This window comes from Pseudomonas sp. ZL2 (genome assembly GCF_054788455.1).
On sequence record NZ_JBGOGX010000005.1, the window covers coordinates 170,563 to 225,406 of the forward strand.

The following is a 54,844-nucleotide window of genomic DNA, read 5'->3' on the forward strand; positions in this document are numbered from 1 at the left end:
GGTACTGGCGAAACGAAGGGTAGTTATTGTTATTGCAGCCGCGCGTCTTATTCCCCATACGAACTCCATTTCCAAGGAAAGACCTGGCCCGTGATCCGCGGACCGGGAAATAATTCTTATTATGTCAACGCCGTTCCCAGGCGACTCTTCGAGCGACGAAATTAGACTAGCATCGCACTATTTTTTGATGCATTATTTTTTAATGAAAAAGACACCTTTTTCATTAATTTCTTTGCTTTTGCCAGAGGAAATCTACATGGACCGTATAGACATAAAAATCCTCGCCGCGGTGCAGACCTCGGGCCGAATTTCCATCACCGAGTTGTCTCGGCACGCTGGTCTTTCTATCCCCGCGACCACTGACCGCTTACGCAAACTCGAAGATGCCGGGGTGATCAAGGGCTACAGCGCCCAGGTCGACCCCGTCAAACTCGGATACGGCATCTCGGCCGTGGTTGGCATGACCACCTTCAAGCCAGCCAAAACCAAGTTGATTGCCCTCCTTCAGGAAATACCCGAGGTCGTCGAGTGCCTGCACGTAACGGGTAACGATTCTTACCTGATCAGGCTCTACGCCAAATCCATGGCTGATATCGAAAACACCATCGCCAGGATCAATCCCTTTGGGGAGACACGCACCAGCATCGTACTGTCAGAACCCATCGAGCGACGAAAACTGGCGCCGTGAAGCGCGACATCGATCTTCAGCTACTTTCTACGCAGTCAACCTGTCCTGAATGAATGGAGGCCTCATGAAACTGATCGGCATGCTCGATTCCCCCTACGTACGCCGCGTCGCGGTATCGCTGGAGCTGTACGGCATCACTTTCGAGCACCAGGCGTTGTCAGTGTTTCGCAATTTTAACGAGTTCGCCGCGATCAACCCGGTGGTCAAGGCACCCAGCCTGGTCCTCGACGATGGCACGGTGTTGATGGATTCGACGCTGATTCTGGATTACTTCGAAGCTCTGGCCGTGCCCGCTAAAAAGCTATTGCCGCAAGACGCTCTGGCCCGCGCCAGCGATTTGCAGGTGATCGGCCTGGCGCTGGCAGCCAGTGAGAAGTCGGTGCAGATCTATTACGAACACAACCTGCGCCCGCAGGAGAAACTGCATACGCCCTGGCTCGAGCGGGTGACCGGGCAGTTGCTGGCGGCGTACGCACAGCTCGACGGGCTACTTGCCGAACAGCCGACGAAATGCCCCAGCCTGCCCTTGAGCCAGGCGGAGATCACCACGGCCGTGGCCTGGTCATTCACTCAATACGTGTGCGCCGAGGTAGTTGCGGCCAGTGAGTTTGCGCATGTGCAGCGTCTGGCTGACAAGATTGAAGGCCATCCGGCGATGCTCAAGTACCCGATCGAATAGCACCTGCCGCCAAACCCTCGCGCAACATCTGCACGAAGGCATCCCTTGCCGGATGCCTGCCCGCCTGGGCATGCCAGTAGAAGGCGTTGCTGATGGCCTTGAGTTCGGCGAACTCATGGCCAGTCCAGCCGGCGCCTTTGCGGTATTGCTCGAAAATGCCCCTGGGCACCAGCGACACCCCGGCGCCAGCACTCACGCAACTGACGATGGCGCCATAGCTGGCGATGCCGACAATCGGCAGCTTTTGCCCCTGTTCGAGTAGCCAGCGCTCCAGCGCCGCCCGATAAGGGCAGCCTTCCGGCCACATGAAAATGGCCTTGCCCAGCAGGTCTTCAGCGCTGCGAATCGGTCCGAAGGATTCAGGGGCGATCAGTACCAGGTCCTCCTGATACATGGGCGTGCGCTTGAGCAACGGGCGCTCGACCTCCACCGCGACAATGGCCCCATCGAGGCGATGGTTGAGCACGTCATCGAGCAGTTGCGACCAGGTACCCGTGCTCAGTTCCAGCGAAACCTCGGGGAAGCGCGCATGGTATTCCGCCAGCAATCGCGGTAATCGGCCACTGGCCGAAGACTCGATGGCGCCGATGCGCAAGCGCCCGCTGGGTAAGGCTTGCGGGCTCAAAGCAGCCTTGGACTCTTCAGCCAGGGCGAGCATCTGGGTGGCGTATTCGAGAAAGGTTTCCCCCGCCGGGCTGATCTTCAAGCCACGCCCATGACGCAAGAACAGCGGCACGCCCAGCTCCTCTTCCAGCGCCTTGATCCGCGCGGTGATGTTCGACGGCACATAGTGCAATACCTCGGCCGCACGGGCGATGCTGCCGGTGTCGTAAACCGTCTTGAACATGCGAATCTGCATCAGCTCCATACATCACCCAAAGTGAACGATCCGTTCAGTATAAGTCGATTGTGGTGAGCAGATACCTTTCTGATACTGAAGCTCCACGCCTCTGGAGCCTCTTGCGATGCCACGCGCCCACCCCTTGAAAATCGTTCTGGCGACACTGTTCGTGGTGTTGTGCTGGGCCTATTCACCCGCGGGTATCCATATCGCCCTGCAAGGTTACGAGCCGGGGCATCTGGCCCTGGCGCGGTTTATCGTGGCGTCGCTATTCATGGCGTTTGTTGCGGTGTGGCGCGGCATCAGCCTGCCGCGCCCCAAGGACTTGCCGCTCTTGATACTGCTCGGGCTTTTTGCCGTGTTTGGGCATCATGTGGCGCTCAACTTTGGCCAGCGCGGAGTAAGCGCCGGAGCCTCCAGCGTGCTGGCGCAGTCGACGCCGCTGTTCACCTTGCTGATTGGCTTTTTTGTCCTGCGTCAGCGCGTCAGCGCCTGGCATTGGGGCTGCCTGGTACTGGGGATGCTCGGTGCGGCCATTGTCGCCGTCGCTGATCGCGGCTTGGGCACACTCGATGCCCATGGTCTGCTGGTGCTGTTGGCCGCGCTGTCGTGGAGCATCTACTTCACCCTGCAGAAACTTCACGGCCATCGTTACGACGGCCTGACCATGGTGTGTTACACCGTGTGGACCGGCACGGCGTTGTTGCTGGTGTACCTGCCAGGCCTTGGCGCTGCGGTGACTGCGGCGTCGCCACAGGCAAACCTGGCGGTACTGATCCTCGGCGTGTTTCCCAGTGCCCTGGCGTACCTCGGTTGGGCTTATGTACTGAGCCATTCCGACGTCAGTCGGGCGTCCATGGCGCTGTACCTGATCCCGCCCTGCGCAATATTGATTGCCGCCGTTTTGCTCGGCGAACAACCTTCACTGCTGGTGGTGCTCGGGGCACTGGTGGTATTGAGCAGCGTGCTTGCCTTGAACCTGACGCCGGGCTTGTCCTGCCCTAAGCCGGCGCGGCAAATTTCACCTTGAAGTAGTCCAGCAGGTTTTGCCCACGGCGAAAGGCCTTGCGCACCTCGTCACTTTCTTTGAGCAGCGCCTCGCTGGGCACCGCATGCTGATCCACCGGCAATGGCCTGGACCACTCCCGCACCCCCTTGGGAAACATCGCTCTGGGGCGATTGTTGACCCAGTTGGAGAGATGACACGGCAAGGTCCAGCCGCCGAACGCCTGAACGAACAGAAAGCCAAACACATACTGCAGCCACGGAAAGTTGTCGCGATAGCCGAGGCGGGCCATATGGAAAAACGCCACCGTGCCCTCCTCGAACTCTTCTGGCGGCGGCGCAGGCAAGGCAGCCGGGCCCTCTTCCATGTAGACGCGAATCGCCTCCCATTCGGCAACTGCACCGCGCAGGCTGCCACAGGCCACGGTCAGCCACAGGACGTTACCGCTTTGCGCGTCGCGCAGGCCGATCATCAGCTTGAACTCGGGCATCACCGCGTATTCGGTGACCAATTGCCCGGCCGAAACACAGGCGATGACCTCTTCCCAGGGTACATACTGGGGTGCAGCGCCCTTCTTCGGCACCATCGCCACTTCGCGGCGCTGGCGATTGAAGCGGATCGGTGGCTGGACGCTGACCTGGCGCACGGCCAGGCAAAATATGACGACGTACATCAACGCCAGCAGCCCGATAAAACCCCAGATGGGCGGCGATGCGAGAAAGTCGTAGACCCCCTCCCAGAACGGCTCAAGCCTACGCCGCACCCAGGCCCCGAGAAATGCCGTCATCACCACGCAGCTCACCACCCCCATGACCGCGGCAATACCGCAGCGGGCCATGAATTCGAAGTTGCCCCGGCCGATGCCGAAGTCCAGGTAGACCTCATTGGCATCACGATGCAAATGCCGGTAGCTGTAGGCTTCTACACCCGTGGGCAAGGGTTTGGGCGACAGGTAGACGATCTGGGTACCGGAGACTTGCTCGAAGTCTCCGGCATGGGGCAGGCGCTGGTATTTGCTGTCAGGCATGAAAACGTTCCGAGTCCTTTCGACAAGGAAGGCACGCCAGGCGCGCTTCCTATGAATAACGCCGCACAGTATCGCGCAAATAGTCATCCAGCAGTTGTGTATCACCGCGCAGCCTCGGCAAGGTCGGCGAGGTTTCGGCGCGCAGCAATTCGCTGTCGATAAACTGCTGCAGCAACACCCGCCGTGGCCCGTAGTCAGCCTCGACCGCCTGGCGCTTGATGCGCAGCAACTCATCGATCTCGGCGAGCATCTGCGGCTCGCTCAGGGTGCCCGCGAGCAGATCGGCAAAGGCCGTCGGTGGCATGCCCAGGCCCAGGTCGATCCAGCGCACGGCCAACAGCGAACGCAGCACGTACAGGTACTTCTTGAAACGCACCTGCGTGCCCTGGAGGAAGTCGCGGTGGTTCTTTTTCGCCATCGACAGGTAGTGGTGCCGCGCCGCCCTGGCGCTGTAGAACTTCAGCGCCAGCGCCTGGAGCGACTCCACTGCACCCGGTTCAGCGCGGTACACCAGCGGCGAACCGAGCCATTCGAGCAGGGTCGGGTTGGAGTTGCGCAGCAGCTTCAGGGTCTTGCGCAGTTCCCAGCCGCTGATGTCCAGTTCGTCGGTCAGCGGCCGCTCGATGACGTCGCGCGGCTCATCGATGCGCAGGTACCAATCCTGGCGCGGGACGTAGATGAAACGCACGTCGAAGTCGCTGTCGGTGGAGGCAAAACCCCAGGCGCGGCTGCCGGATTCGCAGGCGTAGAGCACGGTGACGTCGTGCTCGCGCTCGACCCGGCGCAGCTCTTCAAGCACCCACTCGCGCATGGCGTCCGGCAGTGGGTGACGGTCTTCCTTGTTCATGTTCGTATCCTTGCACTCGGGCGCCTCAAGGCGCCCTCTCTATCCTTTGACGCACACCACCTGACGCAGGGTGTGCACCACTTCCACCAGCTCACGCTGGGCTTGCATCACCGCGTCGATATCCTTGTAGGCCATGGGGATCTCGTCGATCACGTCCTTGTCCTTGCGGCATTCGACATGGGCGGTGGCGCGTCGCTGATCCTCGACGGTGAACGCCTGCTTGGCCCGGGTGCGGCTCATGACCCGCCCGGCGCCGTGGCTGCAGGAGCAGAACGCCTCTTCGTTGCCCAGGCCGCGAACGATGAAACTCTTTGCCCCCATGGAGCCAGGAATGATCCCCAGCTCGCCCTTCTGCGCCGACACCGCGCCCTTGCGGGTGACTAGCACGTCGTGGCCAAAGTGATGCTCGCGCTGCACATAGTTGTGGTGGCAGTTGACCGCTTCGAGGTTGGCCTCGAAGGGTCTACCGAGCACTTTGCGCGTGGCGGCGATCACCGCGTGCATCATCAACGCGCGGTTCTGCCGGGCGAAGTCCTGGGCCCATTCCACCGCTTCGACGTAGTCGGCAAAGTGCCGGCTGCCTTCTTCGAAATAGGCCAGGTTGCGGTCCGGCAGGTTGGCGATGTGCTGGCGCATGTCGGCCTGGGCCAGTTCGATGAACAGGTTGCCGATGGCATTGCCAACTCCGCGCGAACCGCTGTGCAACATGAACCAGACGCGGTTGGCTTCATCCAGGCAGACCTCGATGAAATGGTTGCCGCCGCCGAGGGTGCCCAGGTGCTGGCGGTTGTTGGTTTTCTCCAGCTTCGGGTACTTGTCGGTGATTGCCTTGAAGCGCGCCGCCAGGTCGTGCCAGGCATGGTCAGCCATGGCCGGCACGCTGTCCCAGGCCCCCTGGTCGCGACGACCGAAGGTCTTGCCGTGGGGCACCGCTTTCTCGATTGCAGTGCGCAGGCCATGCAGGTTGTCCGGCAGGTCGCTGGCGGTCAGCGAGGTGCGCGCGGCGATCATGCCGCAGCCAATATCGACGCCGACCGCCGCCGGGATGATCGCGCCCAGGGTCGGGATCACGCTGCCGATGGTCGAGCCCTTGCCCAGGTGCACATCGGGCATCACCGCCAGGTGCTTGAAGATGAACGGCATCTTCGCGGTGTTCAGCAGTTGCTCATGGGCGCCCTCGTCCACCGGGACGCCGTCGGTCCAGAGCTTGATCGGCTTGCCGCCGGCCACTTCGAGTATGTTCATTGTCGTACTTCCACTTTTATCTGTTGCTGCCGGGCTGCTTGAGCCCGGCAAACCTCATCCGGCCTTGATGCTGACCAGTCCATTCAACACCTGATCCAGGCCGCCGAACACCGAAATCCGGTCGATTCGCTCGGCCACCCGTTCCAGGGTTTCCAGTTCCTTCAGGCGCAGGGCCGTCGGGTTGTCTTCCATGACCTTGGCGGTGTTGAGCAGCGAACGGGTTGCCGAGGTCTCTTCGCGGCGGCGGATGACGTTGGCCTGCGCCGCTTTCTCCGCCTCCACCACCTGCGCCAGCAGGGCCTTCATCTCACCTGGAAGGATGATGTCGCGCACCCCCAGGCCGCTGACTTCGATACCGCTGCCGGCGAGTTTCTCCTGCAGGTACTGGCTGACCGAATCGTCGATCAGCTGCTTGTTTTCCAACAGCTCATCCAGCGTTCGGGTGCCCACCGCCGCCCGCAGGCCGAACTGCACCTCGCGGTACAGGTGCTCCAGCGGTTTGCTCAGTTGCGCGAACGCACCGAGCACATCGCTGTAGCGCCAGTTGGCCGCAAGATTCAGGCGCAGGCTGACCTTGTCGCGGGTGAGGATTTCCTGCCCGCTGATTTCCATGGCCTGGATGCGCATGTCGACCAACTCGACACTCACCTGGCGGCTGAAGCGCCAGAAGCCGTACTGCCCGGCGCCGAGCAACTCGACCACCACGCCATCGACCTTCAACACACCGACATGAAAGGCCGGCACAGACGCCAGCAACACCGCGTCCAGCCCGGCCAGGTTGCGGCCGCGCAATTTCGGCTGGTTGAGCTGGGCCACCAGGGCGCCGTCCAGGCGATAAGTCTGGCTCAGGTCGATGCGCTGCAGGGTCTGCGCGCTCTGGCCTTTCCAGTACAGCTGGCGGCTGCCCGGGGCCAGCAACTCGACCAGGGCACCGTCCTCAAATCGCAGGCCGGCTTCGTTTTCCGCCAGGTCCATGCGTTCGAAATACTGCTCGACCAGAGCCGGCTCGCTTTGCCGCAGGTAGCCGGCCAGGCGATGTTCGAACAGCGAAGTATTGAGGCTGAAGGTTTCTACCGTCAGCCGGTTGTGCAGGTCGAAACGCTTGTGCACGCCAGGTTCGAGGATCGACACAAAGTCGCCTTCGCAGAACAGCAGGCCGCGTTCGTTCTTTTTCACGATAAAGCGTTTCAACAGTTTCATCTTGATCATCCTGTGCAATTAATCCTTGGTGCCGGTGCTGCCAAAGAGCCGAGCGCTGCGGGCGTGGCCCGGAGGAGTCAGTTGCCGGGACGTCCTGTCCACTGACCGCATCCTGCGGTCCGGCAACTGCCTTGCTCCGGGCCCGGCCGGCAAGCCGGGCAAATCGGCGGTGGGCGTGTGCGCTCCGTGCGCACCTTGCAGCCTTCCCTGGCTACGCCCCACCGGCGGGTACAACATTCGAGATACCTTGGAGGGTATGTAAGGTTCGAGTCAGGCCTCGAGACCAGCGTCTCCGTGAGGAGCCACGCTATCGACTGCTCGTTGCGGCGGCGGCATGCACGACACCAACACCTGGGGTGGGCTCGTGCACCGGCGGGGACATAAACCCCGTCCCGTTGGCCAGCTTGGCGATGCGGTCGAGGGAGATATTGCGAGGGGCGTGCCAGGTTTTGATTTAAAGACAGAATAAATTTTTATCTTATTGATTTATAAGGATTTTATTTTAACAACCATAAGCCAATGAAATTTCTCAGCCCACAACAAACAAGATTTTTATATATGATGAGATAGGTATTTATCTTTTGAGCTAAATAGAAATGAGCAAGCGTAGCGTCGCCATCGGTTTTCTCGGCACCACCCTTGATCGCAACGGCAAAGGCGCCGCGCGCTGGCAGCGCTGGCGCCCGACCATCAGCCTGTGCCAGCAAGCGCAAACCCCGATCGATCGCCTGGAGCTGATCCACGGCACCAGCGCCCGCGATCTGGGCCTGGCCGAGCGCATACGTGACGACATCCAGAGCATCTCGCCACACACCGAGGTGCGCCTGCAGCCCATGGTCCTGCGCAATCCCTGGGACTTCGAGGAGGTCTATGGTGCCCTGCACGATTTTGCCAGCGCCTACCCGTTCGATACCGAGCACGAGGACTACCTGGTCCACATCACCACCGGCACCCACGTCGCGCAGATCTGCTGGTTCCTGCTCACCGAGGCGCGCTACCTGCCGGCGCGGCTGATCCAGACCTCGCCAGCCCGCGGCAAGGAAGACACGGCCGACCCGGCCGGCACCAGCACGCTGATTGACCTGGACCTGTCGCGCTACGATCACATCGCCTCGCGCTTTCAACGCGAGCAAGCCGACAGCCTGAACTTTCTCAAGGCCGGTATCGCCACCCGCAACGCCGCCTTCAACCGCTCCATCGAGCAGATCGAACGTGTGGCGCTGCGCTCGCGGGCGCCGATGCTGCTGGTCGGCCCGACCGGCGCGGGCAAATCCTTCCTGGCCCGGCGCATCTATGAACTCAAGCGCGCTCGCCACCAGTTGGAGGGGCGCTTTGTCGAAGTGAACTGCGCCACCTTGCGCGGTGACGGCGCCATGTCGGCACTGTTCGGTCACAGCAAAGGCGCCTTCACCGGTGCCCAGAACGCCCGCGAAGGTTTGCTGCGCGCAGCCGATGGCGGCATGTTGTTCCTTGATGAAATCGGCGAGCTGGGCGCCGACGAGCAGGCCATGCTGCTCAAGGCCATCGAAGAAAAACGCTTCTTCCCGCTGGGCTCGGACCGCGAAGTAGAGAGCGACTTCCAGCTGATTGCCGGTACCCATCGCGACCTGCGCAGCCGGGTCGCCGAAGGGCTGTTCCGCGAAGACCTGTACGCACGCATCAACTTGTGGACCTTCGAGTTGCCGGGGCTGGCCGGGCGCAGGGAGGACATCGAGCCGAACATCGATTTCGAACTGCAGCGCCATGCCCGCGAACAGAACCGCCAGGTGCGCTTCAACCTGGAGGCTAAGCGTCGCTACCTGGCCTTTGCCAACTCGCCGCAAGCGCGCTGGGCCGGCAACTTCCGCGAGCTGTCGGCCTCGATCACGCGCATGGCCACCCTCGCCGACAGTGGGCGTATCGACGAAGCGCTGGTGCTGGAGGAGATCGAGCGCCTGCAGCGCGCCTGGGGCCTGGCGCAGGGAGCGGACCCGCTCGACGCGCTGCTCGGCGACAAGGCGCTGGACCAGTTCGACCGCCTGCAACTGCAGGCCGTACTCAAGGTTTGCCGCAACGCCCGCACTTTGTCCGAAGCCGGACGCCAGCTGTTCGATGTATCACGCCAGGAAAAAGAAAAGCCCAACGACGCCGACCGCCTGCGCAAATACCTGGCGCGCTTTGGCCTGGGATGGAATCAACTCAAGGGTTGAACAGGGTGCTAGAATTCGCGCCCTCTTCGGCCGCATCTGGCCGAGCACTACCGAAAAAGGACTCTCGGCCATGTCATTGCTGACAGCTACCCGCCTGCATCTCTGCTCCTTCGGCCTGCTGGCCGGCCTCAGCCTCACCGCCGCCAGTGCCTACGCCGACGAAGCCACCGACCAGGCCGTGCACAAGGGCCGCTGGCAAGGCATGGCCGCCATGGCCAACCTGTACCTCAACGACGCCACCCCGGCCGAGTTCATGGATGCCGGTGACAAAGAAAAGAGCGAGCACGACAACTATGCCGGCGCCCTGGCCTTCTATCTGACCGCCGCCCGCCTGGACCCGAAGAACGCCTTCGCCTCTTACCAGGCCGCTGCCGCGCTGTCGTCCATGGACAGCCCGGAACTGGCCGCGCAATACCTCGACCAGGCGCGTGAGCGCGGCTTCTGGCAAGCGGTGATCCTCAAGGAAGACGACGAACTGGAGCCGATGCAGAAAGACCCGGCCTACCAGAAGCTGCTGCAAGCCGCCGAGAAGAACTACCCGACCCAGGCCAAGGACGCCGGCCTCGCTGCGTTCAGCATTCCTGAAGGCAAGGCGCCGGCTGGCGGCTGGCCAGTGGTGGTATGGCTGGCCGGTTTCGGCACCGAAGGCGTCAAGGGCACCAACATGCGCGCCGACCTGGTGGGCGACAAGGCCGTGCTGGTGGCCCTGAACGGCACCCTCAAGCGCGACGAGCATCAGTTCATGTGGCAGCGGCAATCAGTCGAGCCGACCGAGCAAGCGGTGGCCGCGGCCCTGAAGAAGCTGGAAAAAGACACCCGCATCGACCGCTCGAAAGTTGCCCTGATCGGCTTCTCGCAAGGCGCCGAACACGCCGCGCACCTGATCGCCCAGTACCCGCAGAACTACAGCGGCGCCGTGCTGCTGTCGCCGGGCGGCTTCAAGATCCCGTTCACCGTGCAGAAGGCCAAGGACAAGCGCCTGGTCGTGGTTCATGGTGCACAGGAGCATGAAAGCAACCTGCAACTGACCGCCACCACCGAAAAAGCCTTCGCCAGCAACAACAAGGTGCAGAGCCACGAACACCCTGAAGGCCACACCTTCCAGGACGACTGGCGCAAGGCCTACCCTGGCTACCTGGATTACGCCCTGGGCCTTTAAGCCCGGCTTAGACCTAGGTCGTAGCCCTGAGGCTTGCAAGCATGATGGCACCCTGATGTATGCTTGCACGGTCTTCAGGGCGGGGTGAAAGTCCCCACCGGCGGTAAATCGAAAGATGAGCCCGCGAGCGCCTCGGCCTTTGGTCGAGGGTCAGCAGATCTGGTGAGACTCCAGAGCCGACGGTCATAGTCCGGATGAAAGAAGGCGTCAGGCCAGGGCCATCGTGCGCCCTGGCGCACGCATTTTGTTCGCCCTGAAACGTTCATCGATCACTTACGAGGAGCGTTTCATGTCCCCTTTGCACCGCAAGCAATTCCCTAACGTCGCTGCCGCCGTCGCTGCCTATCAGGCCGGTAAACCCGTGCTGTTGCTCGATGACGACGACCGCGAGGACGAGGCGGATATCATCGCCGCCGCCGAAAACATCAGCCTGCAGACCATGGCCATGATGATCCGTGATTGCAGCGGCATCGTCTGCCTGTGCCTGGATGAAATCACCGTTGACGAGCTGTCGCTGGCACCGATGGTGCCGAACAACCGCGCCCGCCATGGCACCGGTTTCACTGTGACCATCGAAGCCGCTGAAGGTGTATCCACGGGCGTGTCGGCCCAGGACCGCATCACCACCATCCAGGCGGCGCTGGACTCGACCCGCGCAGACCTGCGCATCGTCAGCCCCGGCCACGTGTTCCCGCTGCGCTCACGCGATGGCGGCGTGCTCACCCGTCGTGGCCACACCGAAGGCTCGGTAGACCTCGCCCGCCTGGCTGGCCTGCGTCCGGCAGCGGTCCTCTGCGAGCTGATGAACCCCGATGGCAGCATGGCCCGTGGCGAACAGGTGGCAGAGTACGCCAGGCTGCATTCGCTGCCGGTACTGACCATCGACGAGTTGGCCCGTTACCGCCAGGCAGCCTTGACTCCCGCCCTGGAAAGCGCCTGAAAAATATTCTGTTCGAGAAAATTTACAGCCCTGCAGACAGCTACTAAGGTGAATGCAGAGGAGTGAATCGCGGCTGATTCAAGGCAGTCGCATCGTGCTGAGCGGGTGCAGCTTCATGCACCCGGATTTGCCTCTATTAGGAGGCGGGAAGACGACTTCATGGGGCGCCGCAAGCCAACCCGGAGTCGTCCCCGCCTCTGCTTTTTTCTGCCCTACTTCAAGCCCAGCTGCGTGCGCAAAAAGTCGTGCAGGCCGACCGCGCTTTTCTTGTAGCCGTCCGCCGTCAGGTGCACCAGATCGCCACGGGCCAAGCCTGAAGCCTGCCAGCCGGCAATCGAACACTGTCCGCCCATATACGCCTGCCAGTCCCAGAACAGGGCATTGGCCTGCTTGGCTGCCTGGCGCTGGATGCGGATCACCTGGGCCAGTTGCTGCGGCTGGCGCGCGGCGCAACTGCGGGCCTTGCGCTGCTTGATCGAGTCCGGCGGACCAACCAGCAGCACCACCGCCCGCGGCAGGTCCTGGCGCAGGCGCTTGAGGGTATTGCGCAGTTGCGTCTGGTACAGGTTGAGATCGAGGGTGTCATCGAAGGCTTCGTTGGTGCCGTAGGCGAGGATCACCAGGTCCGGGCGCAAGGTCTTGAGGTTGTCCTGCCAGCCGGCCTGCCATTTGTCCTGCACCTCAAGACGCGCGCCGTTGATACCCAGCGCCGAATAGATCACCCCGGCATTCTTCTGGCCCTGGATGTACCACCCCCCCAGCACGGTGCCGGGACGGCCGTTGAGGGTCAGGTCCAGCGGCAGACCGAGGTTGCCGACCTGCGGGCCGAAGCGCCATTGCCCGCCGGTTGCCGCCAGCATGCGCTGGTTGCGTCCACGACCGTCGCGCAGCACCAGGGTACTGTTCTCCCGCGCCTGGTACAGCGCCTGCACGCGATAACGTTGGGCACCAGGTTCACGGGCCTCGATGCGTACGCTGGGGTTGGCCGCCATCGGCACCGACAAGTAACCGCCGAGCGGGAACTGCGTGCTCTGCTGATTACGCGCCGACACCAGCTCCCACTGGCGCTTGGCGGCTTTGAGGATAACCTGGTCGTAGCGGGTGCCCGGCACCGGCGTGGCGGCGATCAGGCCGATACCGCCGTCGCCATATCGCGCTTGCAGCAGGCGGCGCATCTCGCCACTGAACAGATCGGCAGCGGTGTGCGAGTCGCCGAACTGAATGATATTGACCGGCGCGCGGTTGGCGTTCTTGAACTTGCCCGCCAGTACCGCCAGGTTGCCATCGACGCGGTTGACCGGGGCCTTGGCCGCCGTATTGGCTGGCCTGGCCGTGGTATTGACCGCCGCCACCGGGCTACAGCCCGGCAGCGCGCAGATCAGCAGGGCCAATCCCAGAATGTTGTGCAGTCGACGCATCAGTGTCCCGTTACAGTGAGGCCGGGAAAGGCGATCATCGAGAGAATCCGTTCCGAGATCAGCTTCTGTCCGGTGGTGGTGAAATGGATGCCGTCATCGACCCGGGTCTTGATCCGTTTGCCCTGGCTGTTCTGCAAAGTAGCGGAGAAGCTGTCGTCGTTGTAACCGAGTGCCGGGTTGGCCGAAACGTAGTGCTGTTGGTACAGGCCGGTCTGTTGCTCGTACAACCCGCTCAGATAAGCCATGGCCGTAGACAGCTTGGGCTTCTGCATGTTCGGCGGCCCGACCCAGATCACCTGCACATTGTGCGCACGGGCCTGGTCAAGAATCGAATCGATGCGCTGGCGATAGGTGACTTCCCACTCCGGCGACTTGAAGCGCAGGAACGGCTTGCCCTTGCCCTGGGGCATGTCCCACGGGTCATTGGGGCCGAGGAAGATCACCATCAGGCGAATGTTCGGCTCGCTTTCCAGGGTCTTGGCCACGGTCTGCGGCCAGTTGAAGAACCCCGGATAGGCAAGGCCGGTGCTTTGCTTGCTGAGGTTGACGCTCTTGATCTGGTAGCGCTTGCGCAGGCTGTTGGCCAGGTGCGGGGCGACGCCCTGCATCAGCGAGTCGCCGACCAGGAACACTTCATCACCGGCCGCCAGGGACACAACGGTGCCCGCTTGCAGCGGCGCCTGGGCAACCTGGGCCGCAGGTTGGGTCACCGGCGCAGCAACGGGCGCAGCAGGTGCCGCCACCTGGACTACGACCGGCTTGCTGACCGCTACCTGCGCGGTAACTGGCGGCTTGCCCAGGTGCACCGGAACCACCTGGATCGGCGCCGGCAGCTCGACCGTATCGCTGGCCTCGACCTTGGCCACCAGTACCGGCTCGTTACGTTTTTCCAGGCTATCGACAAAACTGTCGCGGGCATCGCCCAAGGCGTGGGTCAGGTTGCCACCCAGGCGCCAGGCCGGGCTTTGCCCGAGCACCGGCAGCTCGCAGCTCTGGTGATATTTCTGCTGGCAATAGAGGCTGATCGAATCCTGGTTCAGCCAGAACAACAGCAGCGTGGTGATGACGATGGCGTACAACGCCTTGGCCGCGCCCGCTTGCGAGGACATCAAACGACCGGCATTAGAAACTTGCATAGATGAACCCCGGCACGCCCGATTGCGAAGCAAAAATAACCAAGGAAACGAACAACCCCAGCGGTATCGGATACAACTGCCAAGGCAAGCGCGTGGTCGCTGCAAAGAACTGACGCAGGAGCACCAGCAACTGCGGGTAGACAGCCACATACAGCACGCTCACCAGCAACAGCAGGCCGGTACTGGAGAACAATCCATCCAGGCTCAGCCCGCCGATTCCGGCGAGCATGTCCACGGCTTCATCAAGGCTCGCACTGCGGAAGAAGATCCAGGCGAAGGCCACATAGTGGAAGGTCAGCAGACGCGCCGCCAAACCGGCCCCCGGCCAGCGCATCGGCTGCGGCAGGATGTAGGTCGAGGCCTTGTACAGCGCCAGGCCGATACCGTGCAACGCGCCCCAGATGATGAAGTTGATGCTCGCCCCGTGCCACAGCCCGGAAACCAGCATCGCCAGCAGCATGTTCAGGTTGCCGCGCCACACGCCTTGGCGGTTACCGCCCAGGGGGATGTAGACATAGTCGCGAATGAACAGCGACAGGCTGATATGCCAGCGGCCCCAGAATTCCTTGAGGTTGTGCGCGGCATAGGGCGCATTGAAGTTCTCGGGCAGGCGAAAGCCCAGCAGCAAGGCAATGCCGGTGACCAGGTTGGTGTAGCCGCTGAAGTTGAAATAGATCAGGAAGCTGTAGCCATACACGCTCAGCAGGATCTGCTCGGGCGAATAGCTGCCCGGCGTTTCAAACACCGGGTCGACCCACTCACTGGCCAGCCAGGCGCTGCAAAAGAACAGCTTGACCACCGCCAGGGCGATCAGGCCCAAAGCCCGTTGCGGCTCCAGCACCTCACGGATACCGCTGGTGCGAATCTGCGCCAGCATGTGGCTGGCGCGGTTGACCGGGCCGGCAATCAGGCTGGGGAAGAACGCCAGGTACAGGGCCAGGTCGAACGGCGAAGCCGAGGGCATCTCGCGGCGGTTGATCGACACCAGGTAGCTGACCGAGTGAAAGGCGTAGAACGACAGGCCGATCGGCACCAGCACTTCCAGCACCGGCAGTGACACATCCAGCCCGGCACTGGCCAGGGCACCCTGCACGCCGCCGACAAAGAACTCCTGATACTTGAACAGATAGAAGCAGCCCAGCACCAGCAGCAACACCAGCAAATAGCTGAAGCGCCGCCCGGGATACCGCTCACCGACCAGGCCGAGCAGGTACACCAGGGCGCTGTAGCCCAGCAGGATATACAGGGAGTTGAAGCTGAAACTGGCCACCAGTGCGTAACTGGCCGCCAGCAGCAGGACGTTCTGCAGGCGAACGCTCCAGCACAGGCTCCAGTAGACGATGAAAAACAGTGTGAAGCAGAGGCCGAACTCGATCGAAAGGAAGCTCACAACGTAGTCCATTACGTGACAACAGAAATAGGAGGCTTCACCGCGAGAAACCCGCGGGGTAAAGCGGGCGCGATTATGGCAGAGAGCCATAAGCCCTCACAATGCGAGCCCTGCAGAAAAATCAAGACTTCACCGGCGGCCTTTGTGCAACAGAATGCGACGAAAGATCGCCCCTATCGATTTGCTCCCCCCGCCCCGCTCTGCTAGTGTCGCGCCGTTTATACCGCCACCGAGACAGCCGCCATGGCCCGAAAAAAAGCCTCCATTGATTTCGAGCAATCCCTCGCCGACCTGCAGGTCCTGGTCGAGCGCCTGGAGAACGGCGAGCTGTCGCTGGAAGACTCGCTGACCGCCTTCGAACAAGGCATCAGCCTGACCCGCGACTGCCAGAGCGCTCTGGCCCAGGCCGAACAGAAGGTCCAGGTGTTGCTTGAGCGCGATGGCGAGCTGGCCGCCGAGCCTTTCGATGCGGACCAGGCAGAATGATCAGTCGCTATCAGGCCGACTGCCAGGCCCGGGTCGACGCCGCCCTTGAGCAACTGTTCGTGCCGCCGTCGCAGGAACTCACCCGCCTCTACCAGGCCATGCGCTATAGCGTGATGAACGGCGGCAAGCGCGTACGCCCGCTGCTCGCCTACGCCGCTTGCGAAGCCCTGGGTGGCACGCCGGAGCAAGCCAACGGCGCTGCCTGCGCGGTCGAGCTGATTCACGCCTACTCGCTGGTGCACGACGATTTGCCGGCCATGGACGATGACGACCTACGCCGCGGCCAGCCGACCACCCACAAGGCCTTCGATGAAGCCTGTGCGATCCTGGCTGGCGACGGCTTGCAGAGCCTGGCCTTCAGTGCGCTGCTCGACCCGCAGCTGAGCCCGCAGCAAGACAGCATCCGCCTGGCCATGGTCCAGGCCCTGGCGTTGGCCGCCGGCCCTGCCGGCATGGTCGGCGGCCAGGCCATCGACTTAGGTTCGGTGGGCCTCAAGCTCGACCAGACGGCGCTGGAGTTCATGCACCGGCACAAGACCGGCGCGCTGATCGAAGCCAGCGTCAGGCTCGGCGCCCTGGCCAGCGCCCGCGCCGACCAGACCCAGCTCAAGGCTCTGCAAACGTATGCACAGGCCATCGGCCTGGCGTTCCAGGTCCAGGACGATATCCTCGACGTCGAGAGCGACACCGAAACCCTGGGCAAGCGCCAGGGCGCAGACATCGCCCGCGACAAGCCGACCTACCCGGCCTTGCTCGGCCTCGACGCCGCCAAGGCCTATGCCCTGGAACTGCGCGACCAGGCCCTGCATGCCCTGCGTCCGTTTGACGCGGCGGCCGAGCCGCTGCGGGAATTGGCGCGTTATATCGTTGAACGGCGTAATTAAGCGCAAACCGCATCGCGGGGCAAGCCCGCTCCCACAGCGATCACTGTAGGAGCGGGCTTGCCCCGCGATTAGCTCAAATGGGCAGCCAATACCGCAATAAGGTAAACTGCCGCCACTTCATATCTATAACGATTCGCCTGATGCCCACGACGTTTCAAGAGATCCCCCGCGAACGCCCGGTCACGCCGCTGCTTGACCGTGCTGATACGCCTGCCGGCCTGCGCCGCCTGGCTGAAGCCGACCTGGAGAGCCTGGCCGACGAGTTGCGCCAGGAATTGCTCTATACCGTTGGCCAGACCGGCGGGCATTTCGGTGCCGGCCTGGGCGTCATCGAGCTGACGATCGCCCTGCACTACGTCTTCGACACCCCGGACGACCGCCTGGTGTGGGACGTTGGTCATCAGGCCTATCCGCACAAGATCCTCACCGGTCGCCGCCAGCGCATGAACACCCTGCGCCAGAAGGACGGCCTGGCCGCCTTCCCGCGCCGCGCCGAGAGCGAGTACGACACCTTTGGTGTCGGTCACTCCAGCACCTCGATCAGTGCTGCCCTGGGCATGGCCATCGCCGCCCGCCTGCAGAACGATCCACGCAAGTCCATCGCCGTGATCGGCGACGGCGCGCTGACCGCCGGCATGGCCTTCGAGGCGTTGAACCACGCCCAGGAAGTCGATGCCGACATGCTGGTGATCCTCAACGACAACGACATGTCGATTTCGCGCAATGTCGGCGGCCTGTCCAATTACCTGGCCAAGATCCTCTCCAGCCGCACCTACTCGAGCATGCGCGAGGGCAGCAAGAAAGTCCTGTCGCGCCTGCCCGGCGCCTGGGAAATCGCCCGCCGCACCGAAGAATACGCCAAAGGCATGCTGGTGCCCGGCACCCTGTTCGAAGAGCTGGGCTGGAACTACATCGGTCCGATCGATGGCCACGACCTGCCGACCCTGATCACCACCCTGCGCAACATGCGTGACCTCAAGGGCCCGCAGTTCCTGCACGTGGTGACCAAGAAGGGCAAGGGCTTCGCCCCGGCCGAAGTCGACCCGATCGGCTACCACGCGATCACCAAGCTCGAGCCTGTGGACAAACCTGCCGCCGCGCCGAAACAGGCCGCTGGGCCGAAGTACTCCGCGGTGTTCGGCCAATGGCTGTGCGACATGGCGGCGGCCGACCAGCGCCTGGTCGGCATCACCCCGGCCATGAAGGAAGGCTCCGACCTGGTGGCCTTCAGCGAGCACTACCCGGATCGCTACTTCGACGTCGCCATCGCCGAACAGCACGCGGTAACCCTGGCGGCGGGCATGGCCTGCGAAGGCAGCAAGCCGGTGGTGGCGATCTATTCGACCTTCCTCCAGCGCGCCTACGACCAGCTGATCCATGACGTTGCGGTGCAGAACCTCGACGTACTGTTCGCCATCGACCGCGCCGGCCTGGTCGGCGAAGACGGCCCGACCCACGCAGGCAGCTTCGACCTGTCGTTCCTGCGCTGCATCCCCGGCATGCTGGTGATGACCCCGAGCGACGAGAACGAACTGCGCAAGATGCTCAGCACCGGCCACCTGTACAACGGCCCGGCGGCCGTGCGCTACCCACGCGGCAGCGGCCCGAATGCGACCATCGAGAGCAACCTCGAGCCGTTGGAAATCGGCAAGGGCATCGTTCGCCGCCAGGGCAGCAAGGTCGCCTTGCTGGTGTTCGGCGTGCAGCTGAGCGAAGCCCTGAAGGTTGCCGAGCAGATCGACGCCACCGTGGTTGACATGCGCTTTGTCAAACCGCTGGATGAAGCCCTGGTGCGCGAAATCGCCGGCAGCCACGAGCTGCTGGTGACCCTCGAAGAGAACGCCATCATGGGCGGCGCCGGTGCGGCGGTAAGTGAGTTCCTCGCGCGTGAAGCCGTACTCAAGCCGGTGCTGCACCTGGGCCTGCCAGATGTGTATGTCGAGCATGCCAAGCCTGCGCAGATGCTGGCCGAGTGCGGGCTGGATGCGGCCGGGATCGAGGCTTCGGTGCGTCAGCGGATGCAACTGCTCGGTCTTTGATCTTCGGGGCCTTAACCGGCCTCATCGCTGGCAAGCCAGCTCCCACAAGTACAGCGCATGCAGAACCTGTGGGAGCTGGCTTGCCAGCGATAGCAATGGAACTGCCCATGAAATCCCTGCGCCTGGTAGCCCCACTCCTGCTATTGCCGACCACCCTGCTGGCCGAGCCCATCGACCGCGAAAGCGCCCTGAAGCTGCCCGACACGCTGATCAGCGCCAACCGCCAGGTCGAAGACCGCACCCAGACCAGCGCCGCCAACACGGTGTTCACCCGTGCTGACATCGACCGCCTGCAACCTTCCAGCATCACTGACCTGCTGACCCGGGTACCCGGCGTTCAGGTCTCGCGCACCGGCGGGCGTGGCAGCCTGCCCGGCATCTTCATTCGCGGCACCAAGTCGGCCCAGAGCCTGGTGCTGGTGGACGGCGTACGCATCGCCAACACCTCGTCCGGTGACAGCGGCCTGCAGTTTCTCAACATCGATCAGATCGAGCGGGTCGAAGTACTGCGCGGGTCGCGCTCGGCGATCTACGGCAGCGATGCGATTGGCGGGGTGATCCAGATCTTCACCCGCCGCGCCAGCACGCCCGGCCTGCAGCCACGCCTGCACCTGGCCGGCGGCAGCAACAAGACCTGGCAGCGTGATGTTGGCCTGTCCGGTGGTGACGAGCGCACCCGTTTCAACCTCGCCGCCGGCCTGGACGAAACCGCTGGCATCAACGCCACCCGCGAATCGTTTCCCGCCAACGGCGATCACGATGCCTACCGCAACAAGAGCCTGAGCCTGAACCTCAGCCATGTCGCCAGCGACTCGCTGGAGCTGGGCCTGAACTGGCTCGACAGCCACGGGCGCAGCGAATACGACAACCTGTTTGGCGACCAGAGCCAGCCTTATACCGACTTCAACGTCTCCAGCGTCGGCACTTATGCCGACGCCCAGCTCACCGAGATGTGGCATTCACGCCTGGAGCTGGGCCACAGCGAAAACCGTGATACCAAGCGCGACTCGCTGCAACCGGGCGGTAGCGAGTTCAACACCTATCGCGATTCGCTGAACTGGCAGAATGACCTGAGCCTCGACGAACACAACAACCTGCTGCTGGGTGGCGACTGGTACCAGGACCGCCTGCACGGCAGCACGCCCCTGGACGAAGACAGCCGCTGGAACCGCGCCGCCTTTGTGCAGCACCGCTACAAGGGCGACAGCTTCAGCACCGAAGTGGGCGTGCGCCGCGACCAGAACCAGCAGTTCGGCAGCCAGAACAGCTGGAGCGCCAGCCTCGGCCTGCCGCTCAACGCGGACAACGACCTGCTGCTGTCCTACAGCGAAGGCTTCCGCGCGCCGACCTTCAATGACCTCTACTACCCGGACTTTGGCAACCCCGACCTCAAGCCCGAGCGCTCGAAAAGCTACGAATTGCAATGGCGCAGCCAACTGGCTGAAACCACCCGGCTGGAGGCGTCGCTGTACCGCACCGACCTGCGCAATGCGATCTCCCTGGGCCCCAACTACATTCCGCACAATGTCGGTTCGGCACGGATCAACGGCTTCGAAGCCAGCCTGCATCAGGCGTGGTTCGGCTGGCAGAGCAACCTGGGCCTGTCGCTGATCGACCCGCGTGACCGCGATTCCGGGCACACCCTGGAACGCCGTGCCCGCCGTACCTTGAGCCTGGACCTGGATCGCCAGTTCAATCGCCTGGGCCTCGGTGCCAGCTGGCAGGCGGTCAGCAGCAGTTACGCGGATGCGGACAACAAACGCTCACTCAGTGGCTACGGTCTGCTCGGTTTGCGCAGCAGCTGGAACCTGAGCCGCGAGATTCGCCTGGAGCTCAAAGCCGATAACCTGCTGGACAAAGCCTACAGCCGCGCGCAGTACAACTATGGCGCAGGCTATGCTGACTATCGCGAAGAGGGCCGAACCTGGCTATTGGGCGTCACCTGGACGCCGGCGCTTTAGCCTGCAACAACGCACACAACTTCGCCGTCGCTTCGATCATCTGCCCACTGGGGCGCTCCAGGCCTTTGTCCGGCACCTGCAGCAACAGGCCGTCGCGCACTGCCGCAACGTTGGGCCAGGCCTTCCAGGCGTCTAGCTGAGGCTGATCGGGGGCGAGGATGACCTGGGGATTGCGCGCCAGCACGGTCTCCAGGTTGACCTGAGGCGCCGGCTGGGTGAGGTCGGCGAACACGTTGCGCGCGCCACAGACGCTGAGGGCATCGGAGATGATCTGATAGCCACCGACGGTGTACAGCGGCTTGTCCCAGACCTGATAGAACACCGACAGCGGGCGCTCTCGGCGGTACTGTTGGCGTAACGCTGCAAGGCGGCTGCGCAAGGCATCGGCCAACTGCCCGCCTTGCTCCTTGCGCCCGATGCGCACGCCAATTTCGTCGACCTGGGAAACCAGGTCATCCAGCTCGTGCACATCGACGCTATACAGCGGGATACCGAGACGTTCGAGCTGGTCGCGCTGGGCCGCCGGCACGCTGCCCGGCCAGTACAGCACCAGATCCGGGCGCACGCTGAGCAGGCGCTCCATGTCCAGTTGGCCATAGCGGCCAACCAGCGGCACGTCTTCCAGTTGCGCCGGCCGTTCGTGCCACTCGGCCATGCCCACCAGCAGATCGCCGGCCTGCAGGTCGAGAATGATTTCAGTGATCGAAGGCGCCAGGCTGACCACTCGCGGCGCTGCCGCCAATGGCATGCCGAGGGCCAGCAGCAACAGCCACAGGTAACGGCGCATCAGCCGAGCTGGCGAGGGATACGGTAGAGGTAGAGCAGGACCAGGCTGGAGATCGCCAGGAGGATCTGCGGCACCGCCTCAAGGCCGACGAATACCGACAGCGCTGCGACCCAGGCCGGCAGGCAGGCGAACAGCATGCCCAGCCGGCGGATGCGCGCCAGTTCGATCCAGGCACCTGGCTCGTCGTCAGTGTTCAAGGCTTTCTGGGTCGCGATCAGCCCATGCTTGTACGCACCGAAGCGCGGCAGGCTGAGGAACATCGACGCCACGCCGGCGATGAACATCGGCATGGCCAGGATCGGAATCAGCGCCTGCACGCCACCAAAGGCCCAGGCGAACACCAGCAACGGTGCCAGCGCCACCGCCAGGTACTGCCACCAGGCCAGCTCCAGACGACGGCGAACCTGGGCGCGGGTCACGCCCGACCGGCCTCGCCCTGGTGCTCGTTGCCCATCATGTGGCCGAGCTTGCCGGCTTTGGTCGCCAGGTAGTGTTTGTTATGCGGGTTGTGGCCGGTGTGCAGCGGCACGCGCTCGGCAACCGGGATGCCCATGCTGGTGAGGGCCTTTACCTTGCGCGGGTTGTTGGTCATCAGCCGCAGCGACTTGACCCCCAGATGCTCGAGCATCGGCTGGCACATGCCGTAGTCACGCTGGTCGGCGGCAAAGCCCAGGCGCTCGTTGGCCTCGACAGTGTCGGCGCCGCCGTCTTGCAGCTCGTAGGCGCGGATCTTGTTCAACAGGCCAATGCCGCGGCCTTCCTGGCGCAGGTACAGCAGCACGCCGCGGCCTTCGCGGGCGATCGCCTGCAGGGCCGCTTCGAGTTGCGAACCGCAGTCGCAGCGCTGGCTGAACAAGGCGTCGCCGGTCAGGCATTCGGAATGCAGGCGCCCCAGCACCGGCTGCCCGTCGGCCACATCACCCAGGCTGAGCACGACGTGCTCGCGGCCGGTGGCTTCATCGAGAAAACCATGCATGGTGAAGGTCGCAAAGGGGGTAGGCAGCTTGGAAGCGGCAACAAAAACGACGGGCACGTTGTGCTCCTGATCAGTAACTTGAAAATTGACGTGGGGCGATTGTATCAGCAGCGCAGCGCCGCTGCTTAGGCTGAATTATTGGGCAAACAGATCGAGAGGTTCGATATTGCCTAACGGTTCTTGCCCTCGCCGCCGAACGGATACGGCTGTTGCCAGTGCTCGAAGATCGCCCGCAACTCGCCACTGGCCACCAGCTTGTCCATGCGTTGATCGAACAGGGCGCGCAACGCTTTGCCCTCGGCAGTGCGGCCAAAGGCGATGTACAGCGGCAGTTCGGCCAGGTGGCTGCGGCGGAACAGCTCGGGCTTGGGCGCCTGTTCGAGGACATAGTCGACTTCGGTCAGGGCATCGATGTAGAAGTCGACGCGATCGTGCTCAAGCATCGGCAAAATCCCCTCGCGGCGCTGGATCTCGCGAAAATGGCCGACGTTGGGCAGGTAGTTCTTGTAGTCATAACCGCGCACCCAGGCCAGGCGATATTGGCCAAGGGTCTGCTGGGTGGGCACAGGACGGCTGGCCAGGCCCAGGGCATAGATATGGTCCATGTCGAAGTACCAGCGCGGGTAGAGGTTGTCGGCGTTCTCTTCGTGATAGGAGCCGACCCAGGCATCCGCCTCACCACGCTTGACCAGGCCGACCGCACGGCTGTACGGCGCACTCAGGGTACGGACCTTGACGCCGGCCGGCTCGAACACCTTGCGCAGCACGTCCCAGGCCAGGCCGCTGCCATCGGCGTTGGTGTAATCGAGCCATTCCTCACTGACCAGACGGACCTGGCCGGGCGTCGCCAAGGGCGCATCAGCCGCCTTTACCACATTTGCCGCCAGAACCAGCAACAACAGCAACAGCCGCCATCCCGTCATCACCCCGCTCCCTTAGGTAAAGCTCCATACCAGAACCTGCATGCCCAGCCAGGCAAACACCCCCGCCAGCACATCGTCGAGCATGATCCCGACCCCGCCATGTACGTGACGGTCAACCCAGCGGATCGGCCAGGGCTTGAGGATGTCGAAAAAGCGGAACATCAAGAAGCCCGCCAGCAGCCACAACCAGCCTTCTGGCACCAGCCACAGGGTGATCCACATACCGACCATTTCGTCCCAGACGATCCCCTCATGGTCGTGGACTTTCAGGTCATCGGCGACCTTGCCGCACAGCCAGAAGCCGAACAGCATGGTCAGGCCGAGCATCAGCCAGTAGCCCCAGTCGGGGAGCATCTGCCACAACGGGATAAAAGGTAGAGCCACCAGCGAGCCCCAGGTTCCCGGCGCCTTGGGCAAAGTCCCGGAGCCGAAGCCGAAAGCCAGAAAATGCCAGGGATTGCGCCAGACCGACGGCGGAACGAACTCCGCTGGCACCTGTTTGGGGTGATCGGTCACGGTGTCTCCTTAAAATGTTGATAGCCCCGGGTTTGCGGGGTGATGTCCTGGCCGCCGCCATCGAGCAGGCGCACGCCGCTCCCGGCACCGACCCGCCCGACCACATGGATCGGCCAGCCGGCCGCCAGCAGGGACGCAAGCTCGGCTTCGGGCAGGGTGAAGGCCAGGACGTAATCATCGCCCCCGGCCAGTGCCGCCTGTTGCGCGCCGTCGTGGCCGAGAACAGCCTGCAGTGCCGCCGACAACGGTAACCGCTCAAGCTCGACCTGCAATGCCACATCCGACGCCTTGGCGATATGCCCACAATCGGCGAGCAGGCCGTCGGAGATGTCCAGCGCCGCCGTAGCCTTGCCGCGCAACGCCTGGCCCAACGCCAGTTGCGGCTGCGGCGACCAGTAATGGGCAAGCAGGAGCTCGGCCTGGGCAGCATCGGCCACGCGTTCGCCCAGCACCAGCGGCAAGGCACCGGCGGCATTGCCCAGCTCGCCACCGACACAGAGCAGATCACCGGCTCGCGCACCGCTGCGGGTCAGGGCCAGGCCGCCCGGCACACGGCCGAACACGGTCATGGTCAGGCTCAGCGGGCCACGGGTGGTATCACCGCCAATCAGGCTCAGCTGGCAACTTTCGGCCATCTGGTTCAAACCGCGGGCATAGGCTTGCAGCCAGTCGGCGCGAACCTCCGGCAGGGTCAGGGCAAGGGTAAAGCCGATGGGCGTGGCGCCCATGGCCGCCAGGTCACTGGCAGCGACGGCCAGCGAACGCTGACCGAGCAGAAAAGGGTCGCAGACAGCCGGGAAATGCACCCCGGCCACCAGCGTATCGGTGGAGATCGCCAGCTGTTCGCCCGGTGGCACGCTGAGCAAGGCGCAATCATCGCCAATGCCCAGCGCCACGCCTTCACCACCTTGCGCACAGGACGCGGCGGCGAAGTAATGACGAATCAGCTCGAACTCACCCATTGGCACATAGCGCCGCAATCAGCGCTTGAACGCCTTGACTTCGGCTTCACGCAGGCGTGGAGCCAGCTTGTCGAGCACGCCATTGACGAATTTGTGGCCGTCGGTGGCGCCAAACACTTTGGCCAGTTCCACACCTTCGTTGATCACGACGCGGTACGGGACGTCAACGCGCATCATGAACTCCCAGGTGGACAGGCGCAGCACTGCCAGTTCAACTGGATCGAGCTCTTCAAGGGCCAGGTCCAGGCACGGCTTCAGTGCTTCGTCGATTTCGGCCTTTTTCACCGGAACCCCGTGAAGGATTTCGCGGAAGTAGGCACCGTCGACATCGGTGAAATCGTTATCGACCCGGAACTGCGCTTCGATCTCGTTCAGCGACTGCTTGGCCATGTGCCATTGGTACAGGGCCTGAGTCGCGAGCTGACGGGCTTCGCGACGCTTGGCGCTTTTCGATGGCTTGCCAGCATCCGCAGGTTTTGGATCGCGCGGGTTGAAACGATCGCTTTCGTCGCTAATCACTTGGCCTCCAACTGCGCCAGCAGGCTGACCATTTCCAGAGCGGACAGGGCAGCTTCGGCGCCCTTGTTGCCGGCCTTGGTGCCGGAACGCTCAATGGCCTGTTCGATCGAGTCGACGGTCAGGACACCGAAGGAGACCGGCACGCCGAACTCCATGGACACCTGGGCCAGGCCCTTGGTGCATTCGCCCGCTACGTACTCGAAATGCGGGGTACCGCCACGGATCACGGCGCCCAGGGCGATGATCGCGGCATATTCGCTTTGCTGGGCGACTTTCTGTGCTACCAGCGGGATTTCGAAGGCACCCGGGGCACGGATGATGGTGATGTCGCTTTCGTTCACACCGTGGCGAACCAGGGCGTCAACGGCACCGCTCACCAGGCTTTCGACAACGAAGCTGTTGAAGCGGCCAACCACCAAAGCATAGCGACCTTTGGGGGCGATGAAGGTACCTTCGATGGTCTTCAGGGTCATTCCGGAGTTCTCATCTTAAAGAGCCAGGCCGCAAACGGGCGGCCTGTGGGGGTTTGGGACACGAATGGCAGCGCGACAAACCGCCTGCTTTATTCGGAGGGCACGTATTCTACAACTTCCAGATCGAATCCGGATATCGCATTGAACTTCATTGGCGAACTCATCAGGCGCATTTTGCGCACGCCGAGGTCGCGCAGGATCTGCGAACCGGCACCGACGGTGCTGTAGGTGGTCGGGGTTTTCGCCTGCGGGGCAGCGTCGGCGCTTTCGCGAATGTGCGCCAGCAGCACGTCGCCATCGAGCGGGTGACCGAGCAGCAGCACCACACCGCTGCCAGCGTCTGCAACGGCGCTCATGGCCGCGCGCAGGCTCCAGCGGCCCGGTTGCTTGACCATCAGCAGGTCGCGCAGCGGGTCCATGTTGTGCACCCGTACCAGGGTCGGTTCTTCGGCGCAGATGTTGCCCAGGGTCAGGGCCATGTGCACGTCGCCCTCGACCGAGTCACGGTAGGTGACCAGGTTGAAATGGCCCAGCTCGCTGTCCAGCGGCTGCTCGGAAACCCGCTGAACGGTACGTTCGTGGATCATCCGGTAGTGGATCAGGTCGGCGATGGTGCCGATCTTGATGTTGTGTTCGGCGGCGAAGGTTTCCAGCTCGGCACGACGGGACATGGTGCCGTCATCGTTCATCACCTCGCAGATCACCCCGCTCGGCTCGAAACCGGCCATGCGCGCCAGGTCGCAGGCAGCTTCGGTGTGGCCGGCACGGGCCAGGGTACCACCCGGCTGGGCCATCAACGGGAAGATGTGACCGGGGCTGACGATGTCTTCAGCCTTGGCATCACGGGCAGCGGCAGCCTGCACGGTGCGCGCGCGGTCGGCGGCGGAGATGCCGGTGGTGACTCCGGTGGCGGCTTCGATCGACACGGTGAACTTGGTACCGAAGCCCGAGCCATTACGTGGCGCCATCAGCGGCAGCTTGAGCGTTTCGCAGCGCTCGCGCGACATCGGCATGCAGATCAGGCCCCGGGCGTGCTTGGCCATGAAGTTGATGTGTTCGGCCTTGCAGCACTCGGCGGCCATGATCAGGTCGCCTTCGTTCTCGCGGTCTTCGTCGTCCATGAGGATGACCATTTTGCCCTGGCGGATGTCTTCGACCAGTTCTTCGATGCTGTTGAGCGCCACGTGGCACCCCCTTTCAAATCAGGATTTCAGGTAGCCGTTGGCGGCCAGGAAACTTTCGGTGATGCCGCTGCCTTTGCTCGGCTCGGCGGCCTTGTCACCCAGCAGCAGACGCTCCAGGTAACGTGCCAGCAGGTCGACCTCAAGGTTCACCCGACGACCTGGACGGTAGTCGGCCATGATGGTTTCGGCCAGGGTGTGCGGGACGATGGTCAGCTCGAACTCGGCGCCATCGACGACGTTCACCGTCAGGCTGGTGCCGTCGACGGTGATCGAGCCCTTGTGGGCAATGTATTTGGCCAGTTCTTTCGGCGCACGGATGCGGAACTGGATGGCGCGGGCGTTATCGCTGCGCGAGACCACTTCGCCGACGCCGTCGACGTGGCCGCTGACCAGGTGACCGCCCAGGCGGGTGGTCGGTGTCAGGGCCTTTTCCAGGTTGACCCGGCTGCCGCTTTTGAGCTCGTTGAAGGCGGTGCAGTCGAGGGTTTCGCGGCTGACGTCGGCCCAGAAGCCATCGCCAGGCAGTTCGACCGCAGTCAGGCACACGCCGTTGACGGCGATGCTGTCGCCCAGTTTGACGTCGCCCAGGTCGAGCTTGCCGGTTTCGACATACACCCGCACATCACCGCCTTTGGGGGTCAGGGAACGGATGCTGCCAATCGATTCGATGATGCCGGTGAACATGGAGTCCTCCTCGAGAACAGGGCTGCGCGTGGCGCTAGCCGCAAATTATACGCCGGGCGCCGGCTTCGGTACCGCAGTGACTCGCCAGTCATCGCCTATTGCGCGCATTTCGGTGATCTGCAAATGGGGCGCCTGGCTCATTTTTTCCAGTGGCCAGTCGAGCAATGGCCGGGCATTGGAGCCGAGAATGCGCCCGGCGACAAAAATCTGATACTCATCGATCAGGCCCTGCCGGGCAAAGGCACCGACCAAGCCGGCGCCGGCTTCGACCAGCACTTCGTTGATGCCACGGGCCGCCAGCTCGAGCATCAGTGCGGGCAAATCGACGCGGCCATCGCTGCCCGGCAGGTGTAACAACTCATGCCCGGCTTCAACATAACGCGGGTCGACTTCAGCGGCGGTTACCACCAGGGCCGGCCCCGCTTGAAAGAACGCTGCATCGAGCGGCAAACGCAAACGGCCGTCGATCAACACCCGCAAAGGTGGACGGGCCAGGGCCAGCGCGGTGGTTTCAGGGTCCAGGCCAAGTTCTTCGCCGCGCACGGTCATCCGCGCGTTATCGGCCAGCACGCTTTCGGCGCTGGTCAGCACCACGCTGGATCGTGCACGCAAACGCTGCACCGCCGAGCGCGCCGCCGGGCCGGTGATCCACTGGCTCTCGCCGCTGGCCATGGCCGTGCGGCCGTCCAGGCTCATCGCCAGCTTGGCCCGCACGAACGGCAGGCCGTGTTCCATGCGCTTGAGAAAACCCGGGTTCAGGGCGCGGGCTTCAGCTTCAAGCACACCGCTGGCGACTTCTATGCCAGCGTCGGCCAGGCGCTTGAGGCCTTGGCCGGCGACTTGCGGATTAGGGTCCTGCATGGCCGCTACCACCCGCGCCACGCCGGCCTTGACCAGCGCCTCGGCACAGGGCGGCGTGCGCCCGTGGTGGCTGCACGGCTCAAGGGTGACGTAGGCACAGGCGCCGCGGGCCAGCTCACCGGCCTGGCGCAAGGCATGTACTTCGGCATGGGGCTCGCCGGCACGCACGTGCCAGCCTTCACCGACGACCTGGCCATCACGGACGATCACGCAGCCGACGCGCGGGTTCGGGTGGGTGGAGTACAAGCCCTTGCGGGCCAACTCGATGGCCCGGGCCATGTAGTGCGCATCAAGCACCGCGCGTTCGCTGGACATGCTCACTCTTTAGCCGGCACACGGGCCAGGCGGTCGATTTCTTCACGGAACTCGTTGAGGTCCTGGAAGCGCCGGTACACGGAGGCAAAGCGGATATAGGCGACTTCATCGAGCTTCTGCAGCTCGGCCATGACCAGCTCGCCAACCACCAGCGACTTGATCTCGCGCTCGCCGGTGGCCCGCAGCTTGTGCTTGATGTGCGCCAGCGCCGCTTCCAGGCGCTCGACGCTGACCGGACGTTTTTCCAGGGCGCGCTGCATACCGGCGCGCAGTTTTTCTTCGTCGAAGGGCTGGCGGCTGCCGTCCTGCTTGATCAGCCGGGGCAGAACCAGTTCGGCGGTTTCGAAGGTGGTGAAGCGCTCACCGCAGGCAACGCATTCGCGCCGACGGCGCACTTGCTCGCCCTCGGCAACCAGTCGCGAGTCGATGACCTTGGTGTCGTTGGCACCGCAGAAGGGACAGTGCATGGTGGCAGGCAACAAAAAAAGGGAGGGCCATGGTAGCGCATCCCACTGGCAAGACAAGCCAAAGGGGTTACCATCCAGTGAGGAAATATGCCGCGAAGGAATTCCCCATGCCATCAAGAGCGCTTGTCGTGCTCAGTTTCGCCGCCCTGCTGGCCGCTTGCAGCAGCGATAAACCCCAGCCTGCGCCGGCCCCGAAAGCCCCTGTAGCCAGCAAACCGGCCAAAGAACTCGGCCCGCTGCCGGCCTATCAGCGCGAGTTGAGCGGCACTTTGCTCAACATCCCGGTCGGTGCCGAAGTCGAACTGGCCTTGCTGGTGATCGATGAACGTGGCCGTCCGCAAGGCCTGCTGGCCAGCAGCACGTTCAGCGGCAATGGCCTGGACCTGCCGTTTCGCCTGCGCTTCAACCCCGAAGCCTTTCCGGCCGGTGCGCGGGTCGAGCTGCGCGGCCGCGCGAGCAAATCCGGGCAACTGATCCTGCACCTGCCGCCCCTGCGTATCGCCCAGGCACAAACCCAGGCTACCGGCCCGCTGCGCTTCGAAAAGGCGCCATGATGGCGCCCGCTCCGCTGCAACAGGCCTTGAGCGAACTGCTGGGTGACGCGCAACTGGTGGTCAGCGATCTGCCCGAGTGCGCGCTCAGGTTGTGGCTGATCGATGCGCAGAACATGGACCGCGCCTTCAGCTCCGAAGAAACCCGGCGCATCCTCCACGAACCGCCGTACTGGAGCTTCTGCTGGGCCAGCGGCCTGGCCATGGCACGGTATCTGGACGAGCACCGGCACTGGGTCGAAGGCAAGCGCGTGCTCGATTTTGGCGCAGGGTCCGGCATTGCCGGTATTGCCGCGGCCAAGGCCGGGGCGCTTGAAGTCGTCGCCTGCGATCTTGATCCACTAGCGCTGCACGCCTGCCGGGCCAACGCCGAACTCAACGAGGTGGAACTGAGCTATTCCAGCGATTTCTTCCAGGAGGCCGACCGTTTCGACTTGATCCTGGTCGCCGATGTGCTCTACGACCGCGCCAACCTGCCGCTGCTGGATGAATTCCTCAGCCGAGGCCAGCAGGCCCTGGTGGCCGATTCACGGGTACGGGATTTCAGCCATCCGCTGTACCGGTCCCTGGGTGTGCTGGATGCCCTGACCTTGCCGGACCTGGCCGAGCCCCACGAATTCCGCCGGGTCAGCCTGTACCACGCCAGCCGCCAGCCTTTATAGTGATGCCATTCACGGATTTTCGAGAGTCGCGATGAACCCTGCTACCCCGTACATATTCGACGCCACGGCCACCGACTTCGATCAGTCGGTGATCCAGAACTCTTTCCACAAACCGGTGCTGGTCGATTTCTGGGCCGAGTGGTGCGCGCCGTGCAAGGCGCTGATGCCGCTGCTGGCGCAGATCACCGAGAGTTACCAGGGCGAACTGCTGTTGGCCAAGGTCAACTGCGATATCGAGCAGGACATCGTTGCCCGCTTCGGCATCCGCAGCCTGCCGACCGTGGTGCTGTTCAAGGATGGTCAGCCCGTGGACGGCTTTGCCGGTGCCCAGCCGGAGTCGGCGATTCGCACCCTGCTCGAACCCCACGTAAAACTGCCGCCACCCGCTGCCGCCGACCCGCTGGAACTGGCCCAGGCACTGTTCGCCGAAGGGCGCTTCAGCGAAGCCGAGAGCACCCTCAAGGCACTGCTCACGGAAGACAACAGCAATGCCGGTGCGCTGATCCTCTATGCCCGTTGCCTGGCTGAGCGGGGCGAGCTGGGTGAAGCCCAGACCGTGCTCGACGCGGTCAAGAGCGATGAGCACAAGGCCGCCCTCGCCGGCGCCAAGGCGCAACTGACCTTCCTGGGCCTGGCCGCCAGCCTGCCGGAAGTCGCCGACCTGAAAGCGCGCCTGGCGCAGAATGGCGAAGATGATGAAGCGGCGTATCAGCTGTGCATACAGCAACTGTCGCGCCTGCAGTACGAGGCGGCGCTGGAAGGCTTGCTGAAGCTGTTCAAGCGCAATCGCGGCTACGATGGCGGGGTGGCGCACAAGACCTTGCTGCAGGTATTTGACCTGCTGGGGAATGACCATCCGCTGGTCGGCACCTATCGTCGCAAGTTGTTTGCTGCCTTGTATTGAATTGATCGCGGGGCAAACCCGCTCCTGCTGATCTTGTAGGAGCGGGCTTGCCCCGCGATACCCTCATCACCCCACCCAGTGATAAACCGGCGCATCCGCCCCGCTTTCCACCTTCACCTCGGCACTATGGCGCAAGCGAACCAACAAGCGCTTGCCGGCCGCCGTACTCCCCGCCAGCCCTTCCAGATGCTCGAGCAACTCCGGCCCGTTGAGCTGCCCGGCCTTGCGCAGCACCTCGCGCGCGGCCTGCCATAGCGCATCATCCGGTCGCACCGCTGCCACGGGAGCGGCAGCCACCGCCGGCGCTGGCGCCACAGCAACCAGCTGACCGCCCAGTTGTGCCCATTCCGCCGGGTCCAGTTCCAGGGTCAGGTCTACCGGCCAGTCGCCGATGTGTCCGCGAATTCGCATGGGTTTGTCCTTGTGCGCAATCAATGGGCCCATGCTCCCACGCCAACGCCTCATCGCCAAGCACACTGGCGCGGCCCGAACAAGTTGTTATAACATTACCAAATCCATCCAGTGCCTCTGCGGAGTCCGCCCATGCGTCGTCTGTTGCTTGCCTTGCCGTTTGCCTTGTTGCCCCTGGCCGTCGCTCATGCCCACGACGACCACGATCACGATCATGACCACGCTCATGGCAGCCTCGCCGCCCATGAGCACGGCGTTGCCCGCCTCAATGTAGTGCTGGACGACAAGACCCTGGAGCTGGAACTGGACAGCCCGGCGATGAACCTGGTCGGCTTCGAACACCCGGCCACCAGCGCCGCCGACAAGGCCAAGGTCGCTGCCGTACGCACACAATTGGAAAAACCATTGGCCCTGTTCGGCCTGGCTAAAGCGGCCAACTGCAGCGAGAGTGATCAGGAGCTGGAAAGCCCGCTGTTCGGCGACAAGCCGGCAGTCGATGACGATGGCGACGAGCACGAAGGCCACGCACACAGTGAAATCCATGCCCATTACCAGCTGGCCTGTGACAAGCCCGGCGAGCTCAAGAGCCTCGACCTGAGCCCATTGTTCAAGGCCTTCCCCGCCACCCAGAAAATTGCGCTACAACTGATCGGGCCCAACGGCCAACAAGGTGTCGAAGCGACCCCGGCCAAGGCCACGATCAACTTCTGATAGCCCTTTTGCAGCGAAACGCCCGGGGTAACCCGGGCGTTCATTTATGAGCCAGGCACTGATTGAACTGACCGACCTGGGCTTTGCCTGGCCGGGCCAAGCCCCCCTGCTGGATATTCCCGCCCTGCGCCTGGAAGCCGGCGAATCGCTGTTTCTCAAAGGCCCCAGCGGCAGCGGCAAGACCACCCTGCTCGGCCTGCTCGGCGGCGTGCAAAAACCCGATCGCGGCAGCATCCGCCTGCTCGGCCAGGACTTGAGCGAACTGAAGCTGGCCGCCCGCGACCGCTTTCGGGTCGACCACACCGGTTACATCTTCCAGCAGTTCAACCTGCTGCCGTTCCTCTCGGTACGGGAGAACGTCGAACTGCCCTGCCGCTTCTCGCGCAGCCGCGCGCAACGCGCCGCCGAGCGCCACGGCAGCATCGACCAGGCCGCCGCCAGCCTGCTTGCTCACCTGGGTTTGAAAGACCCGGCGCTGCTCGCCCGCCGCGCCGACAGCCTGTCGATCGGCCAGCAGCAGCGTGTCGCGGCCGCCCGGGCCTTGATCGGCCAGCCGGAACTGGTGATCGCCGACGAGCCGACGTCCGCCCTCGATGCCGACACCCGTGAAGCCTTCATTCGCCTGTTGTTCGCCGAGTGCCGTGCCGCCGGTTCCAGCCTGCTGTTTGTCAGCCACGACCAGAGCCTGGCGCCGTTGTTCGACCGTCAGCTGTCCCTTGCCGAACTCAACCGTGCGGCCCAGCCGGCCAATGACCTGGAGGCCTGATGTACCTGCTCCGCCTTGCCTTGGCCAGCCTGGCCAACCGCCGCTTTACTGCTTTTTTGACCGCCTTCGCCATTGCACTCTCGGTGTGCCTGCTGCTGGCGGTCGAGCGGGTGCGCACCGAAGCCCGCGCCAGCTTCGCCAGCACCATCAGCGGCACCGACCTGATCGTCGGCGCCCGCTCAGGCTCGGTGAACCTGCTGCTGTACTCGGTGTTTCGCATCGGCAACGCCACCAACAACATTCGTTGGGAGAGCTTCGAACACTACGCCAGCGACAAACGGGTGAAATGGGCCATCCCCATCTCCCTGGGCGATTCGCATCGCGGCTACCGGGTAATGGGCACCGACGCACGCTATTTCGAGCACTACCAGTACGGCCGCAAGCAGCACCTGCAACTGGCCGAGGGACGGGCCTTTGCCAGTGATCCGTTCGAGGTGGTGCTTGGCGCCGAAGTGGCCGACGCCCTGCACTACAAGCTTGGCGACAAACTGGTGCTGGCTCATGGCGTGGCAGCCATCAGCCTGGTCAAGCACGATGACAAACCCTTCACCGTGGTCGGCGTGCTGCAACGCACCGGCACTCCCGTCGACCGTACTTTACACATCAGCCTGGGCGGGATGGAAGCCATCCACATCGACTGGCACAACGGCATGCCAGCCCGCGGCGCTGGGCGCATCAGCGCCGAGCAGGCGCGCAACATGGACCTCGAGCCCGTAGCCATCACCGCGTTCATGCTCGGCCTGAACAACAAGGTGGCAACCTTCAGCCTGCAACGGGAAATCAACGAGTACCGCGGCGAACCGCTGCTGGCGATCCTCCCCGGTGTAGCCCTGCAAGAGCTCTGGAGCCTGATGGGCACGGCTGAGCAGGCACTGTTCGTGGTCTCGTTGTTTGTGGTACTGACCGGCCTGATCGGCATGCTCACCGCGATCCTCACCAGCCTCAATGAACGGCGCCGGGAAATGGCCATCCTGCGCTCGGTAGGCGCGCGCCCCTGGCACATTGCCGGGCTGCTGGTGCTCGAAGCCCTGGCCTTGGCGGTAGCCGGTATCGGCGCCGGGCTGGCCTTGTTATACGGCGGCATCGCCCTGGCTCAGGGCTACGTGCAAGCCAACTACGGCCTGTTGCTGCCGCTGGCCTGGCCCAGCGCCCATGAGTGGACCTTGCTGGGCATCATTCTTGGCGCTGCCCTGCTGATGGGCAGCGTGCCGGCCTGGCGCGCCTATCGCCAGTCGCTGGCCGACGGCCTGTCCATTCACCTGTGAGCACCTCGATGACCCGCGCCCTGCTGCTGTTACTGCTGTTGATCGCCTCGCCCTTGTGGGCGGCCGAACCCCGCACCCTGGAATGGCAGCAACTGATCCCGGCCGGGGCGCCGGTGATCCAGCCGCAGCTGGCGCCGTTGCACGACCTCTCGCAATTGAGTGATGCCCTGGCCGCGGAAGCGGCGCCAGCAGCGCGGCAAACCGCACCCAATGCCCCGGTGGTCAAGGCCCTGGATGGCCAGCAGGTGAAACTGCCCGGCTATATCGTGCCACTGGAAGTCAGCGAGGAAGGCCGCACCACCGAGTTCCTGCTGGTGCCTTACTACGGCGCCTGCATTCATGTGCCGCCACCGCCGTCGAACCAGATCGTTCACATCTTCAGCGAGATTGGCGTGAAGGTCGAAGACCTCTACCAGCCTTACTGGATCGAAGGCCAGATGCAGGTCAAAGCCACCAGCAGTGAACTGGCCGATGCCGGATATCAGATGGAAGCCGAGAAAATCTACGCATACGAGCTAGAATAAATGGCCGCCTGCAGGGCTTTGACGATTTCATTGAGCTGAGTCAAAAGTCGCCGTCCGTCAGCTCCTTACCATTGGACTCATTAAATTCTAAACGTCCTTTGGGAGCTTCCATGAACAAGTCCTTGCTTGGCGCCTCGCTCGTTGCTCTGGCGCTTGCAGCCCCTGTTGCCCACGCCCACCAGGCTGGCGACTTCATCCTGCGTGCCGGTGCGATCACTACCGCTCCCAACGAGAACAGCGGCGACATCAAGCTCGACGGCACCAAGATGTCCGGCACCAAGGCAACCCTGGACAGCGACACCCAACTGGGTCTGGCTTTCGCCTACATGCTGACCGACCACATCGGCCTCGAGCTGCTGGCCGCCACCCCGTTCCAGCACACCGTTGGCGTCAAGGGTCTGGGCGCGGGCCTGGATGGCAAGCTGGGCGACATCAAGCAACTGCCACCGACCCTGTCGCTGCAGTACTACCCGATGGAAGCTTCGTCGAAGTTCCAGCCTTACGCTGGTATCGGCCTGAACTACACCATGTTCTTTGACGAAGACCTGAGCAGCAACCGCAAAGCTCAAGGCTTCAGCAACATGAAGTTGAAAGATTCGGTCGGCCTGGCCGGTCAGTTGGGCATGGACTACATGATCAACGACAACTTCCTGGTCAACGCCGCGGTCTGGTACGTCGACATCGACACCAAGGCCACCATCGACGGCCCGAGCGCCCTGGGCGTCGGCAAGACCAAGGTCGACGTGGATGTCGATCCATGGGTCTACATGGTGGGTGTAGGCTACAAGTTCTAAGCGTCGTTTAAACACAAATCGCGGGGCAAGCCCGCTCCTACAGCACTTGTAGGAGCGGGCTTGCCCCGCGATGCATTTCAGCGCCCTAAAAGACGCGCCAGCCCATCGGCCAGTGGCGTCGGCTCAGGGAAGTCAAAACGGCTCAGCAAACGCTGATTGTTCGCCCGCGAATGGCGGATATCACCCGAGCGCGCTGGCCCATGACTGATCGCCGGCAAATCGCCAACCACCGATTTCAGCGCGGCCAGCAACTGGTTCAGCGAAGTGGCCTGATTCAGGCCGATATTCACCGCGCCCTCTTCGACTTCCGCCATCTCCAGTGCCTGGACCATCACCGTCACCAGATCGCCGACATAGAGAAAGTCGCGAGTCTGCTCGCCATCGCCAAACAGGGTGATCGGCGTCCCGTTCAGGGCGCGCTCGCAGAAAATGCTGATGACCCCGGAATACGGCGAGGACGGATCCTGGCGCGGGCCGAAGATGTTGAAGAAGCGAAACACTACCGGTTCCAGGCCATGCTGACGGCGGTAGAAGTCCAGGTATTGCTCGCTGGCCAGCTTGTCTACCGCGTAAGGCGTCAACGGCGCCTTGGGCGTATCTTCCTCGATCGACTGGCCTTCGCCGTTATTGCCATAAACCGCAGCGCTGGAGGCAAACAACACGCGCTTGATGCCGTTCAGGCGCATGGCCTCGCAGACATTCAGGGTGCCGATGAAGTTGCTCTGGTGGGTTTTCACCGGGTCATCCACCGAGGCCTGCACCGAGGCCACGGCGGCCAGGTGCACCACTGCCTGACAACCGGCAGCCACGCGTTTGACCAGCTCGGCGTCGGCGACGTCGCCTTCGACCAGTTCCAGACGCGGGTTATCTACTTGGAGGTTGCCTGGTTTGCCGGTCGACAGGTCATCGAGGATACGCACGGCATAACCTTTGGCCAGCAGCGCATCGCTCAGGTGGGAACCGATGAAGCCAGCGCCACCGGTGATCAGAATAGGGGCATCAGCCATGACGATAGAAGCGATCCAGTAAGGGCGGCAAACCGGCGCGCCAGGCGCGGGGTTTGATACCAAAGGTGTGGAGAATTTTCTTGCAGGCCAGTACCGCATGCTGCGGTTCTTCGCTGGCGTCCGGGCGCGCGGCGTGGGCCTGCGCGGTCGGTGCCTGTACCGCCAGCTTATGCAACTGGGCCGCTTCTGTGAGGATAGCCTGCCCCAGCGCCAGCGGCGTGGTCGCCTCGTTGCCGGCGTAGTGATAGGTGCCCCACAGCGGCGCGGCGCAATCGAGCTGCTTGAGTACCGAAAGGATCACCCGCGCGGCGTCGTCCACCGGGGTCGGGTTGCCACGCCGGTCATCGGCCAACAGCAGCTCCTGGGGTTGCTCGGCGCGGGTCAGGAAGCGCCCGAGCACACCGTCGATGCTCTCGTCGAGCACCCAGCCAAAGCGCAGCAGTACATGTTGCGGGCAGGTGGCGCGTACGCTCTGCTCGATGCGCCACAAGGCCTGGCCACGCAGGCCCAGCGGCACTGGCTCATCCTTTTCGCTGTAGGCCGTGGCCCGCGAGCCATCGAAGACCCGGTAGCTGGACGGCTGGACGAGAATGATGTTGTGGTGCTGACACAGCTCGGCCAGGCGCTCGACTGCGCGTTCCTGCTGGGCCAGGCGCTGCTCGCTGACTGCTTCGGCCTGGAACCAGTCGAAATAGTAGGCCAGGTTGATCAGCGCATCGGGGCGGGTGTCGTCGAGCAGTTGGGTCAGGCTCGCTGGATCCCAGCCGCTGTCCGGCGGGCGCGGCGCCAGAAAGCCGATATCTTCCTCGGCCCCGAGACGAATCAGCGCTTGCCCGAGGGCACTTCCACCACCCAACAGCATCAGGCGCATTCGCATAGAGTCAGCAGGTCCGATCAGTTTATTGGAAGAAAGCCTTCATTTTGCGGTTTCCGGCAGGGGAAGTCCAACACAGGGGCACCCGTCCCGCCCGGCGTTGCGTCGAGGGCGAGTTTTTGCCCCTGCGTAATCTACCTATACTAGATCCGGAGTAATCTGGCACAGGCAACCCGCTCGGCACGTGGCGGCATCATCAGTTCCTGGAGACGGTGTCCATGCATCTGGAAGCAACCTCGACCCAACGTTCCACCTGGCAATACGACGAACCCACCCCCGGCACCGAACGCTTCATCAGCGAAACCTTCGACGGCTTCCAGCAACAGGCGCGGCTGCTGATACCCGATCAGGAGCGCGCCGCGCCGCTGTTCGTGATCGGTGGTGCGCGCTCTGACTTCACCCGCCTCAACCCGCTGTTGTATCGCCTGCAACAGCAGGGTATCGGCTCGCTGACCGGCAACCTCTCAGGCCATAGCCTGGCGGCCGAGCCCGGCGCACCACAACCGTCGCTGACCACCAACCTGGAGGAGGCGCAGCGCTTTCACCGGCATATCGCCGAGCGCTGCCAGACCCTGCTCGGCCACAGTCTCGGCGGCGCCATCGCGCTGAAACTGGCCGCGCAAACACCGGCCATCGACAAGCTGGTGCTGATCTGCCCGGCGGTTTACCCGGATGCCGCCCACCAGGCGCCCTTCGGCCCGGCCTTCACCGAGGCGATCCGCCAGCCCTACGGGTTTCTCGACTGCGACAGCTACGAATTCCTGCGCAAGTTCCAAGGCCGGGTGCTGCTGGTGATCGGCGAGTTCGACGGGCTCAACTCCAGGGCTTATGGGCAAGGCGAAGGCACCTCGGCCGGCACCTTGTGGCTGGCCGGTGCCCAGCGTTACAGCCCGATCCCCGAAGAAGTCACCCAGGCCCTGCTGCGCGCAGTGCCGGCGCCGCACCTGGAATGCCTGCTACTGACCGATTGCGATCACGGCATCGCCGCGCACCTGCGCGACAAGCCGGCCGTGGCCGATCAGGTGGCGCAGGTGGTGGCCGAGTTCATTCTCGGCTGAGCGCGGTTATTCGATCTCGAACAGGCCGTTACGGATCGGCCCGGCGCTGAGGCGTTCGCGTACGTCGTCGTCGATCCGCGGATCGTCCGGGCGGTACAGCTTGACCTGGCGGTAGGCGCTGATGCGGTTGATCTCGGTGCCCAGGTATTCCCACACCACCCGGGTGCAGGCCGGGGTGCGCCGGTCGCCGCTGGAAACCCCGGTCTTGAGGCCGTTGAGGCGGGTAATGCGGCTCTTGAAGCTGGGTATCAGGATGGTCTGGCTCATCTCGTTGACGGTCAGCGATTCGTAGTCGAGCAAAAACAAGCGGTCCTGCAACTGGAACGCCGCGCCCAGGTAGCGGCAACGCACCCAATCTTCGGCCTGAACGTCGGTGCTGCTGGAGCGCTCCTGACGCTCCTGACGCTCGAACAAAAAACTGCCGCGCTCTTCCCGCAGGTGCACCAGCGACAGCAGGATCGAGCCCGGTACCGACATGCAGTTGGAGTATTCGAAGTAATAACCGCAGTAGCGCGACAGGTTGCCGGCCTGTTCACGCAACGGCCGCAGCAGTTCGGCCAGCGGGTCGTCCTGGCTCACTGCGGGGTTGGCGGCACTGCGGGCACCGATCAGGCGGGCGAACAGCTCCGGCGGCAAACCCAGCTCGTAATCCTCGACACCGAAGAAATCGCCGATGCGCTTGAGGTTGTATGCCGTCGGCTGGCTCTGCCCGCTCAGGTACTTGTTGAACTGCGCGCGGTTGATCGACAGCTGCCGGCAAACTTCCGAGATAGAGCGGTAGTGGCTGCAGGCAAGCTTGAGATTGGTGCCGAGATATTCGCTCATGTGAGCCGTTCCAGGTGATGCGACAGGCGCCAGTTTAGCATCAAGTCGCATCAACTGAGAGCAACCCGCGAAATTGTAACCAACCTTGTCATGACCAACCATGCGCCCCCATGGATACGGCGCATCGACGCCGGCCTGTCGTCTTTCATGCGAAGAATAAGAATCGAGGTATTACATGCTCGAAGCGCTCAACGATTTCCTCTCGGGGAAACTCCTCATCGTGCTTATCGTCGGACTCGGCAGCTATTTCACCCTGCGCTCCCGTTTCGTCCAGTTCCGCCATTTCGGCCACATGTTCAGCGTCTTCAAGGAATCCCTGCGCGGCCAGGCCGGCCAACTGAGCTCGTTCCAGGCGCTGATGCTGAGCCTGGCCGGCCGTGTCGGTGCCGGTAACATCGCCGGTGTCGGCATCGCCGTGACCCTCGGCGGCCCGGGGGCGGTGTTCTGGATGTGGGTAACCGCGCTGGTGGGCATGTCCAGCAGCTTTTTCGAGTGCACCCTGGCCCAGGTCTACAAGCGGAGCGACGGCAACGGCCTGTACCGTGGCGGCCCGGCCTACTACATCCAGCACGGCTTGAAGCTGCGCTGGATGGCAATGGTGTTCGCGATCCTGCTGCTGGTGACCTACGGCTTCACCTTCAACGGCCTGCAGTCCTACACCGTGACCCACTCGCTGCAGAACGCTTTCGGCTTCGAACCGCAGTACACCGGCATCGCCCTGGCCGCCCTGCTCGGCCTGGTGTTCATCGGTGGTATCAAGCGTATCGCCTCGGTTTCGGACCTGCTGGTACCGATCAAGACCCTGGCCTACATCGGTGTGACCCTGTACGTGATCTTCACCCAGATCGAACACGTGCCGGCCATGCTCGAAACCATCATCAAAAGCGCTTTCGGCCTTGATCCGGCCTTTGCCGGCCTGCTCGGCAGCGCCATCGTCATGGGCGTGAAGCGTGGCGTGTTCGCCAACGAAGCCGGCCTTGGCAGTGCGCCGAACGTTGCCGCTGTTGCCGCTGTACGCCACCCGGCGGCCCAGGGCGTGGTCCAGGCCTTCTCGGTGTTCCTCGATACCTTCGTGATCTGCACCTGCACCGCGCTGCTGATCCTGCTCTCGGGCTTCTATACCCCAGGCTTCGAAGGTGACGGCATCGCCCTGACCCAGAACTCCCTGGCCGCCGTGGTCGGTGACTGGGGGCGGATCTTCGTCAGCGTGGCCCTGTCGTTGTTCGTCTTCACCTGCATCCTCTACAACTACTACCTGGGTGAAACCAGCCTGCAGTTCTTCACTCGTAACCGCCTGGTGCTGCTGAGCTACCGCGGCCTGGTGCTGCTGCTGATCCTCTGGGGCTCGGTGCAGAACCTGTCAACCGTATTCGCCTTTGCCGACATCACCATGACCTGCCTGGCGTTCGTCAACCTGATCGCCCTGGCCCTGCTGTTCAAGGTCGGCCTGCGCGTGATGCGCGACTACGACGAACAGCGCCGCGCCGGTATCGCCCAGCCGGTGTTCGATGCGTCGAAGTTTTCCGACCTCGACCTGGACCCGCAAGCCTGGCCGGTCAAGCCGGTTGCTGAAGCCGAGGCTGAAGTGGCTGTCGGTCAGGCTCAGACCCAGCGCTGATCCATACTGCAGAAAAAGCCGCCCCGTTCGTGGGCGGCTTCCCCCTCCCCCGCTTTTCTCTCACCTGCCCGGAAATTTCTCATGCGTGCAGTCAAGAACCTTCTAGTCCTGTACACCGGCGGCACCATCGGCATGCTGCAAACCCCGCAAGGCCTGGCGCCTGCCGGTGGCTTCGAAGCGCGCATGCGTGAGCACCTGCAACAGCTGGCCGATGCGCCGCTGCTGACCTGGCGCCTGCACGAACTGACGCCGTTGATCGACAGCGCCAATATGCAGCAAGGCAACTGGCTGGCCATGCGCGAGGCGATTGTCGAAGCGGTCGAGCGCGATGGCCATGACGGCATCCTCCTGCTGCACGGCACCGACACCCTGGCCTACACCGCCGCGGCACTGTCGTTCCTGCTGCTCGGCCTGCCGGTACCCGTGCTGCTGACCGGCTCGATGTTGCCGGCCGGCGCCCCCGACAGCGACGCCTGGGACAACCTCTGCGGCGCCCTGCGCTTGATGGCGACGGGTATCGACAACGGTGTGCAGCTGTATTTCCACGGCCAGCTGTTGCATGGCGCGCGCGCTTCGAAGCTGCGCAGCGAGGCTTTCGATGCCTTCGCCACGCTGCCGCGTGAACGCGATGGGCAACGCGTCGAGACGATCCCGGCCTGCCTGGATTATCGCCAGCCATGCCAACCGGTAAACCTGATGGTGTTGCCGGTGTTCCCCGGGCTGCAGGTCGGTCATCTGCGCGGCCTGCTGGCCAGCGGTGTACAAGGCCTGCTGCTGGAGTGCTACGGCAGCGGCACCGGGCCGTCGGACGATCAGGACCTGTTGGATGCATTGCACGACGCTCGCCAAGGCGGGGTGTTGATTGCTGCTATCAGCCAGTGCCCGGAAGGTGCGGTGCACTTCGATACTTATGCGGCCGGCAGCCGCTTGCGCGACACCGGCCTGGTCAGCGCTGGCGGCATGACCCGCGAAGCTGCGCTGGGCAAGATGTTCGCCTTGCTCGGCGCCGGGCTGGATGTTCAGGCGGCGGAGCACTGGTTCGCCCTGGACCTGTGCGGCGAGCGCGCACAGTAGAAAATGGCGGAAGGCAGCGGGAGTCGAACCTGCCCAGGAACGGCTGCCGTCCCCAACCGGGTTTGAAGCCCGGCCGCGCCACCGGGCGCGATTGCCTTCCTTGTACGGATTACTGCCCGGGCGATTGGGCCAGGGCATTGTCGGCGCGGATCTGCCGCCGATCGCCAACACGCCGGGTCAGGCCGATGCGGTCGAAGTACTCGAGTATCTGCACGCTGCGTTTGCGGCCGATCCCCAAGACATCGCGAAACGCTGCGACCTGCACCACCGGGTCATCGCTGGCCAGCTGCAAGAGCATAGCCGCCATTTGCCGGATCGTGGCCTCAGGATAGAACAGATCGCGCACCACCTGGTGCACCTGCCCCAAGCGCCCGAGCTTGCGCAGCAACAAGCGCACCTCGGCCTCATCGGCTTTTACCGACCTGGCCAGATCGCGTACCCAGGGCGGATCGAACGTGCCTTCTTCAAGCAACGGTTGCAACTGGCTCCACAGCTGGGAGTCGGCATCGCTCAAGCGTATCTGGTGCCCGGGCAGATGCAGCCAGGGCCCGCTACCGACCAACCTGCCGCCGGCGAGCAGCTCATCCACCAGGCTGATGAATGCCGGACGTTCCAGTGCCAGGGCAATGAAGCGACGCAAACGATCGCGATCAGGGCCGAGCTGATCCGGCTCCTGCTCATGGAAACGCGCCAGCCCCTCCAGCACTGCGGTTTGCAGTGCAAGCCAATGCTCATCGGTGAACAGCAGCGGTCCTTGCCGGGTAGCGATTATCTGGACATTGGCAGGTAGTTGCCAACTGCTGCGCAGGCGGTTGAACTGACGCTCCAGGCGCTGTGGGTCGAGCCCGATGTCGTCACTGGCGAGCAGTGCCGGCAGGGCCTGTTCCAGGCTGTTGGCGCAGGCCAATGCCTGCAACTGGGCGATGCGCGCCTCGCTGCGGCGCTGGCGGGCAGGCGCAAAGGGGTCGAGTACACGGCCCCCCCCAAGGGTACGTTGTGCACGCTGGTCACGCAGTACCAGCCGATCACCGTGAACCGCCTGCAGCGGTGCATTGCTGAGCAACTGGGCGAACATGCGCGCGCCCGGCAGCAACTGCTCGCCCTGCAACAAAGCCACCCGGGCGGTGACATCCTGGGTGCCCAGGTGCACGTGCACCGGGCTGAAATGCTCGAAGGCGCGAAGTTCGCTGGCCAGTAGCTGCAGCTCGATATCCAGACGCTGGGTCGGCGCGTGCAGCCACTCGGCAAGCAGCCAGTCGCCGCGGTGAATCTGCTCAAGGTCCAGGCGCTCGGCGCTGATGTTCAGGGCGACTCGCTGCCCGGCATGGGCCTCGGCAGCCACCTGGTTCTGCGCATGCAGGCCACGCACCCGCACCGGCTTGCCGGCTTTACCCAGCAGCAGGGTGTCGCCCAGTTGCACACGCCCGTCCAGCGCGGTACCAGTGACCACGATGCCGGCGCCAGCTACTGCGAACGCGCGGTCGATGGCCAGGCGAAAACCGCCCTGGCTACGGCGCTGGCTGACCTCGCCCTGGGCCGCCAGCAAGGCCAGGCGCAGCGGCTCGATGCCCTCACCCGTCACACTGGAAACCACGAACTGCGCCGCGCCCGTATAAGGCCCGGCCGCCAGCAACGCACTGACCTGGACTTGTACTTCCTGCACCCGCTGCGGCTCGACCCGATCGCACTTGCTGATCACCACCAGGGCCTGGGGAATGCCCAGCAATTCGACAATCGCCAGGTGCTCGCGGGTTTGCGGCATCACCCCGTCATCAGCAGCGACGACCAGCAGCACCAGGTCGATACCCTGGGCGCCAGCGAGCATGTTGTGGATAAAACGTTCGTGGCCGGGCACATCGATAAAGCCGGTAAGAGGTGCGCCCTCGGTCAGGGCGGCATAGCGATAACCGAGGTCGATGGTCATGCCGCGCTCGCGCTCTTCCCGGCGCTGGTCGCCCGCCTGGCCGGTCAGGGCTTCGAGCAGGGCCGTCTTGCCGTGGTCGATATGCCCGGCGGTACCGACAATCACACCTGCACCTGCGACAACTGCGCCAACCACGCGGCTTCGTCATCGAGTTGGCGCAGGTCCAGCCACAGGGCATCGTCATCGATGCGTCCGAGTACCGGAATCGGCAGGGCCCGCAGCGCGCTCTCCAGGCCATGCAAGGTGCGCCCGCGCAGGCGCTTGGAGACCTGTGGGCGCAAACACAAGGCAGCACTGGGCAAGCGCGCCACCGGCTGGCTGCCACTGCCGATCATGCCCAGCGCAGGCTCTGCGCTGACCGTCCAGTGGTCGCCCAGCTGTTGAGCCAACGCCGGCAGCAAGCGCTCGGCCTGCTGGAGGATATCGGCCTGCGACCGGGTCAGCAGGCGCAGGCTGGGCAGGCGCTCGGCCAACTGATCGGGGTTGCGGTACAAAGCCAGCACGGCTTCAAGTGCCGCAAGGGTAAGCTTGTCGACCCGCAAGGCGCGTTTGAGCGGGTTCTTCTTGATCCGCGCGATCAAGTCCTTGCGCCCGACGATGATGCCCGCCTGGGGCCCGCCCAGCAGTTTGTCGCCGCTGAAGGTGACGATATCGGCGCCATCAGCCAGGGACTGGCGCACGGTAGGCTCGGCCGGCAAGCCCCAGCGGCTGAGATCGAGCAGGCTGCCGCTGCCCAGGTCTTCCAGCAACGGCAACCCGTGGCGATGGGCCAACTGCGCCAGTTCTGCCGTCGGCACCTGGGTGGTGAAGCCCTGGATGCTGTAGTTGCTGCAATGCACGCGCATCAACAGGCCGCTGCGCGGGCTGATGGCCGCTTCGTAATCGCGGGCGTGAGTACGGTTGGTGGTGCCCACTTCATGCAGCTTGACCCCGGCGCGGGCCATGATATCGGGAATACGAAAAGCACCACCGATCTCGATCAGCTCGCCACGCGAGATGATCCCCTCCTTGCGTGCGCCCAGGCTGTTGAGCGCCAGCAGCACGGCAGCGGCGTTGTTGTTGACCACAGTGACGGCCTCGGCGCCGGTGAGCTCGCGGATCAGGCCTTCGATCAGGTCATCGCGGTCGCCGCGTTTGCCGCTGGCCAGGTCGAATTCAAGGTTGAGCGGGTAGCGGGCAGCCCGTTGCACGGCGTCGATGGCCTCCTCAGGCAGCAAGGCCCGCCCCAGGTTGGTGTGCAACACCGTGCCGGTGAGGTTGAACACCCGGCGGACCTGGCTGCGGTGCTGGGCAGCAAGGCGCTCGGCAGCCCGGCCCAGCAGCACGGGGGCGGCTAGCTCGGCGGCATCCAGTTGACCGAGCCTGGCGTCGTCGCGCAGGTCGTCGAGCAGTTGGCGCAGGCTGGCCAGGACAGCGTCGCGGCCGTAGCGGTCGATCAGCGGGAGGCTGGCGGGGTGACGCAACAGGGTGTCGATGGAGGGCAGGCGGGTCGGGAGCTTGGCGAGGTTGGACGGCATTCAGACGGTTCTCAACTTCAGCGTTGACCTAGTGGGAGCTGGCTCGCCAGCGATGGCATCACTACAGTCCTGGCGATGGACCGCAGCGTCTGCATCGCTGGCAAGCCAGCTCCCACAGGGTTCGGGTGGCATGGGCAAAACCTCAGTGTAGACCCGATCTCACTCCCCTCCCGGCGTCAGCAACAGGTTCGGCGCCAGGCGCTGAAATCCTTCCTGATCCAGGCGCATATCCAGCGCCAGGCTGGCCAGGTCGGCCGACAGCGCTTCGGCATCGGCGTCGTTTTCCAGGTAGATGTGCTTGAGATAGGCGTTGCAGCCCGGACAGCACTCGGCCTGCAGCGGTGCCTTGGCGCTGGCATGGCGGTCGTCCTCAAAGCTGAAATACTTGAGGTCCTTGCTCTGCTCGCAGTACACGCACTTGACCCGCACCACATGCCATTCGCAGGCACACAGCGAACACACCAGGTAACGCAGGCCGTTGTACTTGCCGCGGTGGCGGATCACCCCGGCCATCGCCGGTGAGCCACAGGCCGGGCATTGGCACAGGCTGTCCGCCGCCTTCAACTCGACACCCTGCAGGCTCAGCAACCAATGGCTCCAGGCGGCCTGCAACGCGGCGCCGAGAAACGGCACCAACGCCGCCGGTACCAGGCTGTACTGGCCTGTGAGCAAGGCGATGGCCCACAGCTTGCGCTGTTCGTCGGCAGCACGCTGCAGTACTGCCACCGCATCCGCCACAGCGCCACGCGAAGCCGGATAGCGCTGCAACAACGCCTGCAGATAAGCCAGCCAATGCCCTTCGCGCACCAGGCTGTCGGCCGCCAGCGGTGGCAAGCCGTGCTCGACACACAGGCGCTGGCGCTCAGTGTCGCTGGGGGCTGCGGCAGGCGGTTGGTCCAGCAGGCCCTGTTGTACCTGGCACAGTCCGGCCAGCAACCGCAGGTAATCCGCCAGCGGGTTGCCCTCGGCCAATAGCTCCAGCCGCTGCGCGCGCAAGGCGAACAGGTTCTTCGGCGGCAGATAGAGAAACGGCGGCGTGCTGGCCGCCGCTTCGATCTGCCCGGGTTCCAGAAGAGTACTCAAGCGCTCATCCTTTTTTGTTGATCGGCGGCTCCGGTTGTTTGTCGCCGGTCACCTCCCGATACCACAGCTCATGGTGCTTTTTCGCCCAGGCGCGGCTGACCCAGCCATGCAGCATGGCGCTGACCGAGCCCTTGATCCAGATGCCGGCGTAGATGTGGACGATGATGCTCAGCACCAGCACGAACGCCGCCAGCGCATGCAGCAGGGTTGCCAGGCGAATCGAGCCGATGCCGAAGTAACTGCTGAAGTAGGCGCGCCAGATCACCACGCCGCTGATCAACAGGACCAGCATGCACAGCAGCAGCGTCCAGAACAGCAGCTTCTGCCCGGGGTTGTACTTGCCGATCGGCGGTACGCCCTCCTCTTCGTTGCGCATCACCCGGTCGATGCGTTTGAGCCACAGGCGATCGTTGGCGATAAAGTAGTTCGCCCGCCAGAAACGCAGCACCAGGCCAAGAAAGAACACGAACATCAGCACGCCCATGAACGGATGCAATATGCGCGTCCAGGGCCCGCCACCGAACAGATGGCTGAGCCAGTACAGCGCCGGGTGAAACAGCGCCAGCCCCGACAACGCGGCCATGATGAAGAGGATCGCCACCAGCCAGTGGTTGGTCCGCTCGTTGGCGTTGTAGCGCAGGATCGGTTTGTCGTTCATGGTCGTTCCTCCCCTTGCCCACCTGGCCGGTTCGGGTCATAGACATGCACCGCTGGGTCGACCACATGCACGCTGGCATCCGGCGGGCTGGGGTGCTCGTCTTCTTCGACCCGTTGCGGGCCGACGCGCACATAATGGAAGAACCCGGCCAGCACCGCCGCGCCCATGGCCAGCAGCGCCAGCGGCTTGGTCACACCTTTCCACAAGCCGACCAGCGGGCTGATGATCGGCTGGTCCGGAAGGCCTGCGTATATCCTCGGTGTGTCGGCGTGGTGCAGCACGTACATCACGTGGGTACCGCCGACGCCATCCGGGTCATACAGGCCGGCGTTGTCGAAACCACGGGACTTGAGGTCGACGATGCGCTCGGCGGCATGCTCCTTCATGTCCTGCTTGGTGCCGAAGACGATGGCGCCGGTCGGGCAGGTTTTCACGCAGGCCGGCTCCAGCCCCACCGACACGCGGTCGGAACACAGGGTGCATTTGTAAGCCTTGTGGTCCTTCTGCGAGATCCGCGGGATGTTGAACGGGCAGCCGGTGATGCAGTAACCGCAACCGATGCAATGGTCCTGGTTGAAGTCGACGATGCCGTTGGCATGCTTGATGATCGCTCCCGGGCTCGGGCAGGCCTTCAGGCAGCCGGGGTCAGCGCAGTGCATGCAACCGTCCTTGCGGATCAGCCACTCCAGGTTGCCCTCGCTGGTCTCATGCTCGGTGAAGCGCATTAGGGTCCAGGTTTCGGCGCTCAGGTCCTGCGGGTTGTCGTAGGTGCCATGGTTGTGGCCAACCTCGTCACGCAGCTCGTTCCATTCCGAACAGGCCACCTGGCAGGCCTTGCAACCGATGCACTTGGTAGTGTCGATCAGCTTGGCCACTTCCTCCTGCTGACGGATAGACGAAGGGGCGGTGGTGGTGGCCGAACGGGCGATGATGTCTTGGCTGGCCATCAGATTTTCTCCACGTTGACCAGGAACGACTTCGATTCCGGGGTCTGGGTGTTGCCATCACCGAGGAACGGCACCAGGGTGTTGGTCAGGTAGCCGTGCCGGGTTACCCCGGTAAACCCCCAGTGCAACGGAATGCCGATCTGGTGCACGGTCTGGTTGTTGACCTGCAACGGCCGGATCCGCTTGGTCACCACCGCAACTGCCTCGATATGCCCACGCTTGCAGGAGACCCGTACCCGGTCACCGGCGGCGATACCCTTCTCCTTGGCCAGGGCTTCGCCGATCTCGACAAACTGCTCGGGCTGGGTCACGGCGTTGATCGGACAATGCTTGGTCCAGAAGTGGAAGTGCTCGGTCAGGCGGTAGCTGGTGGCCGCGTAAGGGAAGTCCTTGGCTTGCCCCAGGCTGTCCCAGACCGAATCGAACACCCGCCCGGCCGGGTTGCTGGTCGCCTGCTTGTTGTTCGGGTGCAACGGGTTGATGCCGATCGGCGTCTCGAACGGCTCGTAATGCTCGGGGAATGGCCCTTCGGCCATCTTGTCCAGGGCAAAGAAGCGCGCGACCCCTTCAGGGTTCATGATGAACGGGTTCATCCCCGACTCCGGCGCCGCATCGACCTTGAAGTCCGGCACGTCGGTGCCGCCCCACGCCTTGCCGTTCCACCACACCAGGCGCTTGTTCGGCGCCCACGGCTTGCCTTGAGGGTCGGCCGAGGCACGGTTGTAGAGAATCCGTCGGTTCATCGGCCAGGCCCAGGCCCAGCCCAGGTTTTGCTTCATCCCGTACGGGTCGGCGTTGTCGCGCCGGGCCATCTGGTTACCCTGCTCGGTCCAGCTGCCAGAGAAAATCCAGCAACCGGAGGCGGTGCTGCCATCGTCCTTGAGCTGGGCGAAGCCGGCCAGTTGCTGCCCGGCCTTGACCAGCGCCCCCGAGGCATCGGTGACATCGGCCACGGCGTAGCCACTGAACTCCTTGGCGATTTCTTCCGGCGTCGGCTCTTCGGGCACCTTGTAGGGCCAGTTGAGTTTGAGGATCGACTCGGCCCAAGCGCCGCCGTCGCGCTGATAACGCTCGCGCAGGCGCAGGAACAGCTCGCTCATGATGCGCACGTCGGTACGCGCCTGTCCCGGCCCTTCGGCGCCCTTCCAGTGCCATTGCAACCAGCGGCTGCTGTTGACCAGCGAGCCATCCTCCTCGGCAAAGCAGGTGGTGGGCAGGCGAATGACTTCGGTCTGGATACTGGCCGTTTCGACATCGTTGAACGGCCCGGCATTGCGCCAGAACTCCGAGGTCTCGGTGGCCAGCGGGTCCATCACCACCAGCCACTTGAGCTTGCTCAGGGCGGCGGTAACGCGGTTCTTGTCGGGCAAGGCGGCAATCGGGTTGAAGCCCTGGCAGAAGTAACCGTTGACCTGGTCCTTGGCCATCATGTCGAACATCTTCAACACATCGTAACCGGGGATATCCAGCTTCGGCAGGTAGTCATAGCCCCAGTTGTTCTCGACTGTGGCGTTGGCGCCATACCAGGCCTTCATCAGGCTGACATGGAACTTGCCATAGTTCTGCCAGTAGGACAGCTGCCCCGGCCGCAGTGCCTTGGGCGCACGCTTGGCGATGTAGGCGTTGTAGTCTTGCTCGGCATCCGCGGGCAGGGTCAGGTAACCCGGCAGCAGGTTGGACAACAGCCCAAGGTCTGTCAGCCCCTGGATATTGGAGTGCCCACGCAAGGCGTTGACTCCGCCACCCGGCATGCCGACGTTGCCCAGTAGCAACTGGACCATGGCGGCACTGCGGATGATCTGCGAGCCGATCGAATGCTGAGTCCAGCCCAGGGCATAAAGAATCGTCATGGTCTTGCCCGGTTGCGAGCAAGTAGCGATCTCTTCCCAGATCTTGCGCATGCTGTCGGCCGGCATACCGCAGATCTGGCTGGCCAGTTCCAGGGTGTAGCGGCTGTAGTGCTGCTTCATCAACTGGTAGACACAGCGTGGGTCCTGCAGCGTCGGGTCGACCTTGGCAAAGCCGTCCTCGCCGATTTCGTAGCCCCAGCCGGACTTGTCGGTGTAACTGCGCTTGGCCGCGTCGTAACCACTGAACAGGCCGTCTTCGAAACTGAAACCGGCTTTGACGATAAACGACACATCGGTGTAGTTGCGCACGTACTCGTGCTGGATCTTGTCGTTGCTCAGCAGAAAATTGATCAACCCGCCCATGAAGGCAATATCACTGCCGGTGCGGATTGGCGCGTAATAGTCGGCCACCGAAGCGGTTCGGGTAAAACGCGGGTCGACCACGATCAGACGGGCCTTGTTGTGGGCCTTGGCCTCGGTCACCCATTTGAAGCCACAGGGATGGGCTTCTGCAGCGTTGCCACCCATCACCAGGATCAGATTCGCGTTGGCGATATCGGTCCAGTGGTTGGTCATGGCTCCACGGCCGTACGTCGGGGCAAGACTTGCCACCGTCGGGCCATGTCAGACACGTGCCTGGTTATCGAACCCCAGCATGCCAAGGCTGCGAATGACCTTGTGGGTCATGTAGCCGGCTTCATTGGAAGACGCCGAGGCGGCCAGGAAGCCTACGCTCAGCCAACGGTTGACGGTCTGGCCCTGGGCATTCTTCTCGATGAAGTTGGCGTCACGGTCGGCTTTCATCAGGTCGGCGACACGGTCAAGCGCGTCATCCCAGGAAATCCGCGTCCACTCGTTGCTCCCCGCCTTGCGCACCTGGGGGTACTGCAAACGGCTGGGGCTGTGGATAAAGTCGAGCAGGCCGGCGCCTTTCGGGCACAGCGTACCGCGGTTCACCGGATGGTCGGCGTCGCCTTCGATATGGATGATGTTCTGCGCCACGTTCTTGGCCGCATCACCCTGGCTGTACATGATCAGGCCGCAGCCGACCGAGCAGTAGGGGCAGGTGTTGCGGGTCTCTTTGGTGTGCGCCAGCTTGAAGTGGCGCACCTGCTCGGCGAAGGCAGGTGTCGGGGCCATGCCCAACGCCGCCAGGCTCGAGCCTCCAAGGCCAACTGCTGCGACCTTGAAGAACTGCCGACGGTTGAGATCCATCGTGCACTCCTGATCAGGTGGTGGACGCGCGGGACGTTGCCGGCGTCTCTTGAACGATCACGGTGGCGACATTGGTAGCAGTCACCAGTTGATACTGTAGTCAAGATTCCTGACCAGCGTGCTGAAAATGGCTCATTACCCCGTTACAGGTTGCGCACGACATTGAGCGCAGCGCTACGTCATCGCGCTTCCCCTCCCAAGTAGTCCGAAACTCCCATCTCGCCTGGGAGTATCGGCCGATGCACAAGTTCCGACGCTTATCCATAGTTGCAGCGTGTATCGATAGTAGGTCCACGGTCCGGCCCCTACGCCTGGAATTGCTCTGGAGAATGTCATGACTACCCGCAAAAAAATAACAACACCCACGAGCGACCTGACCGGTGACAGCAGTACCGATCTGTTCCCCATCCGCCAGAATGCCGTTGCGAGCAAAGACAAAAACGCTACCGTCGTAAGCGATCCACCGCCCCAGCAGACGCCGACCGTCACAACCGATCAAGCAGACTACGCCCCCGGCAGCACGGCCATCATCACGGCCAGCGGTTTCGCCGCTGGTAGCACAGTGGCGCTCGAAGTGGAGCACGCCACCGGCCCAGGCGCGGATAACCTGTGGGGCACGCCCGACGATGTACTCAATACCAACACCGGCGAGGGACATGAGCCCTGGTACGTGACCGACGGCGGTGCTGGCGATCTCGACGGCCAAGTCAACGGCAGCGTCACGACCTCGTGGTACGTGAATCCCGACGATTCGGCAGGCGCGACGTTCCTGCTCACCGCCACCTCTGCCGGTGCCGATGGCAAGTTTGCTACTCGTGACGACGTTGTCGCGACAACGTCGTTTACCGACAGCGCCCTGAGCGTGGTAGCGACGGGGGTAAACGTTTCGTTGGACGAAACAGCCGGCTTGCAGAACAGCATGGCCACCGCAGTCCCTGCGGGAGACGCTGACGACAATGACATTCTGCTCACGGCGCTGCCCTCGGCCTTCGCTACCCGGCTGACAGCACTGGGGGCAGGTACCGCAACAGGTGCGGCCTTGAGTGGCTATACGGGGGCGGCGGGCAACACGGGCAGCAATGCGTTCACCATCACCGCGGCGCCCGGAGCCAGCATTTCCGATATCAGCTTCACCGACAGCCTTGGCGCAGCGCTCAATGGCCTGGACAGCGGACTCGATACCCTCAATGGCACCGATATCCTTCTCTATACCGATACCAACAACAACATCCTGCTGGGCCGAGCCGGGGGCCCAGCCGGCGCGATCGTGTTCGCGGCCTACATTGAGGAAACCGGATCACCGGTCAGCGGCGGCAAGATCTGGACAGTGGAATACCAACCGCTCAAGCATCCGGACGCCAGTAACCCGGACGATGCCCTCAACCTGCTGAACAAGGTGTTCATCGGTGCTAGCCAGGACCTGGTATTCAGCCTGGCCAATGCGCCTTCAGGGCAAAACCTGTTCCTGATGTTCACGACGGCGAACCCGACCGTTGTCGACGTCGGTGGGGTCCTGCGGATCACGGACCCGACAATTATCGCCACCGGCAAGAACCCCGCCGACCAGTCGAGCGGCGCCAATATAACGACGGGCGACACGATCAATACCAGCCAGGCGGGTGGCCCGACCACCTTCGGCACCAACAGTCAGATGATTACGGAACAGGAAGGCATCCGCTTTTCGTTCGTCACCGGTGCCCGGCAGAATGTGACCATTCCCAACCTGGATCAGAACGAAGCAGATGTTGAAGCCAACATCGACTTTACCGCCGTGTTCAATACGAGGTCGGCCACTTTCGACGTCGTGCAGTTGCAAAGCGGCAAGAGCGCTGTGGTAAAAATCAGCGCATTCAGCACCGCTGCTGAACCTGGCGTGAATTTCATCAACGGCTATGTGGGTGATACGTCAGTTGCAATCAGCAATGTTCGCGTCATCAACATCAGCACCGGGCTGGTGATCGAGAACTCGGACGGATCGGCGAATGATCCGGCCATTGTCATCAGCTTTGCTTCCGGGGTTGCAACCATCACCGGCGTTAAAGCCGGCTACAAGATTGAATACACCACAACGGCAGACCACAACCGCGTGCTCATCGAGAATGGCGCGGCTACCGACGCCAAGGGCAATAACCACGCCGATTTCGATATCGGTGGCTTCAAGCTGCTCCAAGCCTCTACTACGACCGCCGAAATTGGCTCGAAGATGATCTTCGAGGACGACGGCCCGAGCATCAGCACCACCGGCACCGAGCCAACACTGACAGTAGACGAAACTGTGCTGGCAACTAACGCCACGCAGAACTTCGCCGCCAACTTCACCTCGGCGTTTGGCGCCGATGGCGCCGGCACGTTGACCTATGCGCTGGGCGTGGTAGCCGGGGCTTCCGGGCTGACCGACACGGCCACTAATGAGGCAGTGAACCTGTCGCTCAACAGCGGCGTGGTCGAAGGCCGTACGGCGACGACCAATCAACTGGTGTTCACTGTCAGCGTTGCCGCCAACGGTGACGTCACCCTCGATCAGCTTCGCGCCGTGGTGCATTCCGACACCACCAATCCGGATGATTCCACCAGCCTGACCGCCGACAACCTGGTGACCCTGACGGCAACCAAAACCGACAGGGATGGCGACAGCGTCCAGGCCACCCTGAACATCGGGCAGAACCTGGTATTCAAGGACGACGGCCCGAGCATCAGCACCACCGGCACCGAGCCAACGCTGACGGTGGACGAAACCGTGCTGGCGACCAACGCCACGCAGAACTTCGCCGCCAACTTCACCTCGGCGTTTGGCGCCGATGGCG

At 63.4% G+C, this 54,844-nt stretch carries 53 protein-coding genes, 1 tRNA gene and 1 riboswitch (1 of these 55 cut by a window edge); of the genes, 22 read left to right on the top strand and 32 right to left on the bottom strand.

Going from position 1 to position 54,844, the window contains the following annotated elements; genetic code table 11:
• On the bottom strand, positions 1-58 hold the beginning of the coding sequence (locus tag ABM562_RS08430) for a YczE/YyaS/YitT family protein (RefSeq protein ID WP_115085127.1). It extends 650 nt beyond the left edge of the window; the window shows 58 of its 708 coding nt (coding positions 1-58); it begins with the start codon at positions 56-58; its stop codon lies beyond the left edge, outside the window.
• Positions 59-256: 198 nt separating this feature from the next.
• Between ABM562_RS08430 and ABM562_RS08435 the strand changes: the two genes are divergently transcribed.
• Positions 257-688, top strand: a complete 432-nt coding sequence (locus ABM562_RS08435; protein WP_115085126.1) for an Lrp/AsnC family transcriptional regulator — start codon at positions 257-259, stop codon at positions 686-688.
• Positions 689-752: 64 nt separating this feature from the next.
• On the top strand, positions 753-1,367 hold the full coding sequence (locus ABM562_RS08440; protein WP_258578439.1) for a glutathione S-transferase family protein: 615 nt from the start codon (positions 753-755) through the stop codon (positions 1,365-1,367).
• Here the strand turns inward: ABM562_RS08440 and ABM562_RS08445 are convergent.
• Positions 1,348-2,235, bottom strand: coding sequence for a LysR family transcriptional regulator (locus tag ABM562_RS08445; RefSeq protein WP_460421406.1), 888 nt, complete (start codon positions 2,233-2,235; stop codon positions 1,348-1,350). The two genes, ABM562_RS08440 and ABM562_RS08445, sit on opposite strands and share 20 nt — an antisense overlap.
• Before the next feature lie 97 nt (positions 2,236-2,332).
• On the opposite strand from ABM562_RS08445, the gene ABM562_RS08450 reads away from it, so the two are divergent.
• Positions 2,333-3,238, top strand: a complete 906-nt coding sequence (locus ABM562_RS08450; protein ID WP_134061309.1) for a DMT family transporter — start codon at positions 2,333-2,335, stop codon at positions 3,236-3,238.
• Here ABM562_RS08450 and ABM562_RS08455 read toward each other — a convergent pair.
• Genes ABM562_RS08455 through ABM562_RS08470 form a run of 4 tightly spaced genes read right to left on the bottom strand, consistent with a single transcriptional unit; the run spans position 3,210 to position 7,533 of the window.
• The gene (locus tag ABM562_RS08455) at positions 3,210-4,241 is read right to left on the bottom strand and encodes a DUF6708 domain-containing protein (RefSeq protein WP_233674432.1); all 1,032 of its coding nucleotides are present in this window, start codon (positions 4,239-4,241) and stop codon (positions 3,210-3,212) included. The two genes, ABM562_RS08450 and ABM562_RS08455, sit on opposite strands and share 29 nt — an antisense overlap.
• Positions 4,242-4,290: 49 nt before the next feature.
• The gene (locus ABM562_RS08460) at positions 4,291-5,088 is read right to left on the bottom strand and encodes a nucleotidyltransferase domain-containing protein (RefSeq protein ID WP_134061307.1); all 798 of its coding nucleotides are present in this window, start codon (positions 5,086-5,088) and stop codon (positions 4,291-4,293) included.
• 39 nt (positions 5,089-5,127) lie between these two features.
• Entirely contained in the window at positions 5,128-6,333 is a 1,206-nt protein-coding gene (locus ABM562_RS08465) for an RtcB family protein (protein WP_460421409.1), read from the bottom strand.
• Between the two features lie 54 nt (positions 6,334-6,387).
• A complete protein-coding gene (locus tag ABM562_RS08470) occupies positions 6,388-7,533 on the bottom strand; it encodes a slipin family protein (RefSeq protein ID WP_327438977.1) in 1,146 nt (381 codons plus the stop codon).
• 596 nt (positions 7,534-8,129) lie between these two features.
• Between ABM562_RS08470 and rtcR the strand changes: the two genes are divergently transcribed.
• From rtcR to ribB, 3 genes are all read left to right on the top strand, one after another.
• Positions 8,130-9,722 carry an RNA repair transcriptional activator RtcR gene (rtcR, locus tag ABM562_RS08475; RefSeq protein WP_460421411.1) on the top strand — a complete coding sequence of 531 codons (1,593 nt, stop codon included), beginning with the start codon at positions 8,130-8,132 and terminating at the stop codon, positions 9,720-9,722.
• Positions 9,723-9,792: 70 nt separating this feature from the next.
• Positions 9,793-10,881, top strand: coding sequence for an alpha/beta hydrolase (locus ABM562_RS08480; protein ID WP_115085118.1), 1,089 nt, complete (start codon positions 9,793-9,795; stop codon positions 10,879-10,881).
• Between the two features lie 66 nt (positions 10,882-10,947).
• Positions 10,948-11,091, top strand: a riboswitch (FMN riboswitch).
• 79 nt (positions 11,092-11,170) lie between these two features.
• Positions 11,171-11,821: a 3,4-dihydroxy-2-butanone-4-phosphate synthase gene (gene ribB / locus ABM562_RS08485; protein ID WP_115085117.1), complete on the top strand. Its 651-nt coding sequence runs from the start codon at positions 11,171-11,173 to the stop codon at positions 11,819-11,821.
• A 212-nt stretch (positions 11,822-12,033) separates the two neighbouring features.
• Here the strand turns inward: ribB and ABM562_RS08490 are convergent, their stop codons facing one another.
• From ABM562_RS08490 to ABM562_RS08500, 3 genes are read right to left on the bottom strand one after another with little or no spacing between them, the layout of a single operon-like run.
• The gene (locus tag ABM562_RS08490; protein WP_115085116.1) at positions 12,034-13,239 is read right to left on the bottom strand and encodes an SGNH/GDSL hydrolase family protein; all 1,206 of its coding nucleotides are present in this window, start codon (positions 13,237-13,239) and stop codon (positions 12,034-12,036) included.
• Positions 13,239-14,348, bottom strand: coding sequence for an SGNH/GDSL hydrolase family protein (locus ABM562_RS08495; protein ID WP_325175826.1), 1,110 nt, complete (start codon positions 14,346-14,348; stop codon positions 13,239-13,241). Before ABM562_RS08495 ends, ABM562_RS08490 begins: the two co-directional genes overlap by 1 nt.
• Before the next feature lie 13 nt (positions 14,349-14,361).
• Positions 14,362-15,765, bottom strand: coding sequence for an MBOAT family O-acyltransferase (locus ABM562_RS08500; protein ID WP_233674426.1), 1,404 nt, complete (start codon positions 15,763-15,765; stop codon positions 14,362-14,364).
• Between the two features lie 243 nt (positions 15,766-16,008).
• Here ABM562_RS08500 and ABM562_RS08505 point away from each other — a divergent pair, with 243 nt between their 5' ends.
• The 4 genes from ABM562_RS08505 (at position 16,009) to ABM562_RS08520 (ending at position 21,135) form a co-directional block, all read left to right on the top strand.
• Positions 16,009-16,251 carry an exodeoxyribonuclease VII small subunit gene (locus ABM562_RS08505; protein ID WP_115085113.1) on the top strand — a complete coding sequence of 81 codons (243 nt, stop codon included), beginning with the start codon at positions 16,009-16,011 and terminating at the stop codon, positions 16,249-16,251.
• Entirely contained in the window at positions 16,248-17,135 is an 888-nt protein-coding gene (ispA, locus tag ABM562_RS08510) for a (2E,6E)-farnesyl diphosphate synthase (protein WP_115085112.1), read from the top strand. The genes ABM562_RS08505 and ispA overlap by 4 nt, the downstream gene beginning before the upstream one ends.
• A 140-nt stretch (positions 17,136-17,275) precedes the next feature.
• Positions 17,276-19,174: a 1-deoxy-D-xylulose-5-phosphate synthase gene (gene dxs / locus ABM562_RS08515; protein ID WP_460421415.1), complete on the top strand. Its 1,899-nt coding sequence runs from the start codon at positions 17,276-17,278 to the stop codon at positions 19,172-19,174.
• Positions 19,175-19,281: 107 nt separating this feature from the next.
• The gene (locus tag ABM562_RS08520) at positions 19,282-21,135 is read left to right on the top strand and encodes a TonB-dependent receptor domain-containing protein (protein WP_460421417.1); all 1,854 of its coding nucleotides are present in this window, start codon (positions 19,282-19,284) and stop codon (positions 21,133-21,135) included.
• Here the strand turns inward: ABM562_RS08520 and ABM562_RS08525 are convergent.
• The 12 genes from ABM562_RS08525 to nrdR form a co-directional block, all read right to left on the bottom strand.
• Positions 21,113-21,922, bottom strand: a complete 810-nt coding sequence (locus ABM562_RS08525; protein ID WP_115085109.1) for a cobalamin-binding protein — start codon at positions 21,920-21,922, stop codon at positions 21,113-21,115. The two genes, ABM562_RS08520 and ABM562_RS08525, sit on opposite strands and share 23 nt — an antisense overlap.
• Positions 21,922-22,341 carry an MFS transporter gene (locus ABM562_RS08530; RefSeq protein ID WP_115085108.1) on the bottom strand — a complete coding sequence of 140 codons (420 nt, stop codon included), beginning with the start codon at positions 22,339-22,341 and terminating at the stop codon, positions 21,922-21,924. Before ABM562_RS08530 ends, ABM562_RS08525 begins: the two co-directional genes overlap by 1 nt.
• Positions 22,338-22,955 carry a GTP cyclohydrolase II gene (gene ribA / locus ABM562_RS08535; RefSeq protein ID WP_115085107.1) on the bottom strand — a complete coding sequence of 206 codons (618 nt, stop codon included), beginning with the start codon at positions 22,953-22,955 and terminating at the stop codon, positions 22,338-22,340. The genes ABM562_RS08530 and ribA overlap by 4 nt, the downstream gene beginning before the upstream one ends.
• Before the next feature lie 113 nt (positions 22,956-23,068).
• Entirely contained in the window at positions 23,069-23,821 is a 753-nt protein-coding gene (locus tag ABM562_RS08540; protein ID WP_134061298.1) for a substrate-binding periplasmic protein, read from the bottom strand.
• A gap of 12 nt (positions 23,822-23,833) precedes the next feature.
• Positions 23,834-24,337, bottom strand: coding sequence for a phosphatidylglycerophosphatase A family protein (locus ABM562_RS08545; protein ID WP_115085105.1), 504 nt, complete (start codon positions 24,335-24,337; stop codon positions 23,834-23,836).
• Entirely contained in the window at positions 24,334-25,299 is a 966-nt protein-coding gene (gene thiL / locus ABM562_RS08550) for a thiamine-phosphate kinase (RefSeq protein WP_460421420.1), read from the bottom strand. Before thiL ends, ABM562_RS08545 begins: the two co-directional genes overlap by 4 nt.
• An 18-nt stretch (positions 25,300-25,317) precedes the next feature.
• Complete coding sequence (nusB, locus tag ABM562_RS08555) at positions 25,318-25,818, bottom strand: transcription antitermination factor NusB (RefSeq protein WP_115085103.1); 501 nt, start codon at positions 25,816-25,818, stop codon at positions 25,318-25,320.
• Positions 25,815-26,291 (bottom strand): 6,7-dimethyl-8-ribityllumazine synthase, encoded by a 477-nt coding sequence (gene ribH / locus ABM562_RS08560; protein WP_010222842.1) that lies wholly within the window; start codon positions 26,289-26,291, stop codon positions 25,815-25,817. Before ribH ends, nusB begins: the two co-directional genes overlap by 4 nt.
• 89 nt (positions 26,292-26,380) lie before the next feature.
• A complete protein-coding gene (ribBA, locus tag ABM562_RS08565) occupies positions 26,381-27,475 on the bottom strand; it encodes a bifunctional 3,4-dihydroxy-2-butanone-4-phosphate synthase/GTP cyclohydrolase II (RefSeq protein WP_115085102.1) in 1,095 nt (364 codons plus the stop codon).
• A gap of 18 nt (positions 27,476-27,493) precedes the next feature.
• Positions 27,494-28,159: a riboflavin synthase gene (locus ABM562_RS08570; protein ID WP_010222840.1), complete on the bottom strand. Its 666-nt coding sequence runs from the start codon at positions 28,157-28,159 to the stop codon at positions 27,494-27,496.
• A gap of 45 nt (positions 28,160-28,204) precedes the next feature.
• The gene (ribD, locus tag ABM562_RS08575; RefSeq protein ID WP_115085101.1) at positions 28,205-29,335 is read right to left on the bottom strand and encodes a bifunctional diaminohydroxyphosphoribosylaminopyrimidine deaminase/5-amino-6-(5-phosphoribosylamino)uracil reductase RibD; all 1,131 of its coding nucleotides are present in this window, start codon (positions 29,333-29,335) and stop codon (positions 28,205-28,207) included.
• 2 nt (positions 29,336-29,337) lie between these two features.
• Entirely contained in the window at positions 29,338-29,802 is a 465-nt protein-coding gene (gene nrdR, locus ABM562_RS08580) for a transcriptional regulator NrdR (RefSeq protein ID WP_010222838.1), read from the bottom strand.
• 107 nt (positions 29,803-29,909) lie between these two features.
• Here nrdR and ABM562_RS08585 point away from each other — a divergent pair, with 107 nt between their 5' ends.
• From ABM562_RS08585 to trxA, 3 genes are read left to right on the top strand one after another with little or no spacing between them, the layout of a single operon-like run.
• A complete protein-coding gene (locus ABM562_RS08585; protein WP_115085099.1) occupies positions 29,910-30,356 on the top strand; it encodes a hypothetical protein in 447 nt (148 codons plus the stop codon).
• Positions 30,356-31,015: a class I SAM-dependent methyltransferase gene (locus ABM562_RS08590; RefSeq protein ID WP_115085098.1), complete on the top strand. Its 660-nt coding sequence runs from the start codon at positions 30,356-30,358 to the stop codon at positions 31,013-31,015. The genes ABM562_RS08585 and ABM562_RS08590 overlap by 1 nt, the downstream gene beginning before the upstream one ends.
• Before the next feature lie 31 nt (positions 31,016-31,046).
• The gene (gene trxA / locus ABM562_RS08595; RefSeq protein ID WP_460421424.1) at positions 31,047-31,919 is read left to right on the top strand and encodes a thioredoxin; all 873 of its coding nucleotides are present in this window, start codon (positions 31,047-31,049) and stop codon (positions 31,917-31,919) included.
• A 66-nt stretch (positions 31,920-31,985) separates the two neighbouring features.
• On the opposite strand, the gene ABM562_RS08600 is transcribed toward trxA, so the two are convergent.
• Positions 31,986-32,330 carry a hypothetical protein gene (locus tag ABM562_RS08600; RefSeq protein ID WP_460421426.1) on the bottom strand — a complete coding sequence of 115 codons (345 nt, stop codon included), beginning with the start codon at positions 32,328-32,330 and terminating at the stop codon, positions 31,986-31,988.
• A gap of 132 nt (positions 32,331-32,462) precedes the next feature.
• On the opposite strand from ABM562_RS08600, the gene ABM562_RS08605 reads away from it, so the two are divergent.
• The 5 genes from ABM562_RS08605 (at position 32,463) to ABM562_RS08625 (ending at position 36,390) form a co-directional block, all read left to right on the top strand.
• Positions 32,463-33,041 (top strand): DUF2796 domain-containing protein, encoded by a 579-nt coding sequence (locus ABM562_RS08605; RefSeq protein ID WP_460421428.1) that lies wholly within the window; start codon positions 32,463-32,465, stop codon positions 33,039-33,041.
• Positions 33,042-33,087: 46 nt separating this feature from the next.
• Complete coding sequence (locus tag ABM562_RS08610) at positions 33,088-33,807, top strand: ABC transporter ATP-binding protein (protein WP_115085094.1); 720 nt, start codon at positions 33,088-33,090, stop codon at positions 33,805-33,807.
• On the top strand, positions 33,807-35,072 hold the full coding sequence (locus tag ABM562_RS08615; protein ID WP_115085093.1) for an ABC transporter permease: 1,266 nt from the start codon (positions 33,807-33,809) through the stop codon (positions 35,070-35,072). The genes ABM562_RS08610 and ABM562_RS08615 overlap by 1 nt, the downstream gene beginning before the upstream one ends.
• 8 nt (positions 35,073-35,080) lie before the next feature.
• The gene (locus ABM562_RS08620) at positions 35,081-35,596 is read left to right on the top strand and encodes a DUF3299 domain-containing protein (protein ID WP_115085092.1); all 516 of its coding nucleotides are present in this window, start codon (positions 35,081-35,083) and stop codon (positions 35,594-35,596) included.
• 110 nt (positions 35,597-35,706) lie between these two features.
• The gene (locus ABM562_RS08625) at positions 35,707-36,390 is read left to right on the top strand and encodes an OmpW/AlkL family protein (RefSeq protein ID WP_115085091.1); all 684 of its coding nucleotides are present in this window, start codon (positions 35,707-35,709) and stop codon (positions 36,388-36,390) included.
• A gap of 77 nt (positions 36,391-36,467) precedes the next feature.
• Here ABM562_RS08625 and ABM562_RS08630 read toward each other — a convergent pair whose 3' ends face one another.
• Both ABM562_RS08630 and ABM562_RS08635 read right to left on the bottom strand, forming a co-directional pair.
• Positions 36,468-37,397 (bottom strand): NAD-dependent epimerase/dehydratase family protein, encoded by a 930-nt coding sequence (locus ABM562_RS08630; protein ID WP_115085090.1) that lies wholly within the window; start codon positions 37,395-37,397, stop codon positions 36,468-36,470.
• The gene (locus ABM562_RS08635; RefSeq protein WP_045199991.1) at positions 37,390-38,274 is read right to left on the bottom strand and encodes a sugar nucleotide-binding protein; all 885 of its coding nucleotides are present in this window, start codon (positions 38,272-38,274) and stop codon (positions 37,390-37,392) included. The genes ABM562_RS08630 and ABM562_RS08635 overlap by 8 nt, the downstream gene beginning before the upstream one ends.
• A 215-nt stretch (positions 38,275-38,489) precedes the next feature.
• On the opposite strand from ABM562_RS08635, the gene ABM562_RS08640 reads away from it, so the two are divergent.
• Positions 38,490-39,329 (top strand): alpha/beta hydrolase, encoded by an 840-nt coding sequence (locus ABM562_RS08640; protein ID WP_115085089.1) that lies wholly within the window; start codon positions 38,490-38,492, stop codon positions 39,327-39,329.
• A gap of 6 nt (positions 39,330-39,335) precedes the next feature.
• On the opposite strand, the gene ABM562_RS08645 is transcribed toward ABM562_RS08640, so the two are convergent.
• On the bottom strand, positions 39,336-40,154 hold the full coding sequence (locus tag ABM562_RS08645; RefSeq protein ID WP_460421432.1) for a helix-turn-helix domain-containing protein: 819 nt from the start codon (positions 40,152-40,154) through the stop codon (positions 39,336-39,338).
• Positions 40,155-40,329: 175 nt separating this feature from the next.
• Here ABM562_RS08645 and ABM562_RS08650 point away from each other — a divergent pair, with 175 nt between their 5' ends.
• Positions 40,330-41,772, top strand: coding sequence for an alanine/glycine:cation symporter family protein (locus ABM562_RS08650; protein ID WP_115085087.1), 1,443 nt, complete (start codon positions 40,330-40,332; stop codon positions 41,770-41,772).
• An 81-nt stretch (positions 41,773-41,853) separates the two neighbouring features.
• Complete coding sequence (locus tag ABM562_RS08655; RefSeq protein ID WP_134061295.1) at positions 41,854-42,846, top strand: asparaginase; 993 nt, start codon at positions 41,854-41,856, stop codon at positions 42,844-42,846.
• Between the two features lie 4 nt (positions 42,847-42,850).
• Here the strand turns inward: ABM562_RS08655 and ABM562_RS08660 are convergent.
• From ABM562_RS08660 to fdnG, 7 genes are all read right to left on the bottom strand, one after another.
• Positions 42,851-42,946: transfer RNA gene (locus ABM562_RS08660), tRNA-Sec, on the bottom strand.
• 9 nt (positions 42,947-42,955) lie between these two features.
• On the bottom strand, positions 42,956-44,875 hold the full coding sequence (gene selB, locus ABM562_RS08665) for a selenocysteine-specific translation elongation factor (RefSeq protein ID WP_460421435.1): 1,920 nt from the start codon (positions 44,873-44,875) through the stop codon (positions 42,956-42,958).
• Complete coding sequence (gene selA / locus ABM562_RS08670) at positions 44,872-46,287, bottom strand: L-seryl-tRNA(Sec) selenium transferase (RefSeq protein WP_460421437.1); 1,416 nt, start codon at positions 46,285-46,287, stop codon at positions 44,872-44,874. The genes selB and selA overlap by 4 nt, the downstream gene beginning before the upstream one ends.
• A gap of 159 nt (positions 46,288-46,446) precedes the next feature.
• Complete coding sequence (fdhE, locus tag ABM562_RS08675; RefSeq protein WP_460421439.1) at positions 46,447-47,370, bottom strand: formate dehydrogenase accessory protein FdhE; 924 nt, start codon at positions 47,368-47,370, stop codon at positions 46,447-46,449.
• A gap of 4 nt (positions 47,371-47,374) precedes the next feature.
• Positions 47,375-48,028, bottom strand: coding sequence for a formate dehydrogenase subunit gamma (locus ABM562_RS08680; protein WP_115085081.1), 654 nt, complete (start codon positions 48,026-48,028; stop codon positions 47,375-47,377).
• Positions 48,025-48,975, bottom strand: coding sequence for a formate dehydrogenase subunit beta (gene fdxH, locus ABM562_RS08685; protein ID WP_115085080.1), 951 nt, complete (start codon positions 48,973-48,975; stop codon positions 48,025-48,027). The genes ABM562_RS08680 and fdxH overlap by 4 nt, the downstream gene beginning before the upstream one ends.
• A complete protein-coding gene (fdnG, locus tag ABM562_RS08690) occupies positions 48,975-52,040 on the bottom strand; it encodes a formate dehydrogenase-N subunit alpha (protein ID WP_166675632.1) in 3,066 nt (1,021 codons plus the stop codon). Before fdnG ends, fdxH begins: the two co-directional genes overlap by 1 nt.
• Before the next feature lie 334 nt (positions 52,041-52,374).
• Here fdnG and ABM562_RS08695 point away from each other — a divergent pair.
• Positions 52,375-54,844, top strand: a 2,470-nt coding sequence (locus ABM562_RS08695; protein WP_460421442.1) for a DUF5801 repeats-in-toxin domain-containing protein, incomplete at its 3' end; no start/stop codon positions are given.

Bases quoted from the DNA above. Each gene is read 5' to 3' on its own strand.
- ABM562_RS08435 (WP_115085126.1), top strand. From the start codon at position 257: ATGGACCGTATAGACATAAAAATCCTCGCCGCGGTGCAGACCTCGGGC.
- ABM562_RS08440 (WP_258578439.1), top strand. From the start codon at position 753: ATGAAACTGATCGGCATGCTCGATTCCCCCTACGTACGCCGCGTCGCG.
- ABM562_RS08445 (WP_460421406.1), bottom strand. From the start codon at position 2,235: ATGGAGCTGATGCAGATTCGCATGTTCAAGACGGTTTACGACACCGGC.
- ABM562_RS08450 (WP_134061309.1), top strand. From the start codon at position 2,333: ATGCCACGCGCCCACCCCTTGAAAATCGTTCTGGCGACACTGTTCGTG.
- ABM562_RS08455 (WP_233674432.1), bottom strand. From the start codon at position 4,241: ATGCCTGACAGCAAATACCAGCGCCTGCCCCATGCCGGAGACTTCGAG.
- ABM562_RS08460 (WP_134061307.1), bottom strand. From the start codon at position 5,088: ATGAACAAGGAAGACCGTCACCCACTGCCGGACGCCATGCGCGAGTGG.
- ABM562_RS08465 (WP_460421409.1), bottom strand. From the start codon at position 6,333: ATGAACATACTCGAAGTGGCCGGCGGCAAGCCGATCAAGCTCTGGACC.
- ABM562_RS08470 (WP_327438977.1), bottom strand. From the start codon at position 7,533: ATGAAACTGTTGAAACGCTTTATCGTGAAAAAGAACGAACGCGGCCTG.
- rtcR (WP_460421411.1), top strand. From the start codon at position 8,130: ATGAGCAAGCGTAGCGTCGCCATCGGTTTTCTCGGCACCACCCTTGAT.
- ABM562_RS08480 (WP_115085118.1), top strand. From the start codon at position 9,793: ATGTCATTGCTGACAGCTACCCGCCTGCATCTCTGCTCCTTCGGCCTG.
- ribB (WP_115085117.1), top strand. From the start codon at position 11,171: ATGTCCCCTTTGCACCGCAAGCAATTCCCTAACGTCGCTGCCGCCGTC.
- ABM562_RS08490 (WP_115085116.1), bottom strand. From the start codon at position 13,239: ATGCGTCGACTGCACAACATTCTGGGATTGGCCCTGCTGATCTGCGCG.
- ABM562_RS08495 (WP_325175826.1), bottom strand. From the start codon at position 14,348: ATGTCCTCGCAAGCGGGCGCGGCCAAGGCGTTGTACGCCATCGTCATC.
- ABM562_RS08505 (WP_115085113.1), top strand. From the start codon at position 16,009: ATGGCCCGAAAAAAAGCCTCCATTGATTTCGAGCAATCCCTCGCCGAC.
- ispA (WP_115085112.1), top strand. From the start codon at position 16,248: ATGATCAGTCGCTATCAGGCCGACTGCCAGGCCCGGGTCGACGCCGCC.
- dxs (WP_460421415.1), top strand. From the start codon at position 17,276: ATGCCCACGACGTTTCAAGAGATCCCCCGCGAACGCCCGGTCACGCCG.
- ABM562_RS08520 (WP_460421417.1), top strand. From the start codon at position 19,282: ATGAAATCCCTGCGCCTGGTAGCCCCACTCCTGCTATTGCCGACCACC.
- ABM562_RS08525 (WP_115085109.1), bottom strand. From the start codon at position 21,922: ATGCGCCGTTACCTGTGGCTGTTGCTGCTGGCCCTCGGCATGCCATTG.
- ABM562_RS08540 (WP_134061298.1), bottom strand. From the start codon at position 23,821: ATGACGGGATGGCGGCTGTTGCTGTTGTTGCTGGTTCTGGCGGCAAAT.
- thiL (WP_460421420.1), bottom strand. From the start codon at position 25,299: ATGGGTGAGTTCGAGCTGATTCGTCATTACTTCGCCGCCGCGTCCTGT.
- ribH (WP_010222842.1), bottom strand. From the start codon at position 26,291: ATGACCCTGAAGACCATCGAAGGTACCTTCATCGCCCCCAAAGGTCGC.
- ABM562_RS08570 (WP_010222840.1), bottom strand. From the start codon at position 28,159: ATGTTCACCGGCATCATCGAATCGATTGGCAGCATCCGTTCCCTGACC.
- ribD (WP_115085101.1), bottom strand. From the start codon at position 29,335: ATGTCCAGCGAACGCGCGGTGCTTGATGCGCACTACATGGCCCGGGCC.
- nrdR (WP_010222838.1), bottom strand. From the start codon at position 29,802: ATGCACTGTCCCTTCTGCGGTGCCAACGACACCAAGGTCATCGACTCG.
- ABM562_RS08585 (WP_115085099.1), top strand. From the start codon at position 29,910: ATGCCATCAAGAGCGCTTGTCGTGCTCAGTTTCGCCGCCCTGCTGGCC.
- ABM562_RS08590 (WP_115085098.1), top strand. From the start codon at position 30,356: ATGGCGCCCGCTCCGCTGCAACAGGCCTTGAGCGAACTGCTGGGTGAC.
- trxA (WP_460421424.1), top strand. From the start codon at position 31,047: ATGAACCCTGCTACCCCGTACATATTCGACGCCACGGCCACCGACTTC.
- ABM562_RS08600 (WP_460421426.1), bottom strand. From the start codon at position 32,330: ATGCGAATTCGCGGACACATCGGCGACTGGCCGGTAGACCTGACCCTG.
- ABM562_RS08605 (WP_460421428.1), top strand. From the start codon at position 32,463: ATGCGTCGTCTGTTGCTTGCCTTGCCGTTTGCCTTGTTGCCCCTGGCC.
- ABM562_RS08610 (WP_115085094.1), top strand. From the start codon at position 33,088: ATGAGCCAGGCACTGATTGAACTGACCGACCTGGGCTTTGCCTGGCCG.
- ABM562_RS08615 (WP_115085093.1), top strand. From the start codon at position 33,807: ATGTACCTGCTCCGCCTTGCCTTGGCCAGCCTGGCCAACCGCCGCTTT.
- ABM562_RS08620 (WP_115085092.1), top strand. From the start codon at position 35,081: ATGACCCGCGCCCTGCTGCTGTTACTGCTGTTGATCGCCTCGCCCTTG.
- ABM562_RS08625 (WP_115085091.1), top strand. From the start codon at position 35,707: ATGAACAAGTCCTTGCTTGGCGCCTCGCTCGTTGCTCTGGCGCTTGCA.
- ABM562_RS08630 (WP_115085090.1), bottom strand. From the start codon at position 37,397: ATGGCTGATGCCCCTATTCTGATCACCGGTGGCGCTGGCTTCATCGGT.
- ABM562_RS08635 (WP_045199991.1), bottom strand. From the start codon at position 38,274: ATGCGAATGCGCCTGATGCTGTTGGGTGGTGGAAGTGCCCTCGGGCAA.
- ABM562_RS08640 (WP_115085089.1), top strand. From the start codon at position 38,490: ATGCATCTGGAAGCAACCTCGACCCAACGTTCCACCTGGCAATACGAC.
- ABM562_RS08645 (WP_460421432.1), bottom strand. From the start codon at position 40,154: ATGAGCGAATATCTCGGCACCAATCTCAAGCTTGCCTGCAGCCACTAC.
- ABM562_RS08650 (WP_115085087.1), top strand. From the start codon at position 40,330: ATGCTCGAAGCGCTCAACGATTTCCTCTCGGGGAAACTCCTCATCGTG.
- ABM562_RS08655 (WP_134061295.1), top strand. From the start codon at position 41,854: ATGCGTGCAGTCAAGAACCTTCTAGTCCTGTACACCGGCGGCACCATC.
- selA (WP_460421437.1), bottom strand. From the start codon at position 46,287: ATGCCGTCCAACCTCGCCAAGCTCCCGACCCGCCTGCCCTCCATCGAC.
- ABM562_RS08680 (WP_115085081.1), bottom strand. From the start codon at position 48,028: ATGAACGACAAACCGATCCTGCGCTACAACGCCAACGAGCGGACCAAC.
- fdxH (WP_115085080.1), bottom strand. From the start codon at position 48,975: ATGGCCAGCCAAGACATCATCGCCCGTTCGGCCACCACCACCGCCCCT.